The 54,716-nt window shown below is 71.3% G+C and carries 60 protein-coding genes (1 of these 60 running past the window's edge); 35 read left to right on the forward strand and 25 right to left on the reverse strand.

All coding sequences use genetic code 11. The features are described from left to right. Positions 1-342, forward strand: the 3' end of a protein-coding gene (gene rpsA, locus OG574_RS33700; RefSeq protein ID WP_326776275.1) for a 30S ribosomal protein S1. It extends 1,164 nt beyond the left edge of the window; the window shows 342 of its 1,506 coding nt (coding positions 1,165-1,506); the start codon falls outside the window, past its left edge; it ends in the stop codon at positions 340-342. 86 nt (positions 343-428) lie between these two features. On the opposite strand, the gene OG574_RS33705 is transcribed toward rpsA, so the two are convergent. Next, positions 429-1,397 (reverse strand): right-handed parallel beta-helix repeat-containing protein, encoded by a 969-nt coding sequence (locus OG574_RS33705; protein WP_326776276.1) that lies wholly within the window; start codon positions 1,395-1,397, stop codon positions 429-431. Positions 1,398-1,614: 217 nt separating this feature from the next. Here OG574_RS33705 and OG574_RS33710 point away from each other — a divergent pair, with 217 nt between their 5' ends. The 5 genes from OG574_RS33710 to OG574_RS33730 all read left to right on the forward strand — a co-directional run bounded on the left by OG574_RS33710 (position 1,615) and on the right by OG574_RS33730 (position 5,786). After that, complete coding sequence (locus tag OG574_RS33710; RefSeq protein WP_398374434.1) at positions 1,615-3,225, forward strand: flavin monoamine oxidase family protein; 1,611 nt, start codon at positions 1,615-1,617, stop codon at positions 3,223-3,225. A gap of 110 nt (positions 3,226-3,335) precedes the next feature. Then, entirely contained in the window at positions 3,336-4,274 is a 939-nt protein-coding gene (locus OG574_RS33715; protein WP_326776277.1) for a PAC2 family protein, read from the forward strand. Positions 4,275-4,315: 41 nt separating this feature from the next. Continuing rightward, a complete protein-coding gene (gene coaE, locus OG574_RS33720; RefSeq protein ID WP_326776278.1) occupies positions 4,316-4,918 on the forward strand; it encodes a dephospho-CoA kinase in 603 nt (200 codons plus the stop codon). Positions 4,919-4,931: 13 nt separating this feature from the next. Further along, complete coding sequence (locus tag OG574_RS33725) at positions 4,932-5,315, forward strand: DUF3592 domain-containing protein (RefSeq protein ID WP_326776279.1); 384 nt, start codon at positions 4,932-4,934, stop codon at positions 5,313-5,315. 102 nt (positions 5,316-5,417) lie between these two features. Further along, complete coding sequence (locus OG574_RS33730) at positions 5,418-5,786, forward strand: tetratricopeptide repeat protein (RefSeq protein WP_100592334.1); 369 nt, start codon at positions 5,418-5,420, stop codon at positions 5,784-5,786. Between the two features lie 30 nt (positions 5,787-5,816). Here the strand turns inward: OG574_RS33730 and OG574_RS33735 are convergent, their stop codons facing one another. Then, on the reverse strand, positions 5,817-6,113 hold the full coding sequence (locus tag OG574_RS33735) for a DUF6343 family protein (RefSeq protein WP_326776280.1): 297 nt from the start codon (positions 6,111-6,113) through the stop codon (positions 5,817-5,819). A 248-nt stretch (positions 6,114-6,361) separates the two neighbouring features. Here OG574_RS33735 and OG574_RS33740 point away from each other — a divergent pair, with 248 nt between their 5' ends. From OG574_RS33740 to OG574_RS33750, 3 genes are all read left to right on the forward strand, one after another. Then, the gene (locus tag OG574_RS33740; RefSeq protein WP_326778719.1) at positions 6,362-7,306 is read left to right on the forward strand and encodes an acyltransferase domain-containing protein; all 945 of its coding nucleotides are present in this window, start codon (positions 6,362-6,364) and stop codon (positions 7,304-7,306) included. Between the two features lie 8 nt (positions 7,307-7,314). Next, entirely contained in the window at positions 7,315-7,992 is a 678-nt protein-coding gene (locus tag OG574_RS33745) for a class I SAM-dependent methyltransferase (protein ID WP_326776281.1), read from the forward strand. A 97-nt stretch (positions 7,993-8,089) separates the two neighbouring features. After that, positions 8,090-8,548, forward strand: coding sequence for a DoxX family protein (locus OG574_RS33750; RefSeq protein WP_326776282.1), 459 nt, complete (start codon positions 8,090-8,092; stop codon positions 8,546-8,548). A gap of 38 nt (positions 8,549-8,586) precedes the next feature. Here OG574_RS33750 and OG574_RS33755 read toward each other — a convergent pair whose 3' ends face one another. Then, complete coding sequence (locus OG574_RS33755; protein ID WP_326776283.1) at positions 8,587-9,117, reverse strand: RNA-binding S4 domain-containing protein; 531 nt, start codon at positions 9,115-9,117, stop codon at positions 8,587-8,589. 132 nt (positions 9,118-9,249) lie between these two features. On the opposite strand from OG574_RS33755, the gene OG574_RS33760 reads away from it, so the two are divergent. Continuing rightward, a complete protein-coding gene (locus OG574_RS33760) occupies positions 9,250-10,611 on the forward strand; it encodes a M20/M25/M40 family metallo-hydrolase (RefSeq protein ID WP_326776284.1) in 1,362 nt (453 codons plus the stop codon). Beyond that, positions 10,608-12,140: a YfcC family protein gene (locus OG574_RS33765; protein ID WP_326776285.1), complete on the forward strand. Its 1,533-nt coding sequence runs from the start codon at positions 10,608-10,610 to the stop codon at positions 12,138-12,140. The genes OG574_RS33760 and OG574_RS33765 overlap by 4 nt, the downstream gene beginning before the upstream one ends. A gap of 65 nt (positions 12,141-12,205) precedes the next feature. On the opposite strand, the gene OG574_RS33770 is transcribed toward OG574_RS33765, so the two are convergent. Together OG574_RS33770 and OG574_RS33775 are read right to left on the reverse strand one after the other, a co-directional pair. Continuing rightward, entirely contained in the window at positions 12,206-12,619 is a 414-nt protein-coding gene (locus OG574_RS33770; RefSeq protein ID WP_326776286.1) for a (2Fe-2S) ferredoxin domain-containing protein, read from the reverse strand. An 82-nt stretch (positions 12,620-12,701) separates the two neighbouring features. After that, positions 12,702-13,133 (reverse strand): ATP-binding protein, encoded by a 432-nt coding sequence (locus OG574_RS33775; protein ID WP_326776287.1) that lies wholly within the window; start codon positions 13,131-13,133, stop codon positions 12,702-12,704. A 267-nt stretch (positions 13,134-13,400) separates the two neighbouring features. On the opposite strand from OG574_RS33775, the gene OG574_RS33780 reads away from it, so the two are divergent. The 3 genes from OG574_RS33780 to OG574_RS33790 all read left to right on the forward strand — a co-directional run bounded on the left by OG574_RS33780 (position 13,401) and on the right by OG574_RS33790 (position 15,281). After that, positions 13,401-14,231, forward strand: a complete 831-nt coding sequence (locus tag OG574_RS33780) for a helix-turn-helix domain-containing protein (protein WP_326776288.1) — start codon at positions 13,401-13,403, stop codon at positions 14,229-14,231. Continuing rightward, positions 14,228-14,440, forward strand: coding sequence for a DUF397 domain-containing protein (locus OG574_RS33785; RefSeq protein WP_326776289.1), 213 nt, complete (start codon positions 14,228-14,230; stop codon positions 14,438-14,440). The genes OG574_RS33780 and OG574_RS33785 overlap by 4 nt, the downstream gene beginning before the upstream one ends. 61 nt (positions 14,441-14,501) lie before the next feature. Next, entirely contained in the window at positions 14,502-15,281 is a 780-nt protein-coding gene (locus tag OG574_RS33790; protein ID WP_326776290.1) for a nucleotidyltransferase family protein, read from the forward strand. Here the strand turns inward: OG574_RS33790 and OG574_RS33795 are convergent. Beyond that, positions 15,236-15,847 (reverse strand): 2'-5' RNA ligase family protein, encoded by a 612-nt coding sequence (locus OG574_RS33795; protein WP_326776291.1) that lies wholly within the window; start codon positions 15,845-15,847, stop codon positions 15,236-15,238. The genes OG574_RS33790 and OG574_RS33795 overlap by 46 nt on opposite strands. A 198-nt stretch (positions 15,848-16,045) precedes the next feature. Here OG574_RS33795 and OG574_RS33800 point away from each other — a divergent pair, with 198 nt between their 5' ends. Further along, complete coding sequence (locus OG574_RS33800; RefSeq protein WP_326776292.1) at positions 16,046-17,896, forward strand: FUSC family protein; 1,851 nt, start codon at positions 16,046-16,048, stop codon at positions 17,894-17,896. A 37-nt stretch (positions 17,897-17,933) separates the two neighbouring features. On the opposite strand, the gene OG574_RS33805 is transcribed toward OG574_RS33800, so the two are convergent. Then, the gene (locus OG574_RS33805; RefSeq protein ID WP_326776293.1) at positions 17,934-18,773 is read right to left on the reverse strand and encodes a S1 family peptidase; all 840 of its coding nucleotides are present in this window, start codon (positions 18,771-18,773) and stop codon (positions 17,934-17,936) included. A 211-nt stretch (positions 18,774-18,984) separates the two neighbouring features. Between OG574_RS33805 and OG574_RS33810 the strand changes: the two genes are divergently transcribed. After that, entirely contained in the window at positions 18,985-19,668 is a 684-nt protein-coding gene (locus tag OG574_RS33810; protein ID WP_326776294.1) for a DUF899 domain-containing protein, read from the forward strand. A 152-nt stretch (positions 19,669-19,820) separates the two neighbouring features. Beyond that, complete coding sequence (locus tag OG574_RS33815; RefSeq protein ID WP_326776295.1) at positions 19,821-20,000, forward strand: hypothetical protein; 180 nt, start codon at positions 19,821-19,823, stop codon at positions 19,998-20,000. A gap of 19 nt (positions 20,001-20,019) precedes the next feature. Here the strand turns inward: OG574_RS33815 and OG574_RS33820 are convergent, their stop codons facing one another. Beyond that, positions 20,020-20,472, reverse strand: coding sequence for a hypothetical protein (locus OG574_RS33820; RefSeq protein ID WP_326776296.1), 453 nt, complete (start codon positions 20,470-20,472; stop codon positions 20,020-20,022). After that, positions 20,460-21,137, reverse strand: a complete 678-nt coding sequence (locus OG574_RS33825; RefSeq protein WP_326776297.1) for an ATP-binding protein — start codon at positions 21,135-21,137, stop codon at positions 20,460-20,462. The genes OG574_RS33820 and OG574_RS33825 overlap by 13 nt, the downstream gene beginning before the upstream one ends. Before the next feature lie 321 nt (positions 21,138-21,458). Between OG574_RS33825 and OG574_RS33830 the strand changes: the two genes are divergently transcribed. Together OG574_RS33830 and OG574_RS33835 are read left to right on the forward strand one after the other, a co-directional pair. Continuing rightward, complete coding sequence (locus tag OG574_RS33830) at positions 21,459-22,328, forward strand: helix-turn-helix domain-containing protein (protein ID WP_100592351.1); 870 nt, start codon at positions 21,459-21,461, stop codon at positions 22,326-22,328. Beyond that, positions 22,329-22,601 (forward strand): DUF397 domain-containing protein, encoded by a 273-nt coding sequence (locus tag OG574_RS33835; RefSeq protein ID WP_100592352.1) that lies wholly within the window; start codon positions 22,329-22,331, stop codon positions 22,599-22,601. Positions 22,602-22,644: 43 nt separating this feature from the next. Here the strand turns inward: OG574_RS33835 and pdxR are convergent, their stop codons facing one another. Beyond that, on the reverse strand, positions 22,645-24,066 hold the full coding sequence (pdxR, locus tag OG574_RS33840) for a MocR-like pyridoxine biosynthesis transcription factor PdxR (RefSeq protein WP_326776298.1): 1,422 nt from the start codon (positions 24,064-24,066) through the stop codon (positions 22,645-22,647). Between the two features lie 47 nt (positions 24,067-24,113). Between pdxR and OG574_RS33845 the strand changes: the two genes are divergently transcribed. Further along, positions 24,114-24,608: a carboxymuconolactone decarboxylase family protein gene (locus OG574_RS33845; protein WP_100592610.1), complete on the forward strand. Its 495-nt coding sequence runs from the start codon at positions 24,114-24,116 to the stop codon at positions 24,606-24,608. A 26-nt stretch (positions 24,609-24,634) separates the two neighbouring features. On the opposite strand, the gene OG574_RS33850 is transcribed toward OG574_RS33845, so the two are convergent. The 3 genes from OG574_RS33850 to OG574_RS33860 all read right to left on the reverse strand — a co-directional run bounded on the left by OG574_RS33850 (position 24,635) and on the right by OG574_RS33860 (position 27,518). Next, on the reverse strand, positions 24,635-26,125 hold the full coding sequence (locus tag OG574_RS33850; RefSeq protein ID WP_326776299.1) for a glutamate synthase subunit beta: 1,491 nt from the start codon (positions 26,123-26,125) through the stop codon (positions 24,635-24,637). Positions 26,126-26,218: 93 nt separating this feature from the next. Then, a complete protein-coding gene (locus OG574_RS33855) occupies positions 26,219-26,698 on the reverse strand; it encodes an anthrone oxygenase family protein (RefSeq protein WP_326776300.1) in 480 nt (159 codons plus the stop codon). 97 nt (positions 26,699-26,795) lie between these two features. Next, the gene (locus tag OG574_RS33860) at positions 26,796-27,518 is read right to left on the reverse strand and encodes a DUF2293 domain-containing protein (protein WP_326776301.1); all 723 of its coding nucleotides are present in this window, start codon (positions 27,516-27,518) and stop codon (positions 26,796-26,798) included. A gap of 84 nt (positions 27,519-27,602) precedes the next feature. Here OG574_RS33860 and OG574_RS33865 point away from each other — a divergent pair, with 84 nt between their 5' ends. Both OG574_RS33865 and OG574_RS33870 read left to right on the forward strand, forming a co-directional pair. Then, positions 27,603-28,253, forward strand: a complete 651-nt coding sequence (locus tag OG574_RS33865) for a uridine kinase (protein WP_199841677.1) — start codon at positions 27,603-27,605, stop codon at positions 28,251-28,253. 127 nt (positions 28,254-28,380) lie between these two features. Continuing rightward, on the forward strand, positions 28,381-28,800 hold the full coding sequence (locus OG574_RS33870) for a CBS domain-containing protein (protein WP_100592358.1): 420 nt from the start codon (positions 28,381-28,383) through the stop codon (positions 28,798-28,800). 125 nt (positions 28,801-28,925) lie between these two features. On the opposite strand, the gene OG574_RS33875 is transcribed toward OG574_RS33870, so the two are convergent. Then, on the reverse strand, positions 28,926-30,071 hold the full coding sequence (locus tag OG574_RS33875; protein WP_326776302.1) for a magnesium and cobalt transport protein CorA: 1,146 nt from the start codon (positions 30,069-30,071) through the stop codon (positions 28,926-28,928). Positions 30,072-30,236: 165 nt separating this feature from the next. Between OG574_RS33875 and OG574_RS33880 the strand changes: the two genes are divergently transcribed. Next, the gene (locus OG574_RS33880; RefSeq protein ID WP_326776303.1) at positions 30,237-31,034 is read left to right on the forward strand and encodes a methyltransferase domain-containing protein; all 798 of its coding nucleotides are present in this window, start codon (positions 30,237-30,239) and stop codon (positions 31,032-31,034) included. A gap of 41 nt (positions 31,035-31,075) precedes the next feature. Here OG574_RS33880 and OG574_RS33885 read toward each other — a convergent pair whose 3' ends face one another. Further along, positions 31,076-31,987 carry a carbohydrate kinase family protein gene (locus OG574_RS33885; protein WP_326776304.1) on the reverse strand — a complete coding sequence of 304 codons (912 nt, stop codon included), beginning with the start codon at positions 31,985-31,987 and terminating at the stop codon, positions 31,076-31,078. Next, positions 31,972-32,877: a pseudouridine-5'-phosphate glycosidase gene (locus OG574_RS33890; protein ID WP_326776305.1), complete on the reverse strand. Its 906-nt coding sequence runs from the start codon at positions 32,875-32,877 to the stop codon at positions 31,972-31,974. Before OG574_RS33890 ends, OG574_RS33885 begins: the two co-directional genes overlap by 16 nt. Before the next feature lie 162 nt (positions 32,878-33,039). Here OG574_RS33890 and OG574_RS33895 point away from each other — a divergent pair, with 162 nt between their 5' ends. Continuing rightward, the gene (locus OG574_RS33895; protein ID WP_100592363.1) at positions 33,040-33,474 is read left to right on the forward strand and encodes a VOC family protein; all 435 of its coding nucleotides are present in this window, start codon (positions 33,040-33,042) and stop codon (positions 33,472-33,474) included. A gap of 75 nt (positions 33,475-33,549) precedes the next feature. Here OG574_RS33895 and OG574_RS33900 read toward each other — a convergent pair whose 3' ends face one another. Next, positions 33,550-33,849 carry a GlsB/YeaQ/YmgE family stress response membrane protein gene (locus tag OG574_RS33900; RefSeq protein WP_100592364.1) on the reverse strand — a complete coding sequence of 100 codons (300 nt, stop codon included), beginning with the start codon at positions 33,847-33,849 and terminating at the stop codon, positions 33,550-33,552. Between the two features lie 150 nt (positions 33,850-33,999). Between OG574_RS33900 and OG574_RS33905 the strand changes: the two genes are divergently transcribed. After that, complete coding sequence (locus OG574_RS33905; RefSeq protein WP_326776306.1) at positions 34,000-34,365, forward strand: cupin domain-containing protein; 366 nt, start codon at positions 34,000-34,002, stop codon at positions 34,363-34,365. A gap of 39 nt (positions 34,366-34,404) precedes the next feature. Here the strand turns inward: OG574_RS33905 and OG574_RS33910 are convergent, their stop codons facing one another. The 3 genes from OG574_RS33910 to OG574_RS33920 form a co-directional block, all read right to left on the reverse strand. After that, positions 34,405-35,679, reverse strand: coding sequence for an MFS transporter (locus OG574_RS33910; protein ID WP_398374528.1), 1,275 nt, complete (start codon positions 35,677-35,679; stop codon positions 34,405-34,407). A 129-nt stretch (positions 35,680-35,808) separates the two neighbouring features. Next, positions 35,809-36,408 carry a methylated-DNA--[protein]-cysteine S-methyltransferase gene (locus OG574_RS33915; RefSeq protein WP_326776307.1) on the reverse strand — a complete coding sequence of 200 codons (600 nt, stop codon included), beginning with the start codon at positions 36,406-36,408 and terminating at the stop codon, positions 35,809-35,811. A 78-nt stretch (positions 36,409-36,486) separates the two neighbouring features. Beyond that, complete coding sequence (locus OG574_RS33920; protein ID WP_326776308.1) at positions 36,487-37,362, reverse strand: glycerophosphodiester phosphodiesterase; 876 nt, start codon at positions 37,360-37,362, stop codon at positions 36,487-36,489. A 267-nt stretch (positions 37,363-37,629) separates the two neighbouring features. Between OG574_RS33920 and OG574_RS33925 the strand changes: the two genes are divergently transcribed. From OG574_RS33925 to aroQ, 7 genes are all read left to right on the forward strand, one after another. Continuing rightward, positions 37,630-38,436 carry an MHYT domain-containing protein gene (locus OG574_RS33925; RefSeq protein ID WP_326776309.1) on the forward strand — a complete coding sequence of 269 codons (807 nt, stop codon included), beginning with the start codon at positions 37,630-37,632 and terminating at the stop codon, positions 38,434-38,436. A gap of 40 nt (positions 38,437-38,476) precedes the next feature. Further along, positions 38,477-40,624 (forward strand): excinuclease ABC subunit UvrB, encoded by a 2,148-nt coding sequence (uvrB, locus tag OG574_RS33930; protein WP_326776310.1) that lies wholly within the window; start codon positions 38,477-38,479, stop codon positions 40,622-40,624. Between the two features lie 189 nt (positions 40,625-40,813). After that, on the forward strand, positions 40,814-41,416 hold the full coding sequence (locus OG574_RS33935) for a TerD family protein (RefSeq protein WP_100592369.1): 603 nt from the start codon (positions 40,814-40,816) through the stop codon (positions 41,414-41,416). A 48-nt stretch (positions 41,417-41,464) separates the two neighbouring features. Next, a complete protein-coding gene (locus OG574_RS33940) occupies positions 41,465-43,468 on the forward strand; it encodes a TerD family protein (RefSeq protein WP_326776311.1) in 2,004 nt (667 codons plus the stop codon). 231 nt (positions 43,469-43,699) lie between these two features. Continuing rightward, the gene (locus OG574_RS33945) at positions 43,700-44,719 is read left to right on the forward strand and encodes a TerC family protein (RefSeq protein ID WP_326776312.1); all 1,020 of its coding nucleotides are present in this window, start codon (positions 43,700-43,702) and stop codon (positions 44,717-44,719) included. A 127-nt stretch (positions 44,720-44,846) separates the two neighbouring features. After that, positions 44,847-45,947 carry a calcium:proton antiporter gene (locus OG574_RS33950; protein ID WP_326776313.1) on the forward strand — a complete coding sequence of 367 codons (1,101 nt, stop codon included), beginning with the start codon at positions 44,847-44,849 and terminating at the stop codon, positions 45,945-45,947. Between the two features lie 96 nt (positions 45,948-46,043). Continuing rightward, the gene (gene aroQ / locus OG574_RS33955) at positions 46,044-46,517 is read left to right on the forward strand and encodes a type II 3-dehydroquinate dehydratase (RefSeq protein WP_100592373.1); all 474 of its coding nucleotides are present in this window, start codon (positions 46,044-46,046) and stop codon (positions 46,515-46,517) included. A gap of 58 nt (positions 46,518-46,575) precedes the next feature. Here the strand turns inward: aroQ and OG574_RS33960 are convergent, their stop codons facing one another. Then, positions 46,576-47,232 carry an MBL fold metallo-hydrolase gene (locus OG574_RS33960; protein WP_326776314.1) on the reverse strand — a complete coding sequence of 219 codons (657 nt, stop codon included), beginning with the start codon at positions 47,230-47,232 and terminating at the stop codon, positions 46,576-46,578. Between the two features lie 9 nt (positions 47,233-47,241). Continuing rightward, on the reverse strand, positions 47,242-47,931 hold the full coding sequence (locus tag OG574_RS33965; protein WP_326776315.1) for a maleylpyruvate isomerase family mycothiol-dependent enzyme: 690 nt from the start codon (positions 47,929-47,931) through the stop codon (positions 47,242-47,244). Positions 47,932-48,152: 221 nt separating this feature from the next. Here OG574_RS33965 and uvrA point away from each other — a divergent pair, with 221 nt between their 5' ends. Further along, positions 48,153-51,224 (forward strand): excinuclease ABC subunit UvrA, encoded by a 3,072-nt coding sequence (gene uvrA, locus OG574_RS33970; protein WP_326776316.1) that lies wholly within the window; start codon positions 48,153-48,155, stop codon positions 51,222-51,224. A 78-nt stretch (positions 51,225-51,302) separates the two neighbouring features. On the opposite strand, the gene OG574_RS33975 is transcribed toward uvrA, so the two are convergent. Beyond that, positions 51,303-51,884, reverse strand: a complete 582-nt coding sequence (locus OG574_RS33975; protein ID WP_326776317.1) for a YceI family protein — start codon at positions 51,882-51,884, stop codon at positions 51,303-51,305. A gap of 101 nt (positions 51,885-51,985) precedes the next feature. Between OG574_RS33975 and OG574_RS33980 the strand changes: the two genes are divergently transcribed. Beyond that, positions 51,986-52,849, forward strand: a complete 864-nt coding sequence (locus tag OG574_RS33980; RefSeq protein ID WP_100592378.1) for a helix-turn-helix domain-containing protein — start codon at positions 51,986-51,988, stop codon at positions 52,847-52,849. A gap of 22 nt (positions 52,850-52,871) precedes the next feature. Here the strand turns inward: OG574_RS33980 and OG574_RS33985 are convergent, their stop codons facing one another. Both OG574_RS33985 and OG574_RS33990 read right to left on the reverse strand, forming a co-directional pair. Continuing rightward, the gene (locus OG574_RS33985) at positions 52,872-53,798 is read right to left on the reverse strand and encodes a carbohydrate kinase family protein (RefSeq protein WP_326776318.1); all 927 of its coding nucleotides are present in this window, start codon (positions 53,796-53,798) and stop codon (positions 52,872-52,874) included. A 101-nt stretch (positions 53,799-53,899) separates the two neighbouring features. After that, positions 53,900-54,055 (reverse strand): hypothetical protein, encoded by a 156-nt coding sequence (locus OG574_RS33990; protein WP_326776319.1) that lies wholly within the window; start codon positions 54,053-54,055, stop codon positions 53,900-53,902. Between the two features lie 126 nt (positions 54,056-54,181). Between OG574_RS33990 and OG574_RS33995 the strand changes: the two genes are divergently transcribed. Next, on the forward strand, positions 54,182-54,607 hold the full coding sequence (locus tag OG574_RS33995; protein ID WP_326776320.1) for a Rieske (2Fe-2S) protein: 426 nt from the start codon (positions 54,182-54,184) through the stop codon (positions 54,605-54,607). Positions 54,608-54,716 lie beyond the last annotated feature (109 nt).

Below are 54,716 nucleotides of genomic sequence, written 5' to 3' on the forward strand. Positions count from 1 at the left end.
GCCGCGTCGTACGACGACCAGGGCAACTACATCTACCCCGAGGGCTTCGACCCCGAGACCAACGACTGGCTCGAGGGCTTCGAGACCCAGCGCGAGGTCTGGGAGGGCCAGTACGCCGAGGCGCAGCAGCGCTTCGAGCAGCACCAGGCTCAGGTCATCAAGTCCCGCGAGGCCGACGCCCAGGCCGAGGCCGAGGGTGCTGCCGCTCCGGCCGGCGCCCCGGCTGCGTCCGGTGGCGGCGGCGGTTCGTACTCCTCGGAGTCGGACGACAACTCCGGCGCGCTTGCTTCGGACGAGGCGCTCGCCGCGCTCCGTGAGAAGCTGGCCGGTGGTCAGAGCTGACCTGAACCCTCCGGGTTCCGGTAAGTAGTTGAGCGGGCCCGCACCCCTTGGGTGTGGGCCCGCTTCTCTGTGTCCGCCGACGTTTCCTACGGAGTGACCGGTACGTTCGTCAGGCCCTTGCCGCCGGTGACCGTGTTGCTGCTGTAGACCGTCGTCACGCAGCTTCCGCCGGCGTTCGTCACGTTGATCGCCAGCTGCTTGTCGCCCGTCGCGCCGCGCAGGTCCGACGTGTTGGAGCGGAAGACCGTGCCGCAGCCCCAGCCGGACTGCTGGGTGTGTGTCTCGTAGCCGGTGTTCGTCGTGGCGCTGCCCTTGTTGTTCTCGACCAGGACGTCGTTGCCCTTCACGTCGACCCAGGAGTCGTCGAAGTTGGCCCCGGTCAGGCCGCTGCCGTCGAACGTGTTGCCCACGATCCGCGCGCCCGTCGTGCCCTCCTTGATGTCGACGTTCTCGCCGCCGACGTCCGGACCGATCGTGTTGCCGGTGATCTGGATGCGGTCACTCTTGTCCGAGGTTCCGCCGGCCGTGCCGACGTAGACGCCCTCGCCCATGCCGCGGCCGTCGTTGCCGGTGTCGTAGATCCGCGAGTTCTTGATCGTCCCGTCCGTGCTGGAGTTGCGGAAGTGGACGCCCTCCATGTCGAGCCCGTGGACGGTGACCGTGTCGACGACGACGCCCTGCGCCGAGTCGATCATGATGCCCTTCTGACCGCCGGTGACGGTGATGCCCTGGACCGTCCAGTACGAGGCGCCGTTCAGATGCAGGCCGTAGCCGCCGCCCGCCGTGAGGACCGCCTTCGCGGAGCCGGTCAGGGTGATGCGCGAGCCGGAGCTCCCGGCGATCGACGTCTTGAAGTTGCCCGTGTACGTGCCGTCGGCGAGATGGATCGTGTCGCCGGGGGCGGCCGCGGTGAGCGCCGACTTGAGCTGCGCCGCGGTGGAGACCTCGATGACCTGGGCGGCAGCTCCGGCGGCGGGCGTCGCGAGGGCCGTGGCGCCGCCTGCGACGAGCGCGGCGGTGGTCAGTGCGGGCAGGAGCGCGGAACGGATGCGCATGTGGGGGTGCCTTCCCGTCGGTTCGTGCAAAAGGTGTTCTTGTACGTGAACTCTGGGTGCACATATGAACGTAAGGGCGTGACGCGACTGCGTCAAGGTCTGGACCAGGGGTGTGTGCGCGGAGGGAAACGTGGCGGATACACGAGTAACTCCCGTGCCGTAACAGGCCGTTGCCAGGATCCCCGGATCACTCAAGATCGTGAGGGGAGCCGTCAGCATGGCAGTACAGCAGCGACCGGAGACGGGCACGAGCCGCCGGGCCTTCCTGCGTAACGTAGGGGTGACCGGCGGTGCGGGCGCGATGTTCGCCACCATGGGCGCCCTCGGTCTCGCCCCCACCGCACAGGCCGCTTCCCGCGAACAGGCCTACAGCGCACCGAAGTCGGGCGACTTCACGCTCACCGGACGCGGCGCCGCCAAGGTCGTCGTCGTGGGCGGCGGCATCGCCGGGCTCGCGACGGCGTACGAGCTCGGCAAGGCGGGCTACGACTGTACGGTCCTGGAGGCCAGGGACCGCACCGGCGGCCGCAACTTCACCGTGCGCGGCGGCGACAGCACCGTCGACCTGTACGGCAACCGGCAGACCGCGCGCTTCTCCCAGGGGCAGTACCTCAACGCCGGGCCCGCGCGCCTGCCGCAGTGGATGGTCACCCTCGACTACTGCCGCGAACTCGGCGTACCCGTCGAGGTGTTCACGAACACGAACGCCGACGCGTACCTCTACAACCAGTCCGCCGGCATGACCGCACCCGTGCGCTACCGCACCGCCAAGGCCGATGTGTACGGCTACGTAGCGGAGTTGCTGGCCAAGGCCACAAACAAGGGCGCCCTCGACAAGGACCTCACCGCGTCCGACCAGGACCGTCTCATGGAGTTCCTCAAGGACTTCGGGGACCTCGGCGACAAGCTCACCTACGGGGGCGGGGAGCGCCGCGGCTACACCACGGTCCCGGCAGCCACCGGGACTCCCGGCGTGCTGCTCGGCGACGTGCCGTCCGCGTCGGACGTGTTCGCCAGCGGCGTCGGGCGGTACTTCTCCTTCGAGTTCGGATTCGACCAGGCCATGCTGATGTTCCAGCCCGTGGGCGGCATGGACCAGATACCCAAGGCCCTGACGCGGGCGATCGGCGCGCACAAGGTGCGTACGGGCGCTGTCGTCAGCAGGATCACGCAGACGGCCGGTGGGGTCACCGTCACGTACACCCAGGGCGGCAGGACCCGGGCCATCGAGGCCGACTACTGCGTCGGCGCACTGCCGCCCAACATCCTCGCCAGGATCCCGCACAACCTCGGCTCCGGCGTGCAGTCCGCCCTGGAGGCCATCACCCCGCAGTCCGCGGGCAAGATCGGCCTTGAGTACCGGTCCCGCTGGTGGGAGCTCGACCACAAGATCTACGGCGGCATCACCGAGACCGACCTCGACGTCACGCACATCTGGCACCCGTCCTACGGCTTCCACGGGGAGCGCGGTGTACTCGTCGGCTACTACAACTACGACACGGACGCCGACGCGTACGCGAAGCTCACGCCGGGTGAGCGGGAGAAGCGGGCCGTGGCCGCCGGGGTGAAGATCTACGGCGAGAAGTACCGCACCGAACTTGCCACCTCCTTCTCGCACCACTGGCGCCAGACCCCGCACCTGGAAGCCGCCTGGCACGACACGCCCGGCGGCCCCGACGACCCCCGCTACAAGCCCCTCAACGAGCCCACGGGCCGCGTCTACTTCGCGGGGGACTGGCTCAGCTACACCGACGCCTGGCAGCACGGAGCGTTCACCTCCGCGCGCCGGGCCGTCACCAAGCTCCACGCGCGCGTGCTGTCCGCCTGAGGCGAACAGCACGTACGAGCCCGCTGTGAAGGGGCGCGGGAGGGAATGCCCGCGCCCCACCGCACGTTCTTCTGCAGGAGAGACACGGGGAGAGGCGAGGAGCGGTCACAGTGCTTGATCCGCAGGGTTTGTACGCATGGGAGCCGAAGGGCCTGGCCGTGGTGGACATGGCGCTCGCCCAGGAGTCGGCCGGACTGGTCATGCTCTACCACTTCGACGGATACATCGACGCGGGTGAGACCGGCGAACAGATCGTGGACCGGGTCCTCGACTCGCTGCCCCACCAGGTCGTGGCCCGGTTCGACCACGACCGGCTCGTCGACTACCGGGCCCGCCGCCCGCTGCTCACCTTCCGGCGCGACCGCTGGACGGACTACGACGTGCCCACCCTTGAGGTGCGGCTCGTCCAGGACGCCACGGGCGCGCCCTTCCTGCTGCTCTCCGGCCCCGAGCCCGACGTCGAGTGGGAGCGTTTCGCGGCCGCCGTGAAGGAGATCGTCGAGCGGCTCGGCGTGCGCCTCGCGGTCAACTTCCACGGAATCCCGATGGGCGTCCCGCACACACGGCCCGTCGGCCTCACACCGCACGGGAACCGGACCGAGCTCGTCCCCGGCCACCGCAGCCCCTTCGACGAGGCGCAGGTCCCAGGCAGCGCGGAGTCCCTCGTGGAGTACCGCCTCATGGAGGCCGGACACGACGTACTCGGTGTCGCCGCGCACGTGCCGCACTACATCGCGCGCTCGCCGTACCCCGACGCCGCGTTGACCGTCCTCGAAGCCATCACGGCGGCGACCGGCCTGGTGCTGCCCTCGGTGGCGCACGGGCTGCGCACGGAGGCGCACCGCACGCAGACGGAGATCGACCGGCAGATCCAGGAGGGCGACGAGGAACTCGTCTCGCTCGTCCAGGGACTTGAGCACCAGTACGACGCGGCCGCGGGCGCCGAGAGCCGCGGGAACATGCTGGCCGAACCGACCGACATCCCGTCCGCCGACGAGATCGGCCTCGAGTTCGAGAAGTTCCTGGCCGAACGCGAGGGCGACGCATAGGGGCTGTGGTCAGCCCCGGGGCCCTCGCCTAAGCTGCCCGCATGCTGAAGGTGGGTCTGACCGGCGGAATCGGCGCCGGCAAGAGCGAGGTGTCCCGGCTGCTCGTGGAGCACGGGGCCGTACTGATCGACGCGGACCGCATCGCGCGGGAGGTCGTGGAGCCCGGAACTCCCGGACTCGCCGCGGTCGTCGAGGCGTTCGGGAGCGAGGTGCTCGCCCCGGACGGCTCGCTGGACCGGCCGGCGCTCGGCACGATCGTCTTCGCCGACGCGGGCCGCCTCGCCGTCCTCAACTCGATCGTGCACCCGCTCGTCGGCGCCCGCTCCGCCGAACTCGAAGCCGCCGCCACCGGTGACTCCGTCGTCGTGCACGACGTACCGCTGCTCGCCGAGAACGGCCTGGCGCCGCTGTACGACCTCGTGGTCGTCGTCGACGCGAGCCCCGAGACCCAGCTCGACCGCCTCGTGCGCCTGCGCGGCATGAGCGAGGAGGACGCCCGCGCCCGCATGGCCGCCCAGGCCACCCGCGACAAGCGTCTGGAGATCGCCGACATCGTGATCGACAACGACGTACCGCTCGACGAGCTGCACCGGCGGGTCGACGCCGTCTGGGCGGACCTCGCGCAGCGGGCGGCCGCGGCCTAGAAGGGGGACGGGCGTGGTCGTACTGGCGGCGTTCACCTTCCTCGGCGGCCTGGTGGCGATCCTCGCCGGGGCGTACGGGCTGCGCCGGACCCGGCGGATCAGCGAGGCCGGACGCGTCACGCAGGCACTCGTGAAACCCCCGCAGGCGGGTTCCGAGCGGCCCCTGCTGCAGTTCGAGACGCACGACGGCCGCGTCATCGAGGTGCCGTCCCCCGCGCCGCCCACCCGGCGGCTGCCGCTGACGCCGGGCGGCCTGGTCCGTATCGCCTACGACGTCGACGACCCGCGCGAGACCGTGCTCATCGGCGGCGAGCGGCCTGCCCTCGACTGGGTGTTCGTGGCCGCGGGAGTGGCGCTGGCCGTGCTCGGCGCGGTACTCGCGGTGACCGGGCGCTGAGCCTTCGACTCGGTCGGACGTACGTACGTCAGGGTGTTACGGGGGAGGAATAGGGCCGACAGTCCACGCCGTTGACGTGGATGACGAAGGAGGGAGACAGCTGTGCCCCACTCCAACCCGGAGACGCACGTCATCGACTTCCGCGCCGCTGAGCAACTGCTCGCGGCGCGTGACCCGCGAGGCGCGGTGAAACTGCTCGACCCGGTCATCGCGGCCCACCCCGAGAACACGGCGGCGCGGCTGCTGCGGGCCCGCGCGTTCTTCGCCTCGGCCCAACTGCGCGCGGCCGAGCTGGAATTCACCATCGTCCTGGAGCGCGAGCCGGACAACGCGTTCGCGCACTTCGCGCTCGCCCGCACCTATCAGCGTGCCGCGCGGCCGGACCAGGCACGGCGCCATTTCCGGCTGGCGGCCGCACTGGATCCGCAGCCGGACTACGTGGCCGCGGCCGCTTTCGACGACGCTCCGTAAGGCGAGGCCCCTAGGGAGTTCCAGGGCGGTCTAGGGCTTGTCGTCCGGGGGATTGTAGGGCGGTACGGGCGGTACGTCCGGGGGATCGTAGGGCGGTACGTCGGGGCCCGGCTGGTAGTGCGGGCCCTGCCGGATGTGGCGGGTGATCACGAACAGGTCGACGGTCACGATCAGCCACAGCACACCGCACGCGAACGCCCACCACGGGCGGTCCGTGAGGATGAACGCGACCGTGCCGAAGATCGTCCAGACCAGACCCCAGATGCTGAGCCACAGCCGGGCGCGCAGGGCACTGCGCGCGGTCACGGGTTCACTGCCCGTACGCATCGTCACCACCTCCGCCCGTGAAGAGGTACCCCCTCCAGGGTGCCTCTTCACGGGCGCAGGCGTCGGGTACGTCCGCACCCTCGCGCGGCGCACCGTTCCCTGAAAAGGTGAGATGGTTTCCGGTCGGCGGAGTTCGGTCGCCGGGGTTCGGCCGGCGGAGGGGAGTACGCGTGCTGGACGGGCGGAAGAGCGGCGAGCGGCTCGCGGGATGGATGGAGGCGCTCGACGGACAGGAACGGGCGGAGGCGGTGATCCCCGACGCGGAGGACCTGCCCGAGGTCCTCCTCGATCTCGGGGTCGCCCACGAGGACATCAACGAACTCGTCGCGCTGCGCCCCCGCGTGGCCGACGATCCCGGAGTGCGCGATCTCCTGGAGCGGGCCGTGGACGCCGTCACCCGGGACATGGGCACGGTCGGCGGAAGCCCTCCCTTCCCGTCCCCGCCCGACGGAGGTGACCTCCTCGAACGCTGCTTCTCCGTGTACGTCTACGTGGCGGCGCTGCCCGCCACGCGCGCGTACCACCGCGGTCTCGGGGTGCCGGACGACGTCTCGCGGCGCACCCTCGCCGACCTGGGGCGCCACATGGCCGTCCACCGCAGGCGGTACGGCAGTTGCGGCATTCACGCGGTCGCCTGGCTCGGCCTGCACTTCCATGGGGAGCTCTACCAGCTGGGCCGGCTCCAGTACCAGCGGGCCCTGCTCGGCGGGCGCTCGGCAGGCGCGGCCGCCGCCGCGGGCCTGCCGGTGACGGCGGACGACCTGTGCATGAACCTCCATATCCCCGACTTCCGGGGCCCGCTGTCCCCGCGCGCGTGCGACCGGTCCCTCGCTCTGGCCAGGGAGTTCTTCGCGCGCCACTACCCCGAGGAGCGCTATGAGACCGCCGTCTGCCACTCCTGGCTCCTCGACGCCCAGCTGAAGGACCAGCTGCCGAAGGACTCCAACCTGGTGCGGTTCCAGGAGCGATTCCGTACGTCCTGGGAGGACACGGAACCGGACGACGAGGGCCCGGTCGGCTTCGTCTTCGGCGACCCCCGTCTCCCCATCGGTGAACTGCCGCGCCGCACGAGCGTCGAGCGGGCCGTCGGCGACCATCTGCGGAGCGGCGGGCACTGGTACGGAGGGCATGGCTGGTTCCCGTTGCCGTGGTCGGGAACTGCCGCCCCAGGACGGCTCGTTGAAGGGGCATGAGCCTTGAGATGCGTGAGGGATACGGAGGGACGGGACCCGGCGCCATCACGCCGGACGGCTGCGCGGTCGATCTGTACGCGCGCCTGCCCGTAGGGGACGAGCCCGACATCATCGCCGCGGCCGTGCCCGCGGGAGCGAGCATTCTCGAACTGGGCAGCGGCGTCGGCCGGATGACGCACCCCCTCATCGAGCGCGGCTTCACGGTCACCGCCGTGGACGAGTCCGCCGAGATGCTGGAGCGGGTGCGCGGGGCGCGGACGATCTGTTCACCGGTCGAGTCGCTGGACGCGGGCGGGACGTTCGACATGGTGCTGCTCGCGTCGTTCCTCGTGCACGCCGGGGATGTGGCGGTGCGGCAGGGGCTGCTCGACACCTGTCGGCGTCATGTCGCCGACAGGGGATGCGTGTTGATCCAGCGCGAGGGCCCGGACTACCACACGAACCTGCCGCGCGAGCGCGTGGACCCGAGCGGTTTCACGGTCCGCATCGTGTCCGCGGACCCCGTCGGGGACGGGGTGAACTCGGTGCGTGCGGAGTACGAGTTCCCCGACGCGGCCTGGACGCACACGTTCCTGGCGAGGCCCCTGACGCAGGAGCAGTTCGAAGAGGCGCTCGCCCAGGCCGGGTTGAAGGTCGACCGGTATCTCACGGACGACCAGGTGTGGGTGCGGGCGGTGCCTGCATAAAGGCGCCGGGCGACCGATGAGTTGCATGGGGTGCCGCCGTCTATCTCTGTGACAGCCGGACAGCAAGGCCCGGCGCCGACTCACCGAGGAGCACCCCATGTCCGAGACCACCGCCCCCGTCACGACCGCCGCTTCCGCCGCCTCCGTCACCGCCGCCCCGGCCCCCGGCAGGGCTCGCGCCGCCCGCATCGCGCTGCGCACGCTCACGGTGCTGCTCGCGCTGTTCTACGGCGTCGCGAGCGCCCTGCCCAAGCTGATCGCGCACCCGTCGGCGGTCGAGTCGTTCGACACGATCGGGTGGGGGAGCGCGGCGATGTACATCATCGGCGCTCTCGAACTGGCCGGAGGAATCGCCCTGTTGGTGCCGGTGCTCTCCGGAGTCGCCCCGATCGCGCTGAGCGCGCTGATGGCCGGCGCGTTCGTCGTGCAGATGTCCTACTTCGACGGGGAGAACGCGGCGACGCCGCTCATCCTGATCGTCCCGCTGGCGCTCCTCGCGTGGACACGGCGCCGGAGCAACGCGGATCTGGTCCGCCTGGTCAAGCGCCGGGCGTGACCCCCGCGGCCGGAGGCTGACCCCGTCGACGTACGGGGTCAGCCTTTGTCGCGTCCGTCCGCGTGATCCTGCGCCGGGGGTACGGGGCCCGCGCCGAACGTCGCGCGCAGCCGGTCCATGTCCCTGCGGTCCCGCTTCGTCGGGCGCCCCGCGCCGCGGTCACGGATGGCCACGGGGGCGACGGCGGCGCGCGGCGGGGGCGGCGGGCTGTTGTCCACGTAACACTCGACGGCGACCGGGGCGCCCACGCGCTTGCGGATCAGGCGCTTCACGATCACGACCCGCTCGTGCCCGCCGGCCTGCCGGACCCGCACCTCGTCGCCCACGCGCACGTTGTAGGCGGCCTTCACGCGATCGCCGTTGACCTTCACATGCCCGCCCCGGCACGCCGTCGCGCCCGCCGAGCGCGTCTTGGCCAGCCGCACGGACCAGATCCAGCTGTCGATCCGCACGCTCTCACCGGCACCGGGTGCGGCCGCCCGCGCCGCGTCCACCGCGCTCGAAGCCGTATCCGAACCAGTACCGGAACGAGTACCCGAACCGGAATCCGAAGCAGTATCCGAAGCCATGCCTCGACCTTAGTCCCGGATTGCCCCGATCCGGCGAGTCACCCGGACGCCACACGTCACCCCGACGGATAATCCGGACAAAATGCCACGCCTTTCAAGGGCAGCCACCGGACAGCGAGGGGTTTGGACGCCATGGACGCCAGGGACCTGCAAGCCGAAGTCGACGGCCTGATGGGCGGACTCCGCGCCGACCTGGAGCGGCTCGCCGTCATCCCGTCGATCGCCTTCCCCGGCTTCCCGGCCGAGCCCGTGCGGGAGGCGCACGACCTGCTGGTCGGGCTGCTCAGGGACGCCGGTGTCGAGCGCGTCGAGCGGATCGACCTGCCCGACACCGCCCCCGTCATCTTCGGCGAGATCCCACCGCCGACCCCCGACGCGCCCACCGTCCTGCTCTACTCGCACTACGACGTCCAGCCGCCCGGCGACGAGAAGCTCTGGAAGTCCCCGCCCTTCGAGCCGACCCCCGTCGAGGGCGGACTGCGGGCGCGCGGCATCGCCGACGACAAGTCGAACGTCATCGCCCACCTGGGCATGCTGCGGGCCTTCAAGGGCCGCCCGCCCGTCGGCGTCAAGATCGTCTTCGAGGGGCAGGAGGAGTACGGCAGCCCCTTCGACGACTACCCGCCCACCGACTCCGACCGGTTCGCCTGCGACGCCATGGTCATCGCCGACCTCGGCAACCTCCGCCCCGGCACCCCCACCCTCACCACGGGCCTGCGCGGCGCGTCCGAGGTCGTCGTCGAGGTCCGCACCCTCGAAGAGCCGCGCCACAGCGGCGAGTTCGGCGGCGCGGCACCCGACGCCCTGCTCGTCCTGCTCAAGGCCCTCGCCACCCTGCACGACGTGCACGGGGACGTCGCCGTCGAGGGGCTGCGCCGCGACGAGTGGACCGGCGCGAGCTACACAGAGGACGAGTTCCGCTCCCTCGCGGGCGTCGAGGACGGCCTGCCGCTCATCGGCAGCGGCACCCTCGGTGAGCGCCTGTGGAGCGGCCCCGCGATCACCGTCATCGGTCTCGACGCCCCCGCCGTCGAACACGCCGCGTCCGCCGTCGTGCCCTACGCCCGCGCCAAGCTCAACCTCCGCTTCCACCCGCTCCAGGACCCGAAGGAGGCGCAGGCCAGGCTCGTCGACCACCTGAGCACCCTCAAGCCGTTCGGTATCCCGCTCACCATCACTCCCGGCGACACCGGCCCCGGCTACGAGGCCGCGACCGGAGGCCCCGCCTACCGCGCCGCGCTCACCGCGCTCAAGGAGGCATGGGGCGCGGACGCCTCCTATGTCGCGACCGGCGGCTCCATCCCGCTCGTCAACGGCCTGGCGAAGGCCGCCCCCGGAGCCGAGGTCCTCCTCTTCGGCGCCCAGGACAGCATGTGCAATCTGCACGCCCCCAACGAGCGCGTCCTGTTCTCCGAGCTGCGCAGCACCGTCGTCGCGATGTGCGCGTTCGTCCGCGAGTACGCCGCCGACTTCCGCGCCGGAACCGCCTCATGAGCGCTCCCGCCGACACGGAAGCACCCCAACAGCCCCGGCCGAAAGGCAAGTTCACCTTCCCGAGCGCCCTGACCGTCCTCGCGATCGTCACGATCGCCGTCTGGGCGCTCGCCTTCCTCGTCCCCTCGGGCCAGTACGACCGCAACGACTCGGGCGCCCCCATCCAGGGCACGTACCACCGCGTCGACTCCGGGCAGTCCATCGTCGACCGCCTCGACGACCTGTTCCTGTCCCCGGTCAACGGCCTCTACGGCATCCTGGACCCCAAGACCGCCGTGGTCGCCCCGGACAACACCGGTGACCTGTACGGCAGCGCGGGCGTCTTCCTCTTCGTGCTCGCCATCGGCGCCTTCATCACCGTCGTCTTCGCGACCGGGGCCCTCGACCGCGGCATCGGCCGGCTCGCCCACCGGCTGCGCGACCGGGGCGCGCTGCTCATCGCGGGCGTCATGGTGGTCTTCTCGGTCCTCGGCACCGTCGAGGGCTTCGCCGAGGAGACCCTCGGGTTCTACGGCCTGATCGTGCCCCTGATGCTCGCGCTCGGCTACGACCGGATGACCGCCGTCGGCGCGATCATCCTCGGCGCGGGGGTCGGGGTGATGTGCTCGACGGTCAACCCGTTCGCCACCGGCGTCGCCTCCTCCGCCGCCGACATCTCGCTCGGCGACGGCATCATCCTGCGCTTCATCATGTGGATCGTGCTGACCGCCGTCACCGTCGCCTACGTCATCCGCTACGCGAAGCGCGTGGAGAAGGACCCCGAGCGCTCCCTGTCAGGGTTCCTGCCGGGGGACCGGGACCAGGCGCAGGCCGAGGCCCACGCGGTCGAGGTGCCGGAGCTGACCGGCCTGCACAAGGCGGTCCTCACCGTCACCGCCCTCGTGTTCGCCTTCATGATCTTCACGGTCGTGCCATGGTCGAGCGCCCTCACCGGGAAGGCCGACGCGACCCCGTACGGCTTCGAACTCGGCTGGTCCTTCCCGCAGTTGGCCGCCCTTTTCCTGGTCGCGGCCGTGCTCGTCGGCATCGTGGCGCGGATGGGCGAGCAGAAGCTCAGCTCGACGATCATCCAGGGCGCGGCCGACTTCATCTCACCCGCGCTCGTCATCCTGCTCGCCCGCGGCGTCACCGTGATCATGAACAACTCGAAGATCACCGACACGGTCCTGCACTCCATCGAGGGCGTCGTGAAGGGCACCTCGTCCGGGGTCTTCGCGATCATCGTCTTCGTCGTGAACCTGCCGCTCGCCTTCCTGATCCCCTCGACCTCGGGCCACGCCACCCTCGCCATGCCGATCCTCGCGCCGCTCGCCGACTTCGCGGGCGTCTCGCGCGCGGTCGTCGTCACCGCATGGCAGGCCGCCAGCGGCTGGATGAACCTGTGGGTGCCGACCACGGCCGTGACGATCGGCGGCGTGGCCCTCGCCAAGGTCGGCTACGACAAGTACCTGCGCTTCATCTGGCCGCTGCTGGCCATCCTGTTCGTGCTGATCTGCGGGTTCGTGGCGGCGGGGGCGGCGTGGACGTGACGGGTGTGCGGCGCGCCGGCAGCGGTCAGCCGTAGTGGTCGGCGTCGGCCGTCGGCCGTACGCCGTCAGCGGCGCGTGCGGCGGCGGGTCCGTTCGCCCGGGGTCTCGATGAACTGGAGCTCCAGAGCGGCCGGGGCCGGGGCGATCCCGGGACCGCCCGCCTCGGCCCAGCGCAGGATCTCGTCCGTCGCGTCGTCCCCCATCGACCAGCCCACCCATGCGGGGCGCCCGCCGCGCCGCCGGCCCTCGCCCGAAGGCTGCACGACCAGGACGTTCGCCTGGTCGCACGGGCCCAGACACTCCGTCACCCGCACCGCGACCCGCCCGCCGGACGAGTCGGCCGCGGCCCGCAGCCGCTCCAGCTGCCAGGCGTGGTCGTAGCCGGGGTACTTCGCCGCATTGCCGCAGCAGCAGCCCCGGCACACCACGAGGGTGCAGGGGCGGGTACGGGCGGCGCCTATCGGTGTCCGGGTGGGCACAGAACTCCTTGTCCGGGCGGGCACAGAACTCCCGCGTACAGGTACGGAAGAGATTCTCCGTCATGTGAGTCCGTCACGGCCGTCAGGGTGCTGAGGGGTGAGGCCCGCAACCCACAGAAGGCCGCTCCGAGCTGCGCAGATGAAGTTCGGCCCAGACCGTCTTGCCGGGGGCGGACGGGCGAGGAATGACGCCCCAGTCGTCCGCGAGCGCGTCGACGAGGAGCAGGCCGCGGCCCGACTCGCCGTCCGGATCCGGCGGTCCCGTGACGGGGAGCCTCTCGGCGCGGGTGTCGGTGACTTCGACCCGTAAGGCGCCATCGGCCTCGGCGAGGTGGAGGTGGAAGTCGCGGCCGGGGACGTGGCCGTGCCGGACCGCGTTCGCGGTCAGCTCCGCGGTGATGAGGGTGACGGTCTCGTTGGTGGGCGAGGTGTAGGGGTGGCCCCAGTCGTTCAGGCGGTGGGAGATGAGACGGCGGGCGAGTCGTGCACCGCGTGGGGTCGAAGTGAACCGCATGGCGAACTCGTGTACGGACGCGACGCGTTGGGGCATATGCCCTTGTGGGGGAGTTACGGCCTTCATGCCGTCAACGGTCCTGGCCCATGCGTAGCTTTGAACAGGCGCGACGCGCTGACCGGTGGTCGTTGTACGCGGTCGGCGTGCCGTTGTACGCGAGGCGAGGCGTGACCGGTCTTCCGTGCGGCGCGTTGGCCGCGGGAGCGGTTGCAGTGGCGGTTGCGTGGTGTTCGGTGGCGGCGGTGGGACGTACGGGAGGTGCCGGGCGTGGAGGACCAGCAGGCGGAGGGGGAGCACGAGTTCGGGGCGGGGATTCTGCATGTGTTCGGGCGTCAGCTGAAGCTGTGCCGGGAGCGGGCGGGGCTTGACCGGGCGGAGCTGGGGGTGCGGACGGGGTACTCGGCGTCGACGATCGCGTCGTTCGAGCAGGGGAGGAGGATTCCGCCGCCCAAGTTCATCGACCTCGCTGATGAAGTGCTGGACGCGGGTGGGGTGTTGAGGGCGGGGAAGGAGGAGGTGGCTCGGGCGCAGTATCCGGCGTTCTTCAGGGATGCGGCACAGCATGAGGCGCATGCGGTCGAGTCGCATGTGTACGCGACCCAGGCTGCGCCGGGGCTGTTGCAGACAGAGGAGTACGCGCGGGCGGTCTTCGCGATGTGGCGGCCTCTGCTTGATGAAGTGCTCATCGAACAGCGAGTAGCGGCTCGACTGGCGCGGCAGGAGATCTTCGCCCGGCGCCCGGCGCCTCACATGAGTTTCGTGATCGAGGAGGCTGTACTGCACCGTCCTCTTGGCGGGGAGGTCGTTTGGCGCGGTCAGCTGGAGCAGTTCCTTCTGGCCAGTGAGAAGCGGAACGTCGAGATTCAGGTGATGCCGCTCTCGCGCTTGGAACATGCAGGACTGGCTGGCCCGTTCACCTTGATGGAGACCAGAGATGGGCGGAGGATCGCCTACACGGAGGTCCAGGGTGACAGCCGCGTCCATACGGAGCGGGGAAAGGTCCGGGAGATCGAGGCTGCGTACGGGAGTCTCCGTGCGCAGGCGCTCACACCGGCCGAATCGCTTTCGTTGATCGAGAAGTTGTTGGGAGAGAGATGAGCGGGGCAGTGGCCGGGCCGAACAGTGATGAGCTGACTTGGTTCAAAAGCAGTTTCAGCGCCGGGAACGGCGGCGAGTGTGTCGAGGTCGCGTCCCGGCTGGGCCTCACGCATGTCCGTGACTCGAAGGACAAGGCGGGCCCCATAGTGAGCCTCACGGCGACCGCCTGGACCGAGTTCGTCGGGTTTGCCGCCCGGCACACCGCGTAAGGCGGCTCTACGTCCTTCTACTCAGTCGCCCGGCTGCCCGCGCCTTGGATAGCGTGCCCTCATGTCTGTCGCTCCTGCCATGACCGATGACGTCTTCCCCGATCATGTCGCCGAGCGGCTCGCCGCGCTTCCTGGTGTGCGGGCCGTCGCGCTCGGCGGTTCCCGGGCCCAGGGAACTCAACGGCCCGACAGCGACTGGGACTTCGCGATCTACTACCGGGGTGATTTCCAGCCGGACGACCTGCGGGGCGTCGGATGGGAAGGGGAGGTGTCCGAGATCGGTGGGTGGGGCGGCGGGGTCTTCAACGGCGGGGCGTGGCTGACCGTCGACGGGCGGCGTGCCGACGTTCACTACCGGGATCTCGACGTGGTGGAGCGGGAGTTGGCCGAGGCCGAGCGGGGGCGGGTCCGCTGGGAGCCGCTGATGTTCCATCTGGCCGGGATCCCGACCTACCTCGTCGTCGCGGAACTCGCCGTCAACCAAGTGCTGCGCGGCACGGCGCCCCGCCCGGACCGCTATCCCGAGGCCCTGCGCAAGGCCGCCCCCGAGATGTGGTGGGGCCGGGCCTCCGGCACGCTGGCTTACGCGAGGGCCAACAACGCGCCCACGGGCGGAAGGGCCGAGGTCCACGGCGCGGTCGCCGTGGCGGCGATGTCGGCCGCGCACGCCGTCCTCGCCGCCCGCGGTGAGTGGGTCACCAACGAGAAGCGGCTCCTGGAGCGCGCGGGCCTGCTGGGCGTCCACAGCCTGCTCGCGGGGGCATCGGGCGACCTGACGGACGTGGTCGATCGGACTCAGGTCCTCCTGGAGAGCGCCGTCGACGCCGCGCGCAGGACCTGAGCCGGCGGAGCAGGTTGAGCAGGTGGTGCATGTGGTGCAGGCGAGCGCCCGAGGTCGTACGCCGCGCTGTCCTCCCACGCCCGCCCGTCCGTCACGATCAGGCGCACCGAGTCGACGCGCGCCGTCACCGGAAGCATCGGTCGCAGTTCCCGCTCCAGCGCGTCGTACGCCCTCTCGTACGTCTCCGGCCCTTCGTCGTTCGCCAGCGTGAGGTGGGGGTCCAGACCCTCCGGCCCGAATACGCCCCGGTAGGGCACCGCCTCCGGCCAGCGCTCCCGCACCGCCCTGATCAGGGCGCGGACGGGGTGATCGGGAGCGGGCGGGAGATAGAGGACACCCGGGTACCGACGGAACTCGGCGAACGTCAGGACGAACGGGGGCCGGTCGGCGAACAGCGCCGCCAGCTCGGCGTGGACCTCCGGCGTGATCCGCGCGGCGGGGAGGAAGGGGTACAGCACCGTGATGTGGGCCGGGAACGGCGCCCGTACGAAGGCGTCCGCCTCCGGGATCCGGATCGTCAGGGCCGTGTCGCCGGGCACGTCCGGCCAGCCGTCCTCGCTGCTCACGGCGCGCCATCCTGTCACGCTGCCGCCCCGGTGACCTGCGGCGGGCCAGATCCGAGAAGTCCCGCACATCGTCACATCGATGAAACGCGCACGTACCTTTCCCTCCAAATACGTCACCTAGCGTCGAGGCATCAGCCCAGGCCGACGTCGTCCCGCGGCACACCCCCGCCCAGGACCGCCGTCGCCGACAGGAGCACCGTGCGCACCACCCCCCGTCCCCTTCCGCCCTGGCTCGGCCACGCGCTGCGCGCCCAGCGAGGCCCCGTCCCGTGGAGCGCCGTCGTACGCGGCGCCCTCGCCGCCGGGCCGCTCCTCGTGGCGGCCCTGCTCGCCGGGCGTCCCTCCGCCGGGGTGCTCGCCGCGCTCGGCGCGATGCTCGCCGGGATCAACGACCGGCCCGGCAGCCGCCGCGCGGCGGTGTCCCGGATCGGGGTACCCGCCCTCGTCGGTGCGGGCGGACTCGTAGTCGGCACGTGGGTGGGCGCGCAGGCCGGTCCCGCCGCGCTGATCGGCGTGTTCGCGCTGCTCGGGTTCGCGGGCGGCGCCGTCAGCGCCGTCGGGCCCGTCGCGTCCGCCTGCGGAACGCAACTCCTCGTCGCCGTCGCGATCGGCGCGGGCATGCCGCTGCCTGAAGCCGGCTGGCAGCGGGCCCTGCTGTTCCTCGCGGGCGCGGGCTGGCTCCTCGTCCTGCGGAGCGTGCTGCCGTCGCCGGGCGGGGCGGGCGCGTACCGGTTCGACGGTGAACGCGCCGCCGTCGCTCAGGTGTACGCGGCCGTCGCCGGGCTCGTCGACGCGGCGGGCACACCCCGGGCCACCGCACATCGCGCCGCCCTGACCGCCGCGCTCGACCATGCGCAGGACGCCCTGTCCGGACCGCGCCTGCGCCGGTTCGCAGGCTCCCGCGAAGAACGCCGCCTCCACGCGCAGTACGCCGCCGCCCTGCCGCTCGGCGAGGCGGCCACGGCCCTCGCCTGGGCGGGCGGCCCTCTCCCGGCCCGCGCGTCCGAGGGCCTGTGGCTCCTCGCCGACGCCGTGCGCTCCGCGCAGCCGTGCGGCCCGCTGCCAGCGCCCGCCCGCTCCGACGCGGCCCTGCGCGCGCTGGACGAGGCACTGCTGCACGCGGCCGTGGCGTTCGACGGTCCGGTACGGGACCACGACCGGTCGCCGCACACGCGACCGAACGTACGCGTGAGGACCTGGCGCGGCGCCGGTGCGACGCCGCTGCACACCCGACCCCGCACCCCCGTCACCGCCCTGCGCAGAGCCGTCGGCCCCGCCGGGCGCGAGTACGGGATCCGCGTGGCGCTCTGCTTCGGGGCCGGTGCCGCCGTTGCCCAGCTTCTCCACAACGCCCACTGGTACTGGCTGCCCGCGACCGCCGTCTTCCTCGTCAAGCCGGACCTCGGGCCGCTCGCCTCGCGCGTGCTGTGCCGGGCGCTCGGGACGGTGGTCGGCGCGGCCCTCTTCGCGGGGCTCGCCGCGCTGCTGCCGAGCCCGGCGGGGCCCGTCGCACTGGTGGCCCTAGGCGGCGCGCTGATCCCCGTGGCCACCCGGCACTTCGCCGCCCAGACCGCCGTCGTGACCGTCTTCGTGCTGTCCCTCGTGATGGTGGGCGGGGAGCCGCAGATGGCCCTGGCCCGGATCGGGGAGACGCTCCTCGCGTGCGCGATCGTGCTGTGCGTGGGTCACCTGCCGCTTCCCGTGCCGGGCCGCGGCGGCGCCGTCCGTACGCGCCTGACCACCGCCGGCGAGGCCGCGCACGCCTACGTACTTCATGTGCTCAGCGGATCCGACGACCGCGCCGGACGCTGGACCCTGCGCCGCGAGGCGTACCGTGCGCTCGCCGAGGCGCGCACCGCGATCGACCTCGCCGCCGCCGAACTTCCCCCGCTCGCCCGCCACACGGCCGGAACGGAAGACGTCGCCGTCACCCTCGAAGCCCTCGTCGACACGACCACGTCCTGTGCCGTGCACCTCGACGACACGGGCCGCGTCCCGGAGCAGCACGCCGAACGGATCGACGCGCTGCTCGCGGAACTCGCCGCCTAGAAAGGGCAGTTCAAGGTGGCGCCGTCAGGAAGTGGTGTCACGGCTTGGGCAGCTCACAGCCCGCCGCGCTCAGGTCGATCTTGTTGCCGATCCCGACGCACGGCACGATCCCGTACGTCTCCTGCGCGTAGTTGATGCCCTTGCGGACCGTGACGGTGCCGTTCTCGTCGACCTCGCACGGGTTGTTGTCCGTGCAGCGGGCGCCGTCCTCGTTGCCCGTGTTGTTGACCGCGACGACCTTGCCGGACGCCTGGTCGACGACGGGGGAGCCCGAGGTACCGCCGATCGTGTTGCACGTGGAGGTGTAGCGGACCGAGTCCTTCCAGGTCCACTCGCCCTCCTTGAGGCGGTACGCGAAGCCGTCGATGTTGCAGCTGTAGGTCTTCTTCCAGTAGCCGGAGACGACCGTGATGGCCGTGCCCGCCGTGGGATGCGAGGCCGACAGTTCGAGGGCCTTGATGCCGTACGAGCTCTCGATCTGCTCGTAAGTGCTGGTGAGTTGGTAGAGCGAGACGTCCGTGTCCGTCATCGTGCCGTACGCGATCTTGTTCGCGCGCAGCGTCGCGACCTTGCTGCCCGCGGAGTTGAGCAGGCTGAAGGTGCGGGACGACGGCTGGTCGACGACGACCTCGCCCGGGCCGGGGAAACCGCTCTCGAGGCAGTGCCCGTTGGACATGACCAGGGCCGGGTCCGTGGGCTGGGAGTCCGGCACGCGGACGACCGACCCGGAGCAGTTGCTGAGCGCCACCGTCCCGGCGAAGGTGACCGCCTTTGCCCTGGCCTTGGCCTCGTGCTGGGCTCCGACTGCCGTGGCGGGCGCGGCTGTTGCTCCTATGAGGAGCAGGCCGAACACCGCACCGACGAGAGGCTTGTTCATGTGGGGGTCCTCTCCCGTTGCTTGCTGAAACCGTCAACTACCGGTTTTGACATGTGCATTGTGGTGGTGTCGGCGTCAGCGGACAACAGTGCATGCTCAGCGAACACAACGGATCCCCCGAAATAAGTGCAGAAGTTTTCTGTCGCAGAGCGATGAGTTCCGCGATGACCCCCGGTCAACCACCCGAGGAGTACCGACCCGAGGAGGACCCATGGGGCTGCCGAACGTCGTCACCCGCGAGGAGTGGCTCGGCGCGCGCCAAGAACTGCTCGCCAGGGAGAAGGCGGCGACCCGCGCCCGCGACGCGCTCAACGCCCGGCGCCGCGAACTGCCCATGGTGGAGATCGAGAAGCTGTACGTCTTCGAGGGGCCCGACGGCAAGGCGGAGCTCCTCGACCTGTTCGAGGGCCGCTCCCAGCTCATCGTCTACCACTTCATGTTCGGCCCGGACCAGGACGCGGGCTGCCCCAACTGCTCCGCGTTCCTCGACCAGATCGGCCACCTCTCCCATCTGCGCGCCAGGGACACGGAGTTCGCGGCCGTGTCGCGCGCCCCGTTCACCAGACTCCTGCCGTTCAAGGCCCGCATGGGCTGGACCATGCCCTGGTACTCGTCGGCCACGAGTGACTTCAACCAGGACTTCGGCTTCGCGTCCGGCGAGGATCCCCGCGACCTGCCCGGGCTCAGCTGCTTCCTGCGCGACGGCGACCGGGTCTACCACACGTACTCCACGACGGGCCGTGGCCTCGACGGCATCGGCTCCATCAACAGCCTGCTCGATCTGACCGCGCTCGGCCGGCAGGAGGAGTGGGAGGAGCCGCGAGGGCGGGCGTCGGCGCTCGGAGCCCCGGCGGGCGGCGCGCGGGTCCGCTACCACGACGAGTATCTGGACTGACGCGGCGGCTATGTGCTCCTTGCATGCCGGCGCTGTGCGTCTCAACTCGGTTTCATTGTCGTGACGTTGCGAGCCCCCGGGCGCCTCGCGGGCGTTCTTCTCCGTAAGGACGCGCGACAGCGCACGTACGACGACGGGGGCAGGGGTGCACGATGATCGACGGACGAGTGGTACTTGAACGCTTTCCCGCGGGGGGACCGCGCGGGTCGTGGCCGGCCGAGGAGTTCGCGCGCGACCGGCGAATGGAGGGTCAGCCCGCCGAGGTCGTCATGGACCTCGCGACGGACGCCTTCCTGGTGATCGTGCCGCGCGCGGAGGCGGTCGCGGGCTGATCCGGGTGGAGCGTGCGGTTCAGGCTGCGTCGGCCGCGCCCGCGCCGATCGAACGGGACCAGGCGGGCGTCGTGCCGGTGACCCGGCACAGCGCGAGATAGAGCGGGATCGGCGGGGTGTACGGGACGCTGCCGTCGGGCCGGTGGATGAGTCCGGGCGCGCGCCGCGCGTCCGGAACCAGCGCGCCGGTCGTGTAACTGGCCGGGGCCGGCCACTCCAGGGCGACGTCCGAGTCCGAGGGAACGATCCACCACCAGCGGTCATCGTCGGCGTACACGCAGCCCATGCGCGGGAGCCGCGCGACCATGGCGCGCCCGCAGGCCTCGGGGACCGCGACGGCGTCGCAGCCGAGCGGCGCGGTCATGCCGTCGGGGACGGCGAGTCTGAGCGGGGCGGTCCGCAGGACCTGCCGCTGCCGGGAGAACCGGACCAGCGAGTCGAGATCCATCGTGCGCGTCGTCACCACACCCATCCGGCTCCCGCCCCCGTCCCCGTACCAGGGCCGTCGGCCGGGCCGAAGCCGGTGCCGCACCCCGTCTCGAACTCTGACTCGAACTGCTCTGTGTCGAAGGCCGGGCCTTGTTCGGTGCCCGGTCCCGTGTCGGGGGAGTGAGGCGCTCCGCCGGTGTGCGGTTCACTGCTGTGTTGCGGCCCGGGAATGCCACGGGGTCCGGCGACGGCCGGCTGTCCTTCTGGGCCGACGGCGCCCGTGTCCTGCGCGCTGACCGCGTCGCGTGCGAGCTCGGCCCACACGAGGAGTCCGGGGCCGGTCTCCTGCGCGCCCCACGCGGTACTCACCGCGGCCACGAGCAGCAGGCCACGCCCGTGCTCCTCCTCCGGCGCGACACGGCGGGCGGGATGCGGCTCGCCGGGGGCCCAGCCCTCGTCACGCACGGCTATCCGCACCCGGTCGTCACTGTCGTGGAGCTCGCACACTATGCGGCTGCTCGCCGTGTGGATGATCGCGTTCGTGACCAGTTCGGAGATGACCAGGGCGGCCGCGTCGCAGGTGTCATCGCACACTGCCCAGCCGCTGAGGTGGGCGCGCGTCAGCTTCCGGGCCTGAGCGGCAGAACCCGGGTGGGGAGCCAGTTCGAAGCTGCTGCGGCGGCGCACGGACGCGGTGCCGGAGCACACATCGGTTTCGTCACCGAGTGTAGCTTCGCCGACTTCTGTTCCTAACGGCACGGACGGAGTCACGCTTGCCACTATCTCCCCGTCGTGAACACTTGGCAAGAGCCACTCTGAAAAGTGCAGAGTGCAGTGTGCTTGGGCGCCGAGCCGTGGCACACTGCTGACGGGGGTGTGCCGTACGGCGCCCGCCATGGCGCAAATGCCGTTGATTTCAGGGAAGTTGCCCGGAATGACCGGGCGCTGGGGCAGCCCGGCTTCCCTCTGGGAGTGCGACCACACGCGCGACCGCGACAGGACCACAGGGACGACTGGGAGGTAGGGGGCGTGAGCGAACCGCGGTCCGCTCCGACCGTTGGCCAGGTCGTCCTCGGCCGGCGCCTCCAGGATCTGCGCGAACGCGCCGGGCTCAAGCGCGAGGAGGCCGCGAAGGTCCTGCGCGTCGCCCCCGCCACGGTCCGCCGCATGGAGATGGCCGAGGTCGGCCTGAAGATCCCGTATCTCCAGCTCCTCCTGAAGTCCTACGGCGTCACCGACGAAGAGGCGGATGCCTTCGTCACGCTCGCCGAAGAGGCCAACAAACCCGGCTGGTGGCAGCGGTTCCACGACATCCTGCCCGGCTGGTTCTCGATGTACGTGAGCCTGGAGGGCGCCGCCAGCCTCATTCGGTCGTACGAGCCCCACTTCGTTCCAGGGCTCCTGCAGACCGAGGACTACGCGCGTGGAGTGCTGCGCTCCGGAGCCGTCGGCCGCGCCCTCGCCGAGGACCCCGACGTCGTCGAGCGGCATGTCGCGCTCCGGATGCAGCGCCAGGAGCTGATCACCCGCGAGGAGGCCCCGCGCCTGTGGATGGTCATGGACGAGACCGCGCTGCGGCGCCCGGTCGGCGGCCCCGACGTGATGCGCGGTCAGATCGACCGGCTCCTCGAGGTCACGGAGCTGGCCAACGTGACGCTGCAGATCGCCGAGTTCGCCGCCGGCCCGCACCCCGGCACGTACGGCCCCTTCGTGTTGTTCCGATTTGCCATGTCAGAACTGCCGGACATGGTCTACAGCGAGTACCTGACCGGCGCCGTCTATCTCGACGCGCGCCCCGAGGTGGCCACCCACCTGGAGGTCATGGACCGCATGGCGGCACATGCCGCGACGGCACATCGCACAAAGGACATCCTCCGGGATCTCCGCAAGGAGCTGTGAATGGATCGGATCAAGGCCCGCATACGAGGGGTCGACGGGAAGGTCATCTACAACGGGATGCCCGCCCGCGAACTCGGCAACGAGGGCTGGCACAAGCCCTGGAGCGGCGGCAACGGGGGCAACTGCGTGGAAGCGATGAAGCTGGCCGACGGCCGGGTCGCTATGCGCCAGTCGGCCGACCCGGACGGCCCCGCCCTGATCTACACCCCGGGCGAGATCACCGCGTTCATCGAGGGCGCGAAGGCCGGGGCGGCGGATTTCCTGCTTTCGTGAGCGGAGCGGACGGGTGCGCGCGCCGGAACCCCGCAGTGGGGTCTCAGTCCGGTGGCAGCACCCCGCACAGGGCGTCCAGCGCGGCGCCGTAGGCATGGTCCGACGGCGTCGAGTAGCCCACCACCAGCCCGTCCGTGTGCGGCATCGTCGCCTGCGGATGACGGAACTCCGCGAGGCCCTCGAGGGCGACACCGCCCCATGTGGCGGCCTTGACCACGGACCGCTCGGTCCCCGGAGGCAGCCGCAGCACCGCGTGCAGCCCGGCCGCGATCCCGGTGGCCGCCACCCCGGGCGCCCGCTGGGCGAGCGCCTCCACCAGCCGGTCGCGCCGCCCCCGGTACCGCTGCCGCATCCGCCGCACATGCCGGTCGTACGCCCCCGAGACCAGGAAGTCCGCGAGCGCCAGCTGGTCCGGCACGCTCGCCCACGCCTCCCGCTCGCCCTTCACCGCGACGACATCCCCCACCAGCTCCCGCGGCAGCACCATCCAGCCGAGCCGCAGCGCCGGTGACAGGCTCTTGCTCACCGAGCCGACATAGACCACCCGTTCGGGGTCGAGGCCCTGCACCGCGCCGACGGGCCTGCGGTCGTAGCGGAACTCGCCGTCGTAGTCGTCCTCCACGATCAGCCCGCCACGCGCGCGTGCCCAGTCGACGGCCGCCGCACGCCGCTCCGCGTGCAGTGGGCCGCCCGTGGGGAACTGGTGCGCGGGCGTGAGCAGCGCCGCCCGCGCCCGGCCCGCGCCGGTCGTCAACTCTCCGACGCGCGCGCCGTGTTCGTCGAGCGTCAGAGGAAGCGTCCGCACCCCCGCCGCCGTCAGGATCTCGCGGTGGAAGCCGAGTCCGTACGACTCCACGGCGAGCGGTCCGCGCAGCACCCGGCCGCCGAACAGAAGCCGCAGGGCGTGCGCGAAGCCGGAGCAGATCACGATGCGGTCCGGCTCCGTGCGCACGCCGCGCGCGCGGGCCAGATACTCCGTGAGCGCCTCCCGCAGCTCGAAGCGGCCCTGCGGATCGCCCGGCCCGAACGCCTCGTTCGGCGCGGCCTGGAGCGCACGCCGGTAGGCGGCCGCCCACTCCGCGCGCGGGAACGACGACACGTCGGGCGTGCCCTGGCGGAGGTCGTGGCGTGGCCCGTGCGCGCGGACCGGACCCTTCTTCGGGACACGGCCGGGCGCGGGCGGCCCGGCCCGCTCGGCGACACGCGTCCCCGAGCCCTGCCGCGCGGTCAGCCAGCCCTCGGCGACGAGTTCCGCGTACGCGTCGGCGACCGTGTTGCGGGCGACGCCGAGGTCGGCGGCGAGCGAACGGTAGGGCGGCAGCCGGGTGCCCGGAGCGAGCCGCCCCGAGCGGACGGCGTCGCGCAACGCACCCATGAGAGCGGCCCTGCGGCTACCCGCCCCGGACAGGTCCAGATGCAGGTCGGCGCCGATGCGCTCCGCAGAATTGACCCATGAATCTGCCATAGAAATGCACCCTACAAGAGGTCTATCCGGCCCGTAGATTCATGGTCATGACGACGAACACGATCACCGCAGCGAACACCCACTCCCACTCCGCCGGCCGCATCGACTTCGCGAAGGCCGCGCCCAAGGTCTTCCGCTCCCTCATCGGCTTCGACGCCGCCGCCCGCGAGGGCCTCGACCCGGCCCTGGTCGAGCTGATCCAGATCCGGGCCTCGCACCTCAACCACTGCGCGTACTGCCTCCACATGCACACCAACGACGCGCGCAAGGCCGGCGAGAGCGAGGACCGGCTGCACATGGTGGCCGTGTGGCGCGAGGCCCGGCACTTCTTCAGCGCCCGGGAGCGCGCGGCGCTCGCGCTCACCGAGGCCGTCACGCTCGTCGCCGACGGCGGCGTCCCCGACGACGTCTACGCCGAGGCCGCCGCCCAGTTCGACGAGCAGGAGCTGGCCCACGTCCTGTCCCTGATCCTCACGATCAACACCTGGAACCGGATCGCTCTGTCGACCGCCAAGGTCGCGGGCACCGACGAGCGCAAATGAACGACGAGCGTTGACCGGAGGCGGGCTCAGGCCGTCATCGGACGGTCGTACGGCCCGATCGGCGCGGGCAGCCGCGTCGAGCCGGTCAGCCAGTGGTCCACCGCGGCGGCGGCCGAGCGGCCCTCGGCGATCGCCCACACGATGAGTGACTGGCCACGGGCCGCGTCCCCGGCCGCGAACACGCCGGGCACCGAGGTCGTGAAGCGTGCGTCGCGGGTGAGCGTGCCGCGGTCCTCCACGGCCAGTCCGAGCTGGCCGACCGGGCCGCCCGCCCCGCGCTCGGGCCCCGAGAAGCCGAGGGCGAGCAGCACCAGATCGGCGGGCAGCTCCCGGGACGTGCCCTCCCGGGGCCGCCGCGCCTCGTCGACCTCGACGAGATGCAACGCCCTCACCCGGCCCCACTCGTCCCCCTCGAAACGCAGCGTGGACGCCGCGAAGAGGCGCGCGTCGGCGTCCGCCGCGGGCGCGGTCCGCAGCTCCCCGGCCTCCTCATGGGCGGCGGACATCCGGTAGATCTTCGGATACGTCGGCCAGGGCTCGGCGAGCTCGTCGCGCTCGTCGCCCGGCTGCCCGTAGATGTCCAGCTGCGTGACGGAGGCGGCGCCCTCGCGCACCGCCGTGCCCAGGCAGTCGGCGCCGGTGTCGCCGCCGCCGACGATCACGACGTGCTTGCCCGCGGCCGACAGGGGAGAGACGTCGAGGTCGCCCTGGCACACGCGGTTGGCCAGCGGCAGATACTCCATCGCCTGCACGATCCCGTCCAACTCCCGCCCCGGCACGTGCAGTTCGCGCCAGGCCGTGGCGCCGACCGCGAGGACCACCGCGTCGTAGCGGGACCGCAGCTCGGCGGCACCGATGTCACGGCCCACCTCCGTCGACGTACGGAAACGCACCCCCTCGTCCCTCAGCTGCGCCAGCCTGCGGTCAAGATGGTGCTTCTCCATCTTGAAAGCGGGGATGCCGTACCGCATCAGTCCGCCCGGCCGGTCGTCCCGCTCGAAGACCGCGACCGTGTGCCCCGCGCGCGTGAGCTGCTGGGCGGCCGCGAGCCCCGCCGGGCCCGAGCCGACCACGGCGACCGTGCGGCCGGACAGCCGTTCGGGCGGCTTGGGCGGCGCGAGGCCGTCCTGCCAGGCGCGGTCGGCGATGGCGACCTCGACGTTCTTGATGGTCACGGCCGGCTGGTTGATCGCCAGGACGCAGCCCGCCTCGCACGGCGCGGGGCACAGGCGCCCGGTGAACTCGGGAAAGTTGTTCGTGGCGTGCAGCCGGTCGCTCGCCGCCCGCCAGTCGTCCCGCGACACGAGGTCGTTCCAGTCCGGGATCAGGTTGCCGAGCGGACACGCCTCGTGACAGAACGGGACACCGCAGTCCATGCAGCGGTCGGCCTGCGCCTCGATGATCGGCAGGAGTGCCCCGGGGACGTACACCTCGTCCCAGTCCTGGACCCGCTCGCCGACAGGGCGGCGTGGCCAGTCCTCCCGGGGGGTGGTGAGAAAGCCCTTGGGGTCGGCCATGGCCGTCTCCCTTGCCGTGTCCTTCTCGCCACGATACGTCCGTTTCCTTCGGTGCGCAGGGGCGCCGGCAGGGGTGCGGCAGGACGCGAAGGCTCAGGTCAGGGCGAGGATGAACGAGGCCGAAGCGGCCAGCGACGCACCACCCCTGATGTGGTTCCACATCAGCCACTCGGACACGTACCTGCGCCACGGTCCCTCGCTGTCCGGCGCCTCGGGGGCGAGCTTCGCGAGCGCGTCGTTGCGCGGGATGTTCGCGGCGACGGTCACGCCGAACGCGCCCGCGAGCTGGAACGCGCTGCCGAGCAGCAGCTCCACGGTGCCCTGCTCCGGCCAGAGCACGAACGTCACGACGGCAAGCACCACGCACAGCGCCGCGGCCCCCAGGAACACCACCATGAACGCCGGGCTGACCGCGGCCACGTTGATCGCCTGCATCGCCGCGATGCCCTGTGCGGGTGGGAGCGCCGCGAGCCCCTTCATCACGAAGGTCGAGAACGCGATGAAGACGCCCGCCGACACCCCGCAGGCGAGCGCGCCCAGGACGGTGAGCACAAAGTACGGTCCCTCGATCATCACAACTCCCCCTGCCGGCGATGCCGTTGGCCTCGCGGTCCGGTCAAGATCCTGCCGCACGGACGAGACGGCCGCCACCATGCGGCATACACGCTTCTCACGATTCCCCCACGCGCCATGCAGCGAGTACGGCTTCCACCTGCACCCCGATACTCCGTCTGGCCTCGCCCCGCCGCACCCCGCTCATCAGCAACGCGTCGTACACGGTCTCCGTGTGCCGCACCGCCGCCCGCACCGCCGCCGTCACCGCGGCCCGGGACAGGGCGCGGCCCGCCGCGCTGCGCCCCACCCGGCCACTGCCGCGCAGGGACGCGTGGGCCGCGATGGCCTCCGCCCGGTCCGGCGGGCAGCCGGGGAAGAGCCGCAGGATCTCCCGCGCGAACGCGGCCGTGAACGACACGTCCTGTGCCGCCCTGCGCGTCGCGTCCCGCGCCCGGCGCCTCGCCCGCGCATCCGCGTCCGCCAGACACCGCTCCTCGGCGCGGGCCAGCGCCGCCTCCTCCACGAGAACGCCCTGGCGCTCGTAACGGCCGCGCCGCCGATGGAAACGCACGACCACCGCCGACAGCGAACTCCCTTCCCTGGCACGGCGGGTGAGGGCCCAGTCGCCGCGCGGCAGATACACGAGATGCCCGAGGTCCGCGCAGTCCAGACAGCGCGGCGCCCCGTCCTCCAGGGTCAGCAGATCCAGCGGCGCCCGGTGACACTCCGCGCACTGCCGGCGCTTCAGCGGCTGCACGACGACCGGCCCGCCGGTGCCGGTGTGCGGCGGGGGAGTCCGGCGTCGGGGGGTCCGGTCGCGCCGGGCCTTGGCGGTCATACGCGGTTCATTCCCCGCGTGCGGGCGAGAACGCGTCGCCGGGGTACGGGTCCCCCTCGGCTCCCCTCCGGCGTGCGAGGCATCATGAGGCGCGTGCGACTCGAAGCGATCACCTGGGAACGGCTCGGCGACGCCCTCGCCGAGAGGCTGCTCGAACTGAAGCCGGGCGACGGGAGTCCGTGGCCCCGTATCGCCGTCGACGGCCCGCCGGCCGCCCGCCCCGGTGACCTCGCCGCACTGGTCGGGGAGGCGCTGCGGGTGCGCGGACGCCCCTCGCTCGCCGTGGACACCGGCGGCTTCCTGCGGCCCGCCTCACTGCGCTTCGAGTACGGGCGCGAGGACGTGGAGGCCTACTACAGCGGCTGGTTCGACACGGCCGCCCTGTGGCGCGAGGTCTTCGGACCGCTCGAACCGGGCGGCACGGGACGCGTCCTGCCGGACCTGTGGGACCCGGCGGCCGACCGCGCGACGCGCAGCTCCTACGTCGAACTGCCGCCCGGCGGCGTCCTGTTGCTGCACGGGCCCCTGCTCATGGGGCACTGGTTCCCGTTCGACCTGACCGTGCACCTCAAGCTGTCGCCGGGCGCGCTGCGACGCCGTACACCCGAGGGCGAGCAGTGGACGCTGCCGGCCTTCGAGCGCTACGACAGCGAGACCGACCCGGCCGGCACGGCGGACGTGGTCGTACGGGCGGACGACCCCCGGCATCCGGCCTGGGGCGGGCTGCCCTCGTAACAGGCTGCTCCCGCTTCGGTACGGGCCCGTACCCAGGTGCGGGCCCAGGGCAGCGCGGAGAGAATGGATGGTGCCGGGACCTGCGGCGCCTCCGTGCCGCGCCGGCCACCGGCACCGGGAGGTACTCATGACCACCGCCGGAGACATCATGCACCGCGGTGCGCAGTGGATCCCCGCTCACGAGACCCTGGACCGCGCCGCCCAGCTCATGCGCCAGCTGAACGTGGGCGCGCTGCCCATCAGCGACGAGAACGAACGCCTCTGCGGGATCCTCACGGACCGCGACATCGTGGTCGGCTGTGTTGCCATGGGCCACGACCCTTCCAAGATCGTCGCCGGTGACCTCGCCCAGGGGACGCCCCGCTGGATCGACTCGGGCGCCGACGTCGACGAGGTCCTCCAGGAGATGCAGGGGCACCAGATCCGTCGGCTCCCCGTTATCGAGAACAAGCGCCTCGTCGGCATGATCAGCGAGGCCGACCTTGCGGCGCATCTGTCCGACGACCAGATGTCGTCCTGGGTCGAGAGCGTCTACGCCAGCAGCTGACCTTTGAGATCAGAGATCACGATCCGGCGGGCCCGGGAGCGGCCCGCCGCCACCGAGCAGTCCGTCCTCGGTCACTTCCTCGTGAGCTGACATGGACAGTGCACACCGGTGCCCGGCAGTACGGGTCACAGCCACCCGTTGCGCCGGAAGGCGCGGTGCAGGACGAAACAGATGCTCGCGATCACGCCCAGGAACAGTGGATACCCGAACTGCCAGTGCAGCTCCGGCATATGGTCGAAGTTCATCCCGTACACGCCGCAGCCCATGGTCGGCACGGCCACGACCGCGGCCCAGGCCGTGATCTTGCGCATGTCCTCGTTCTGAGCCACCGTCACCTGCGCGAGATGGGCCTGCAGGATCGAGTTCAGCAGCTCGTCGAAGGACGCTATCTGCTCGGCGGCCCTCAGCAGATGGTCGGAGACGTCCCGGAAGTACGCCTGTATCTCCGGCGCCACCACCTGGAAGGGGCGGCCCGAGAGCTCCTCTATCGGCCGGGCGAGCGGCACGACGGCCCGCTTCAGCTCCAGCAGCTCGCGCTTGAGCTGGTAGATCCGGCCCGGGTCGGCACGCGCCCCGTCCTCGGCGAACACATCCGCCTCGACCTGGTCGATGTCGGACTGGACGGCGTCGATCACGGTGAGATAGTCGTCGACCACATGGTCCGCGATCGCGTGCAGCACAGCGGCCGGGCCCTTGGCGAGCTGCTCCGGGTCCGCCTCCAGGCCCTCGCGCACCGGGCCCAGCGAGCCGTGCCTCCCGTGCCGCACGGTGATCACGAAGTCCCGGCCGATGAACACCATGATCTCGCCGGTGTCGACGACCTCGCTGGTCGCGGTCAGCTCCGCGTGTTCCACGTAACAGACGGTCTTGAACACGGCGAACAGCGTCTGGCCGTACCGCTCGACCTTCGGCCGCTGGTGCGCGTGCACCGCGTCCTCGACGGCCAGCGGGTGCAGGTCGAACAGCTCGGCGATGTCCGCGAACTCCAGCTCCGTCGGCTCGTGCAGCCCCAGCCAGACGAAGCCGTCGTCGGACTTGCGGACCCGGTCGACCGCGTCCACGAGATCGCGCCCGGCCTGCTCACGGACCCCGTCCCGGTACGTCACGCACTTGACGACCGCGGACCCCAGCGGCGAGCGGGCGGGGTGGCTCAGGTCGACGCGGGGGTGCCGCCGGGCCAGGCGCGCCACTCTTCTCAGGCGCCCGACCTTGCGCAGGTCGGACACCTTTCGGAGATCTCCGACCTTCCGCAGGTTGCCTGCCATCGACATGCGGGGCTCCTCGCGCGGGGTGACATCGTGTTTCGGTGACTCGGCGGGCCAGTCTGCCAGCTCGCGGCGACAACGCCCACGACCCCTGGGGGAACGGAAGGTTCCCCTCCGGAACGCGCGGAACCGCCTCCCGGGACCGGGCCGGACAACTGGGATAATCGGACCATGACGCGACCCGAGGGCTATCTCCTGGACAACCAGCAGCAAGAGGCCGGCCGGCGCTTCGACGCCTTCGCGACCCTCTTCGACCCCACGACGTTCCGGCACATCGAACAGCTGGGCATCGGCCCCGGCTGGCGCTGCTGGGAGGTCGGCGCGGGCGGCACCTCCGTGGTCTCCTGGCTCGCCAAGAAGGTCGGCCCGACCGGCCGGGTCCTCGCGACCGACATCGACACCTCGTGGCAGACGTCCGCCGCCCGTTCCCCCATCGAGGTCCGCCGCCACGACGTGGCCGCCGACGAGCCGCCCGCCGAGGGCTTCGACCTGGTCCACGCCCGGCTCGTCCTGGTCCATGTGCCCGACAGGGAGCTGGCGTTGAAGTCCATGCTGCGCGCGCTGCGGCCCGGCGGACGGCTGCTCGTCGAGGACGCCGACCCCGCGCTCCAGCCGCTCGCGTGCCCCGACGAGCACGGCCCCGCCGAGGAGCTGGCGAACCGGCTCCGCCGCGGCTTCCGCAAACTGCTCGCGGAGCGCGGCGCCGACCTGTCGTACGGCCGCAGGCTGCCGAGGCTGTTGCGGGAGGCGGGCCTGCACCAGGTGGAGGCCGACGCGTACTTCCCGCTGACGTCCGAGGCGTGCGGGGCCCTGGAGACGGCCACGTTCCAGCAGATCCGCGAGTCCCTGGTCCGCGCGGGCCACGCCACGGACGAGGAGATCGACCGCCACCTGGCCGATGTCGCGACCGGCTCGATGGACTTGGCGACGGCGCCGCTGATCTCGGCCTGGGGACGGAAGCGGGCCTAGGACGTCCGCCGTTCTCCCGTTTGTGGGCGGCCGGGGCGCTCTCAGCGCTGCGGCGGTCGGCCCCCCACCCGCGCCACTGCCAGCGCCCCCGCGTGGCAACCGTCGGTCGCCGCCTCCCGTGGCCCGGCGCCCCGCACCCACGCGGCGAGGAACGCGCCCGTGAACGCGTCGCCCGCCCCCGTCGAGTCCCGCGCCACCGCCGGCAGCGACGGCACGCGCGCGCGTACCGCCCCGCCTTGCGCCACCACCGCTCCCGCGACCCCCGACGTGACGACGACCAGCGGAAACCATCCACTGAGCTTCGCCGCCGCGACCTCCGCGTCTCCGACGCCGCTCAGCAGCTCCGCCTCGTCCCTGCTGGGCAGCAGGATGTCCACGCCCTTGGCGAGCGCCAGGAACCGGTCGGGCCCCAGCTCCCTGAGGAAGCCCGCCGAAGCGGGATCGATACTCACCGGCACCCCACGCGCGCGTGCCGAGGCCAGCGCCGCCGCGACCAGGCCGCGCCCCTCGGCGGAGAAGAACAGATACCCGGACAGATGCAGCCACGCGACCCCGCCGAGCAGGTCCGCGGACCAGTCGGCGGGGGAGAGACGCAGCGAGGCCCCGCTGTCCGTGAGGAACGTCCGCTCGGCGCCGGCTCCCGTGTCGACCAGCGCGATCACCGTCCCGGTCGCCGCCTCCGGGTCGACGACGAGCCGGGGACGCACCCTCGCGCGCGTGAGCGCCTCCTCGTGCCAGGCCGCCGAGTCCGCGCCGACCCGCCCGAGCAACGCCACGTCCGGGCAGCCCGAATGGGCCGCCCAGCACGCCACGTTCGCCCCCGCGCCCCCCGGCAGCGTACGGATCTCCGCCGCCGTGTCCGTGCCCGCCGCGAGCGGGGCGTCGTGCCGGGCCACGATGTCCGTGACGACGTCCCCGACGACCAGGAGTGTTCCGCTCACGGCCGCGCCCATGCCGCCGCGATGCGTGCCGCGAGCCGTACGTTGCCGCGTACCGCCGCGAGGTTGGCCTCCAGCGAGGCGCCGTCCGTGTGCCGTACCAGGTAGTCCAGGAGGAACGGCGTGACCGCCTGCCCCGTGACGCCCTCGGCGTCGCACGCGTGCAGCGCATCGTCCAGCACACGCGCGTGGAGCGCGGGATCGAGCTGCTCCGCCTCGGGCACCGGGTTCGCCACGATCAGCGCGGTCTCGGGCCCGCCCAGCGCGTCCTGAGCCCGCATCACCCCGGCCACCTCGGCCGGATCGCGCAGTGTCCAGTCCACCGGATGGCCCGAGTCGGACAGATAGAAGCCGGGGAAGCGGCCGGTCCCGTACCCGGCCACCGACACTCCCAGGGTCTCCAGGCGCTGAAGGGTCGCCGGTACGTCCAGGATCGACTTGACGCCCGCGCACACCACGGTGATCCGCGTCCGCGCGAGCAGCCCGAGGTCGGCCGACTCGTCCTGCGTCTCCGTCCACCGCCGGTGCACCCCGCCCAGCCCCCCCGTAGCGAACACCCGCACCCCCGCGCGCGCCGCGAGCAGCGCTGTCGCCGACACGGTCGTCGCCCCGCTCGCACCCGTCGCCACGGCGAGCGGCAGATCGCGGTGACTCAGCTTGCGGATGCCGTCCTGGGTCGCGACCCGCTCCAACTGGCCCTTGTCCAGGCCGACCTGGGGGTTTCCGTCGAGAACGGCGATCGTCGCGGGGACCGCTCCCTCGGCGCGTACGAGCTCTTCGAGTTCGAGCGCCACCCGCAGATTGCGCGGGCGCGGCAGCCCGTGCGCGATGATCGTCGACTCCAGGGCCACGACCGGCCGGCCCGCCGCCACCGCTTCCCGCACCTCATCGGACACCAGCACCACGCGCCTGCCTCCTGCCTGTCGGGTCTCCCCTCATCCATGGCGGGCGGCGCGCACGCCCAAACCCCAGCGGCACGACGGTAAACACTCACGGTGTACCGGCAAACACTTGCGGCGCGGCGGCCGGCCGAGCAGCCTGAGCGCATGACGGACAACTCTGAGCGCATGACGGACAACACGGCACGCCTCGACCATGTCGTGCTCTGGGTCAGCGACCCGGTGGCCGCGGCGGACTTCTACGAGCAGGCCGTCGGCCTCGAACCTCTCAGGGTCGCCGAGTTCAAGGAGGGCACGGTCTCGTTCCCCTCGGTGCGGCTCAACGAGGAGACCATCCTGGACCTCGCGCCGCTGCCCATGGCAGCCCGCATGAACATGGTGCCGGGTGGCGACAAGAGCGCCGGCCACCCGGTCAACCACGTGTGCATCGCCCTGACCGAAGGCGGCTACGACAGCCTGCGCGCCCGTCTGGAGGAGCGCGAGGTGCCGGTCTCGGACCACGGCCGCCACTCGTACGGCGCCCGCGGCCCGGCCGTCCGCAGCTTCTACTTCCGCGACCCCGACGGGAACGTCTTCGAAGCGCGTTACTACGAAGAGGCCTGAAAGGCCGGATACGGGGCGCGGCCCTGCTCGTACAGGGGCTGGCTGTACGGGGGGCAGCCGTACCGGGGTTGTGGGTCAGCGGCGCGCGCGGCCCCACGCACGGCCGCGCGACCGGCCGCCTGTCCGGCCGCGGTCGAGCAGTGCCACGCCCAGGGCGGCCAGGCCGATCTGAATCAGCCACTCCACCCAGTCGACCCCCTTGGTGTCCGCGACACCGATGCCCGCGGCGATGGCCGAACCGAGCAGCGCGGCCACGATGCCGACGACGACCGTCGCCAGGATGCCGATGCGCTGACGGCCCGGCAGGGCGAGCCGGCCCAGGACGCCGATGACGATGCCGATCACGATCGCGCTGATGACGCCGGAAATCTCCATGTCCCCACGACTCCCTAGAACCCGGGCACGCGGCGCCCGGGACGTTGTCTCAAGGTCTCTTCCCCTTGACGAGCCGTCCAGTCCGGGCCGTGACCGAGGTACGGGTCGTCCAGTGAACAGAGGGGTCCGCGCTGCCTAGAGTGACCGTTCATGACCACGAATGATCAGGCCACTGCTTCTTTTGCCGTACACATCCCGGACGTTGAACTCGAACCGGAGCCCCTCGATCCGGAGCAGATCGTCTCGGGCGCCCCTGTCGTCACGGGCAAGGTGCTCTGGGAGTCCGCCGACGGCAAGCAGCTGCGGGGCATCTGGCAGATCACGCCGGGCGTGGTGACGGACACCGAGGCGAACGAGCTGTTCGTGGTCGTCTCCGGTCGCGCCACTGTCGAGGTCGAGGGCGGGCAGACGCTGGAGGTGGGCCCCGGTGACGCGGCCGTACTGCGCGAGGGCGACCGTACGACGTGGACCGTGCACGAGACCCTGCGGAAGGCGTACCACATCACGCTGCCCTGACCGGCGTCATGGTGTCCGACCACCGCCACGCCGCCCTGATCACGCCGCCGCGGGCCGCCGGCTGAACAGGGCGAGGGCGGCGAGTGGCAGCAGGAGGCAGGCCGCGGCCAGATTGAGCCAGGCGTAACTCGCCGTCGCCACGACCAGTCCCGCTGCCGCGCCACCGACGCCCGCCGCCGTGTTCATGGTCAGGTCGGACAGGCCCTGCGCGGCGGCCCGAGCCGCCTGCGGCACCGAGTCGGTCAGCAGGGCCGAACCGGAGACGAGGCCCGCGGACCAGCCGAGCCCCAGGACGAACAGGCCCGCGGCGGTCTGCCCGTGGCTGCCGCCCGCCGTGCCCGCGAGCAGCGCCGCGCAGGCGAGCAGGCCCACGGCGAGGCCGATTACGGAGAGCCGCCCGAGCCGGTCCGACAGCCGGCCCATCACCGGCGAGAACGCGTACATGCCCGCGATGTGCCCGCTGATGACCAGGCCGATGAGGTCGATGCTCGCACCGTGATGGCCGAGGTCGACAGGCGTCATCGACATGATCGACACCATCGCGGTGTGCGAGACGGCGACGGTCACGAGGGCGAGCCGGGCGCGCGGCGACGCGGCGACGGCGGCGAACCCGGCACGGATCGACCGCCCTCCGGACGACTTCTCCTCCTCGGGATCCAGGGCGCGGGCGGTAAGGAGCGGGTCGGGACGCAGCAGGAGCTGCACCATGACGGCCGAGACGAGGAAGACCCCTGCCGCCCACAGGAAGGGGCCCGCCGCCGCGGGGATGCCGAGTCCGGCGACGCTGCGGCCCGCGGGCGCCGCGATGTTGGGCCCGAGCACCGCGCCGATCGTCGTGGCCCACACGACATTCGAGATCGCCCGCGCCCGATGCTGCGGCTCGGCCAGGTCGGCGGCCGCGAACCGCGCCTGGAGATTGGCCGACGAGGCGGCGCCGAACCCGGCCATGCCGATGAGCAGCAGCGGGAAGCTCCCCACCGCGGCTGCCAGCACGACGACCCCGGCCCCCAGCGCGCCGATCAGATACGCGAGGACGAGCCCGGGCCGGCGCCCCCGTGCCGTCATCAGGGCGGCGAGCGGAACTGACAGGAGGGCGGTCCCGGCGACCGTCGCGGTCGGCGCGAGCCCTGAGAGCGCCTCGTCACCACTGACCTGCTTGGCGAGCACGGCGGCGAGCGCGATACCGGTGGCGACGCCGAGCCCGCCGAGTATCTGGCTCGCGACGAGTACGGCGGTGACACGGCGGCGCAGCCCGGCCAGGTCCTGGGGCGTCCGGGGGACGGAAGGGCGGCGGCGCGCGGCGGAATCGGGTATGAGCACCGGCGCAGTGTGCCAGCCGGCACCCACCCTCGAACACCGGGCATCCCCGCGCGGCCTGGCGCCGACCAGTGCCTGGGGCTCGAAACAGTCGCTCCCGCGCCTTGGAACAGTCGCTCCCGCGCCTCAGAACAGCGGCTGCGGAAGGACACCCTCCAGCGCGAGCAGTTGCCGCTTCGTCTCCAGGCCGCCACCGAATCCGCCGATGCCGCCGTCGCTCTCCACGACACGGTGGCACGGCACCACGACCGGCAGCGGATTGGCGCCCATGGCCACGCCCACCGCCTGCGCCGCCCCCGGCTGTCCGACGCGGCCCGCCAGATCCCCGTAACCGACGACCGAGCCGAACGGGACGCCGGACGCCAGCTCGCGCAGGACCTGTCGGTTGAACCCGGAGATCAGCGACCAGTCGAGCGGCAGCTCGAAGTCGCGCCGCTCACCGGCGAAGTAGGCCTTCAGCTGGCGTATGGGCTCGGTCAGGAGCGGCGAGTCCGGGGCCTCGACCGGCTCGGTCCCGAGCCGGGAACCGAGCCGCTCGACCGCGGAGTCACGCACAGCGGGGGAGGCGTGGAAGACGACATTCACCAGGCCGGCGTCCGTCGCGGCGAGGAGCAGCGGCCCGATGTCCGTGCCGACGACGGCCCAGACGGCCGTGCGCCCGGCCCCGTCTCCGGGCCTGTCCTCGGCGGCGCTTTCCCCAGTGGCTTTCTGCCCAGTGGCGTTCATGGCGACCACCGTACGGGGAGCCACTGACAACGGCCCGAGCCGTCCGCCGGCCTGGCCTCCCCCTGCCCGTCGTCCGCTCTACCGGCCGCCGCCCACCGCCTTGCGCACGACGTCGGGGAAGTTCGAGATGATGCCGTCCACGCCGAGGCCGGCCACGCGCCGCGCGGTCGCCGCGTCGTTCACGGTCCAGGTGAAGAGCTTCAGGCGCTTGCCGTGCGGTCCCCTGAAGGCGTGCACCGCGGCGACGTATCCGGCCGAGATCGTCCCGTTGCTGGGGTTGATCCGGTCGGCGAACTGGGCGTACCGGGGCAGGTCGCCCTCGGCGGGGGTGCCGAGGAAACCCGTCGTGATGTCCGGGCGGTGTTTGTGCACGGTCCGTACGCTGTCGGCGCTGAAGCTCTGGATCACCAGGCGGTTCCTGACGTGATCGCGGTTGAGCCAGCCCTCCTTGCCGAGCACGCGCAGGATGTCCTTCTCGATGCCCGGGTAGAGTTCCGGTGCCTTGATCTCCATGAGGAGCTTCTGGTGGTTGTGGTCGATCCGGTCCAGGTACTGGGTGAGGGTCGGGACACGGGCGCCGGTGAACTCGGCGCCCTTCCAGGCGCCGGCGTCGAGCTCGGCGATCTCCGCGGCGGTGAAGTCGCCGACGTTGTACGGGGCGCGGCCGGGGAAGACCTGCTCCACGTTCGTGGTGCGCGCCAGATTCGTGTCGTGGATGACGACGAGCCGGCCGTCCTTGGTGCGCTGCACGTCGTTCTCGACCCAGTCGAAGCCGAGCCTGTCGGCCTTGTCGATGGCCTTGAGGGTGTTCTCGGGCGCGTACCCGGAGGCGCCGCGGTGTGCGACGACGGCGGGTCCGCCGTGCTCCTGTGCCGCCTCGGCGGTGGTGGGGAGGACCAGGACGCCGACGAATCCCACCAGGGCGGCGGTCGCGGTGGCTGCGCGTGCGGACACGTGTACTCCTCGCGTCGAGGGATCAAGGACTGAACGACGGTGACAGTCGGTTGCCAACGGAAGACAGGTGAAGGATGGCCACACACTGAACGGAGTGGTGGGAGGACGTGCACCCCGAGGGTGGGTGTCGTGAGGCTTTGCCGGAAAATCGTTCAGACGTTCCCGCGGGAGCCTTAATCTCTGCTCCAATCGCGGTCGCTCCGGCAGTCGTTGCCAGAGGCTCAAACGGAACACATCAGGAACATCAGGGCGGAAGGGCTGCAGCGGATGCAGGGCACGGTCGACGGATTCAGCTATGGACTGGTCACGCCGCTGGTGGCGTTCTTCATGGCCTGCCTCGGCGGGGCGCTGGGCCTGCGCTGCACCACCAGATCGCTGCTCGTCACCCAGTCCTGGCGGCCCGGCTGGCTCGCGCTCGGCTCGGCGGCGATCGGGTCCGGAATCTGGACGATGCACTTCATCGCGATGATGGGCTTCCGCGTGCAGGGCACCCCGATCCACTACGACAAACCGACGACCTTCGCGAGCCTGGGCGTCGCCATCGTCATGGTCGGGATGGGGATCTTCATCGTCGGCTACCGGGGCGCTACAGGGACGGCCCTGTTCACCGGCGGCACGGTCACCGGACTGGGCGTCGCGTCGATGCACTACCTCGGCATGGCCGGCATGCGCCTACACGGGACGCTTCAGTACAACACCTTCACTGTCGGCGTCTCCGTAGTGATCGCCATGGCCGCCGCCACCGCCGCGCTCTGGGCCGCGGTCCAGGTCAGGGGGTTCAGCTGGAGCGTCGGCGCGAGCCTCGTCATGGGCCTCGCGGTCACCGGCATGCACTACACCGGAATGGCCGCCCTCAGGGTCCACGTGCACGCGAGCGGCGGCACCCCTCCCGGTGACGCCCCCGCCGAACTCCTCGCGCCGCTCATGATCGGCCCTCTGTGCTTCCTGCTGCTGGCCGGCGTCGTGGTGGTGTTCGACCCGATGATGATGACGGGCAGGCCCGACCGGAGGGACGCCGTCGAGGCCGCGAGCAGGGCGGGCCGGACCGTCCGCCCCCTGCGGCGGGCAGGCTGATCCGGCCCCGTTGTCAGTGCGGGGTCGTACGGTGGATTCCATGCGGCCCGTATCCAAGATCGAACGCACGGTGGCGCCTTTCGAGGTCGTCAGTCCCTACCAGCCAAGCGGCGACCAGCCGGCAGCCATCGCCGACCTGGAGCGGCGCATCACCGCAGGTGAGAAGGATGTCGTCCTCCTCGGTGCGACCGGAACAGGTAAGTCCGCCACCACCGCGTGGATGATCGAGAAGCTCCAGCGCCCCACCCTCGTGATGGCGCCGAACAAGACGCTGGCCGCCCAGCTGGCCAACGAGTTCCGCGAGCTGCTGCCGAACAATGCGGTCGAGTACTTCGTCTCGTACTACGACTACTACCAGCCCGAGGCGTACGTCCCGCAGTCGGACACCTACATCGAGAAGGACTCCTCGATCAACGAGGAGGTGGAGCGCCTGCGCCACTCCGCGACGAACTCGCTGCTCACCCGGCGTGACGTCGTCGTGGTCGCCTCCGTCTCGTGCATCTACGGCCTGGGCACGCCGCAGGAGTACGTCGACCGCATGGTGTCGCTCAAGGTCGGCGACGAGATCGACCGGGACGATCTGCTGCGCCGCTTCGTCGACATCCAGTACACGCGCAACGACGTGGCCTTCAGCCGCGGCACGTTCCGCGTCCGCGGCGACACCATCGAGATCTTCCCGGTCTACGAGGAGCTCGCCGTCCGCATCGAGATGTTCGGCGACGAGATCGAGTCGCTCTCCACCCTCCACCCCCTCACCGGCGAGGTCATCAGCGACGACGAGTCGCTGTACGTCTTCCCGGCCACGCACTACGTGGCGGGCCCCGAGCGCCTGGAGCGCGCGGCCAACGACATCGAGAAGGAGCTCGGGGAGCGCCTCGCGGAGCTGGAGAAGCAGGGCAAGATGCTCGAGGCCCAGCGGCTGCGCATGCGCACCACGTACGACCTCGAGATGCTCCGTCAGATCGGCTCCTGCTCCGGCGTGGAGAACTACTCGATGCACTTCGACGGCCGCTCGCCCGGCTCCCCGCCGAACACACTGCTCGACTACTTCCCGGACGACTTCCTCCTCGTCATCGACGAGTCGCATGTCACCGTGCCGCAGATCGGCGCCATGTACGAGGGCGACGCCTCCCGCAAGCGCACCCTCGTCGACCACGGCTTCCGGCTCCCGTCCGCCCTGGACAACCGCCCCCTGAAGTGGGAGGAGTTCCAGGAGCGCATCGGCCAGACCGTCTATCTGTCGGCCACCCCGGGCAAGTACGAGCTCGCGCGCGGCGACGGCTTCGTGGAGCAGATCATCCGCCCCACGGGTCTCATCGACCCCGAGGTCGTGGTCAAGCCCACCGAGGGCCAGATCGACGACCTGGTGCACGAGATCCGCAAGCGCACCGAGAAGGACGAGCGCGTCCTCGTCACCACGCTCACCAAGAAGATGGCCGAGGACCTCACCGAGTACTTCCTGGAGCTGGGCATCCAGGTGCGCTACCTGCACAGCGACGTCGACACACTGCGCCGCGTCGAGCTGCTGCGTGAACTGCGCGCGGGCGAGTACGACGTCCTCGTCGGCATCAACCTGCTCCGTGAGGGCCTCGACCTGCCCGAGGTGTCCCTGGTGGCGATCCTCGACGCCGACAAGGAGGGCTTCCTGCGCTCCGGCACCTCCCTGATCCAGACCATCGGCCGCGCCGCGCGCAACGTGTCCGGCCAGGTCCATATGTACGCGGACAAGATCACCCCGGCGATGGAGAAGGCCATCGACGAGACCAACCGCCGCCGGGAGAAGCAGATCGCGTACAACACGGAGAAGGGGATCGACCCCCAGCCCCTCCGTAAGAAGATCAACGACATCGTCGCGTCCATCGCGCGCGAGGACGTCGACACCGAGGAACTCCTCGGCTCCGGCTACCGCAAGGGCGCGAAGGACGGCAAGGGTGCCAAGGCGCCCGTGCCCGCGCTCGCCAAGGCCGGCGCCAAGAAGACCGGTGGCAAGGCCGCCAAGGGCAAGACGGCGCAGACGGTGCCCACCGACCGGCCCGCGGCCGAACTCGCCGGGCAGATCGAGGAGATGACCGACCGGATGCGGGCGGCCGCCGCGGACCTCCAGTTCGAGATCGCCGCGCGCCTGCGTGACGAGGTGTCGGAGATGAAGAAGGAGCTGCGCCAGATGAAGGAGGCCGGGCTGGCCTGACGCACCCCGCACGCCTCACGGCACCCCGCACGCCCCACGGCATGCCGGACGGATCCGGCATGCCGCACGGTGTGTTGCAAGACCGACACAAAGTCCTTGTCCGTGTGCGGCGTTGTCAGTGGCCCTGCGTAGGGTTCCCTCAACCGCCGGACGGGCGGTGAAGAGCACAGTTCGAGAGGGGACGGACGCGTGACGGCCAACTTTTCCAAGGGTCCTGGTGTCAACCTGAGCAAGGGCCAGGCGATCAGCCTGCAGAAGCAGGACGGGGGCAACCTCACGGCCGTCCGGATGGGACTCGGCTGGCAGGCCGCCCCGCGCCGCGGCCTGTTCGGGACCCGCACGCGGGAGATCGACCTCGACGCCTCGGCGGTTCTGTTCGCGGACAAGCAGCCGGTGGACGTCGTCTTCTTCCGCCACCTCGTCAGCGATGACGGCTCCGTGCGCCACACCGGTGACAACCTCGTCGGCGGCGCCGGCCAGGGCGGCGACGACGAGGCGATCCTCGTCGACCTCGAGCGCGTCCCGGTCCACATCGACCAGATCGTCTTCACGGTGAACTCGTTCACCGGCCAGACCTTCCAGGAGGTGCAGAACGCGTTCTGCCGCCTGGTCGACGAGACCAACGGCCAGGAGCTGGCCCGCTACACGCTCGACGGCGGCGGCCAGTACACCGCCCAGATCATGGCGAAGGTGCACCGCGCGGGCGCCGGCTGGCAGATGACCGCCCTGGGCGCGCCGGCCAACGGCCGCACGTTCCAGGACCTCATGCCGGCGATCCTGCCGGGCCTGTGAGGTAGCGGGGACGCGAGAGCAGACGGACGGGACGAGGGGGAGAAGGCGATGACGGCCGAGCTGGTCCGGGGGCAGAACCACCCCCTCACCCAGAACCGTCTGGAGATCCGCGTGTCGGCGGGAGCGCCGATCGTGGCGGGCGCGACGCTCAGCGACGACCAGGGCAAGGTGCACGGCCGCGACTGGGTCGCGCACCCCGGCGCCCCCGCGCTGCCGGGGCTCGAGGTCCCCCGGCAGGCGGCGGCCGACCATCGCCTCGCCGTCGACCTGGACGCCGTGCCCGAGGCCGCCCACCGCGTCAGCGTGCTGCTCGCGCTGCCCACCGGACCCGGTGACCCTGACCGTTTCGGCGCCGTCGCGGCCCCCTTCGTCGCCGTCACCGGACTCGACGGCTCCGAGGTAGCCAGCTACACCATGACCGACCTCGACGCCGAGTCCGCCGTCGTAGCCCTGGAGCTGTACCGCCGCCAGGGCGCGTGGAAGGTGCGCGCGGTGGGCCAGGGGTACGCGGGCGGCCTCGGAGCACTCCTGACGGACCAGGGGCTCCCCGACGCGGGAGCTCTCGCCGGCGAGATCGGCGAAGCGGTGGCGCGGGGCCTCGCGCGTACGGTGGCGCCGCCTCCGCCCCGGACGGCGGCCTCCGGGGCGAGCGCCATGGCGGACACCGGAGCGGGGGCGTCCGCCGTCGCCGGCGCCGCGATGCCGAGTACCACCCCGCCCCGCTCCCATCAGCCGCAGTCGCCCCCCGAACCCCAGTCACCCCCCGCCCCGCGGCCGACGCACGAGCCTCAGCCGCGGGCCCACCCCTCCGGCCAGACGGGCGGCACGGGCCCGGTCAACTACACGCACCCCGGCCGCCAGGCCCCCGCACCACCCGCCCCCGCGCCCACCTCGTCCCCCGGCGAGCCGGGGCAGCCCGCCGTCCCCGTCGCCGGAGACGCGACCGGCTGGTCCATGGACGAGCGGCTCTACAACCAGGTGTGGGGCATGTTCGAGGACCTCGCCCGCTGCGTCGCCGCGTATCGCAGCGCCGTCGACTTCGCGGACTCCCGTATGGAGCAGGAGCTCGACAAGGCCCTGTCCGACCCGCGCAGCAGGATCGGCGGCCAGGGTGACGCCGCGCGCGAGGCCGCCCGCACCAAGCACGGCCGACTTGTCGATCAGGCGCGAGAGGCACTCGACCGCGACCTCGCCCAGCTGGCCACCGAGTCCGCCGTCGTCGAGCCCGCCCTGCCCCCGGCCTACGCGGGCTGGGACAACCCGGTCTGGCACGCGTACCGCAGCCCCATGGAGATCCCGATGGCCCTCCGCCTGGGCGACCTCCAGCTGCCCGAGTCCCGCGGCCTCGGCCTGCGCATCCCGATGCTCGTGCGGCTCCCGCTGGAGCGCGGCATGTGGATCGACAGCGGCCGCTCCGGGGCGGACGCGCTCACCGAGTCCGACGAGCTGCGCCGCCGCGCCATGCGGAGCGCCGTCGAGCACGCCGCGCGGCTCCTTGCGGTCTACCCGGCGGGCGAGTTCGCCGTGCACGTCATCGACCCGGCCGGATCGGCCGCGGGGGCGCTCGCCCCGCTCGTGCGGGCCGGGGTGCTCGCCGGGCCGCCGGCCGCCGGGGTGGCGGGCGTCTCCGAGGTGCTCGGGCGGCTCATCCAGCGCGTGGACCTCGTACAGATGGCGGTCCGCGGCGGAGCGGCCGACGCGCTGCCGCCCGACCTGGACACCGCCGAGCAGCTGCTGATCGTCAACGACTTCCCGCACGGCTTCGACGACCGCGCGGTGACCCGGCTGCGCTACCTCGCCGACGAGGGCCCCGCCGTCGGCGTCCACCTCCTGATGGTCGCCGACCGTGAGGACGCCGCCGAGTACGGACCGGTCCTCGACCCGCTCTGGCGCGCGCTGCTGCGCCTCACGCCGGTGCCCGACGACCACCTCGCCGACCCCTGGGTGGGGCACGCGTGGACGTACGAGCCGCCGAATGTCCCGCCGGGCAGCCGGATCCTGGAGCAGGTCCTCGAAGAGGTCGCCAGAGCACGACGAGAGCAGGGCATCTGACTCCTCTGAACACCGGTTTTGAACGTATCTTTACTGAACCCTTTACGTTTCATGGGTGTTTCCCGTAGGCTCCGACGAGCGGAGGGGAGTACTCCCGAACGCGGCGTTCCCGTCAATACGGACCGACACCGGTCCCGGGGCGTCGGCCCGAGGCGAGCTGAGGCCGCCCGGGTGGAAGAGACCTCCGGCAGCGACGACGCTGATCAGTAGCCGTACGACGCCGGAGGCGCAGTGGACGTATCGATGACCCTTTGGGTGCTGACCATTCTTGGTCTGGTCGCCCTGATCGCGGTCGACTTCTTCATCGGGCGCAAGCCCCACGACGTATCGATCAAGGAAGCCGGAATCTGGACGGTCGTCTGGATCGTGCTGGCCGCCCTCTTCGGGATCGGTCTGCTGATCTGGGGGAGCTCACAGGCTTCGGGCGAGTTCTTCGCCGGCTTCATCACCGAGAAGTCGCTGAGCGTCGACAACCTCTTCGTCTTCATCCTGATCATGGCGAAGTTCTCGGTGCCGTCCCAGCTCCAGCAGCGCGTCCTGCTGTTCGGTGTGCTGATCGCCCTGGTGCTGCGCGCCATCTTCATCGCGGCCGGTGCCGCGGTCATCGCCAACTTCTCGTGGGTCTTCTACATCTTCGGCGCGTTCCTCATCTACACCGCCTGGAAGCTCATCCAGGAAGCGATGTCGGACGACGAGGAAGACGAGTTCGAGGAGAACCGCCTCCTCAAGTCCATCGAGAAGAAGTTCGGCGTCGCCGACCGGTACCACGGCACGAAGCTGTTCATCCGGGTCAACGGCAAGCGGATCCTGACGCCGCTCATGGTCGTCATGCTCGCGATCGGCACGACCGACGTGCTGTTCGCGATGGACTCGATCCCGGCGATCTTCGGCCTGACCCAGGACCCGTACATCGTCTTCACGGCCAACGCGTTCGCGCTGATGGGTCTGCGCCAGCTGTACTTCCTCATCGGCGGACTCCTCCGGAAGCTGGTCTACCTCAGCTACGGCCTGTCGGTGATCCTCGGATTCATCGGCGTGAAGCTCGTCCTGCACGCGCTGCACGAGTCCGGGGTGCACGTGCCGGAGATCTCCATCCCGGTCTCCCTGGCCGTCATCTGCGGCGTCCTGGCGGTCACCACCATCGCCAGCCTCATCGCCTCCAAGAAGCAGGCGCAGAAGCAGGTCCTCGACGGCGGCGACCAGGACGGCGACGCGACCGACGGCGCCCGCAAGGACAGCATCAAGGCCTGACCGCCGAACCGGTACGGAGAAGGAGCGCGCGGCTGCCGGCCGCGCGCTCCTTCCCTCGTTCGGGCCCCACGCACACGCGCCCGTCCCGAAGTCGCGGCCCCCGCACCGTCGGTGCACCATCAAAGGCATGATCGCTGGGCTTCGGAGACTGGTCACGCAATGGACGGCCGTCGTCCCCGGCCTCGCGGTCGTCCTGCTGGTGTTCACCTGGGGCCGCTCGCTGCCGGGCGCTGTCGTGGCCGTCGTCTCCGTCGTGCTCGCCGCGTCCGTGCTCGCGGCCGTCCACCACGCCGAGGTCGTGGCCCACCGCGTCGGCGAACCCTTCGGCTCCCTCGTACTCGCCGTCGCCGTCACCGTCATCGAAGTGGCGCTGATCGTCACCCTCATGGTCGACGGCGGCGAGAAGGGCGCCACGCTCGCCCGCGACACGGTGTTCGCCGCCGTCATGATCACCTGCAACGGCATCGTCGGACTGAGCCTGCTCGCCGCCGCGTTCCGGCACCGCATCGCCGTCTTCCAGTCCGAGGGCACCGGCGGCGCGCTCGCCACGGTCGCCACCCTGGCCACGCTCTGCCTGGTCCTGCCGACGTTCACCACCAGCAAGCCGGGCCCGGAGTTCTCCACCTCGCAGTTGATCTTCGCGGCCTCCGCCGCGCTCGTCCTGTACGGGATCTTCGTGGCGACCCAGACCGTGCGGCACCGCGACTACTTCCTGCCGATCACCAAGCATGGCAATGTCATCGACGGCGACGACCACGCGGACGCGCCCACCACCCGCACCGCCCTGATCAGCCTCGGCTTCCTCGGACTGGCCCTCGTCGCCGTCGTCGGTCTCGCCAAAGGCGTGTCGCCGACGATCGAGTCGGGCGTCGAAGCAGCCGGGATGCCGCACTCCGTCGTCGGCGTGATCATCGCGCTCCTCGTCCTGCTGCCAGAGACGATCGCGGCTCTGCGCGCGGCCCGTCGTGACCGCGTCCAGACGAGCCTCAACCTCGCACTCGGCTCCGCGATGGCCAGCATCGGACTGACCATCCCGGCCGTCGCCATCGCGTCGTTCTGGCTGTCGGGGCCCCTCGTCCTCGGACTCGGTGCCACGCAGATGGTGCTGCTGGTCCTGACGATGCTGGTGAGCACGCTGACCGTCGTCCCAGGCCGCGCCACCCCGCTCCAGGGCGGCGTTCACCTCGTGGTGTTCGCCGCGTACGTGGAGCTCGCCGTCACGCCGTGACGGTCATGGCGATCGGTCATTGATACGGCCGGGCAGCACCGTGACGCCTCGTGATAGACCCAAGGGGAGCAGCCGCCCGACGCACGGAGGTCCCCTGTGCCCCGCACCCTCGCCAACGCCCCGATCATGGTTCTGAACGGCCCGAACCTGAATCTCCTCGGCCGCCGGCAGCCGGAGATCTACGGGTCCGACACCCTCGCGGACGTCGAGGCCCTGTGCGTCAAGGCCGCGGCCGTGCACGGCGGGAGCGTCGACTTCCGGCAGTCCAACCACGAGGGCGAGCTGGTGGACTGGATCCACGAGGCACGCCAGAACCACGTGGGCATCGTGATCAACCCGGCCGCCTACTCGCACACCTCGGTCGCGATCCTGGACGCCCTCAACGCGTGCGACGGCCTGCCCGTCATTGAGGTCCACATCTCCAACATCCACCAGCGCGAGGAGTTCAGGCACCACTCCTACGTGTCCGTCCGGGCGGACGGTGTGATCGCCGGCTGCGGGGTCCAGGGGTACGCGTTCGCGGTGGAGCGGGTGGCGGCCCTGGCCGAGCCCGGCGTGGCCACGGTCTAGTACCGCCGGACTCTCATGCACTGTGGAGTGAACACGCCCGGCGCGGCCGGGCGTTGACTCACCAGCCGCGCTCGCGCCACTCCGGCAGATGCGGACGCTCGGCGCCGAGCGTCGTGTCGTTCCCGTGCCCGGGGTAGACCCACGTCTCGTCGGGGAGCCGGCCGAAGATCTTCGACTCGACGTCGTCGATCAGGTTCGCGAAGGCCTTCGGGTCCTTCCACGTGTTCCCCACGCCGCCCGGGAACAGGCAGTCCCCGGTGAAGACATGGGGGTGGCCGTGCGGGTCGTCGTAGACGAGGGCGATCGAGCCGGGCGTGTGGCCGACCAGATGCCGGGCGGTCAGCGAGACCCGGCCGACGTTGATCGTGTCCCCGTCCTCGACGAGCACGTCCGTGGGCACCGGGATGCCCTCCGCGTCGTAACGGCCCGCGTACGTACGCGGGCCGGTGACCTCCACGACCCGGGCGAGCGCCTGCCAGTGGTCCCCGTGCTGATGCGTCGTGACGACGGACGCGATGCCGTCGTCCCCGATCAGGCTCAGCAGCGTCTCCGGGTCGGCGGCCGCGTCGATCAGGAGCTGCTCGCCGGTGGCGCGGCAGCGCAGCAGATACGCGTTGTTGTTCATCGCGCCGACCGCGACCTTGGAGATCATCAGGTTCTGCAGCTCGTGCACATCCGCCGGGCCGCCGACCTTCACCGCTCCGCTGTACGTCATGGACTCAGCCTATAGCGGGGGTACGACAGGCAGCGGGCCGCCTTCGACGGTGAGCCCGGAGCCGTCGCGCCGTCCCGAGAGCCAGCCGAGCAGCTCCGGGGCGGGACCCGCGACGCCGACCGGACCCGTACCGGCGCCGCCGCCCGTCGTCCAGACCCGGCCGCCGTCCGACTTCAGGCCGGTCGACGGCATGTCCTGGTGCCCCGCGAAGCGCTCGGCGAGGAAGTCGATCTCCCGCTCGACGAACTCCGCCGGCAGATCCTCCAGCTCGTACCCGATCCCGAGGTCGACGTGGTGCAGGTCGACCTCGCCCCAGCGCCGGAAGGGGATCCGGGACGCGGAGTCCTTGACGCCGTTGCGCAGCTCCACCGTGCGCGCCCAGTCGGCCGGGACCTCGGCCCGGGCCTCGAATCCGGCGGCACTGGTCCGCAGGTCCTCGAGCTGCTCGCGAAGGTCGCGCGGCGCGTCCCGCTCGATGTCCGCGTCGCGCGCCTCGGCGCTCGGATACATGGGCCGGCCCGCGAGGACGTTCGCGAGTGCGTCCGCGTTACGGGCGAGGTGGGCGAGGACATGGCCCCGGCTCCAGCCGGGAAGCCGTGACGACTCGGCCACAGCCGCGTTGTCCAGCGTGCCGACAGCGGTGAGGAGCCGGTCGGTCGCTTCACGTACAGAGGCCAGGTCGCGCACATGATCGCTCATGGCGCAGACGATAGCGCCGCCACTCGATCGGGTGAAGGCGGCCGACCGAGACCAAGAATCGAATGTACGTGCTATAAGCTCGGGAGCGGCATCGGGCATTCTTGGTGGTCCGGGTTTGTTACCAACCATGGAAAACAGTCCATCGCTGACGGTGGCCCCCCTAGTCTCGAAAGACAGGGGCCCCGCCCCTGTTGCTTCTCTCAAGAAAGGTGCGGACCGGCGTGGCCGACCGTCTCATCGTCCGTGGCGCGCGCGAGCACAATCTCCGTAACGTCTCGCTCGACCTCCCGCGCGACTCGCTCATCGTCTTCACGGGTCTGTCGGGGTCCGGCAAGTCGTCGCTCGCCTTCGACACGATCTTCGCCGAGGGGCAGCGGCGGTACGTCGAGTCGCTCTCCTCGTACGCCCGTCAGTTCCTCGGCCAGATGGACAAGCCGGACGTCGACTTCATCGAGGGCCTCTCTCCGGCCGTCTCGATCGACCAGAAGTCGACCTCGCGCAACCCGCGCTCCACGGTCGGCACCATCACCGAGGTCTACGACTACCTGCGCCTGCTCTTCGCGCGCATCGGCAAGCCGCACTGTCCCGAGTGCGGCCGCCCCATCTCGCGCCAGTCGCCGCAGGCCATCGTCGACAAGGTCCTCGACCTGCCCGAGGGCAGCCGCTTCCAGGTCCTGTCGCCGCTCGTGCGCGAGCGCAAGGGCGAGTTCGTCGACCTCTTCGCCGACCTCCAGACCAAGGGGTACAGCCGCGCCCGGGTCGACGGACAGACGATCCAGCTGTCGGAACCGCCCACCCTGAAGAAGCAGGAGAAGCACACCATCGAGGTGGTCGTCGACCGCCTCACGGTGAAGGAATCCGCCAAGCGCCGGCTGACCGACTCCGTGGAGACCGCGCTCGGCCTCTCCGGAGGCATGGTCGTGCTCGACTTCGTCGACCTCCCCGAGGACGACCCCGAGCGTGAGCGCATGTACTCGGAGCACCTGTACTGCCCGTACGACGACCTGTCCTTCGAGGAGCTGGAGCCGCGCTCCTTCTCCTTCAACTCGCCCTTCGGCGCCTGCCCGGACTGCACCGGCATCGGCACGCGCATGGAGGTCGACCCCGAGCTGATCGTCCCGGACGAGGACAAGTCCCTCGATGAGGGCGCCATCCACCCCTGGTCGCACGGGCACACCAAGGACTACTTCGGACGCCTCATCGGCGCCCTCGCGGACGCGTTGGGATTCCGGACCGACATCCCCTTCGCGGGCCTGCCGCAGCGCGCCAGGAAGGCCCTCCTGTACGGCCACAAGACGCAGATCGAGGTCCGCTACCGCAACCGGTACGGCCGCGAGCGGGTCTACACGACCCCCTTCGAAGGCGCCGTCCCGTTCGTCAAGCGGCGCCACAGCGAGGCGGAGAGCGACTCCAGCCGCGAGCGCTTCGAGGGCTACATGCGCGAAGTGCCCTGCCCCACCTGTGAGGGCACGCGCCTGAAGCCGATCGTTCTCGCCGTCACGGTGATGGAGAAGTCCATCGCCGAGGTCTCCGCGATGTCCATCAGCGACTGCGCGGACTTCCTGGGCGAGCTGAAGCTCAACGCGCGCGACAAGAAGATCGCCGAGCGGGTCCTCAAGGAGGTCAACGAGCGGCTGCGGTTCCTCGTCGACGTAGGCCTCGACTACCTCTCGCTCAACCGCGCGGCCGGCACCCTCTCCGGCGGCGAGGCCCAGCGCATCCGCCTCGCGACACAGATCGGCTCCGGCCTGGTCGGCGTGCTCTACGTCCTGGACGAGCCCTCGATCGGCCTGCACCAGCGCGACAACCACCGCCTGATCGAGACCCTCGTACGGCTGCGCGACATGGGCAACACGCTCATCGTCGTCGAGCACGACGAGGACACCATCAAGGTCGCCGACTGGGTCGTCGACATCGGCCCCGGCGCGGGTGAGCACGGCGGCAAGGTCGTCCACAGCGGCCCCTTGAAGGAGCTGCTCGCCAACGCCGAGTCGATGACCGGCCAGTACCTGTCGGGCAAGAGGTCCATCCCGCTGCCGGACATCCGGCGCCCCGTCGACCCGACCCGCAAGCTGACCGTGCACGGTGCCCGCGAGAACAACCTGCGCGACATCGACGTGTCGTTCCCGCTCGGCGTTCTGACCGCGGTCACCGGTGTCTCCGGTTCCGGCAAGTCGACGCTGGTCAACGACATCCTGTACACACACCTCGCCCGCGAGCTGAACGGGGCGCGCAACGTTCCCGGGCGGCACACGCGCGTGGAGGGCGACGACCTTGTCGACAAGGTCGTGCACGTCGACCAGTCGCCGATCGGCCGCACCCCGCGCTCGAACCCGGCGACGTACACCGGAGTCTTCGACCACGTCCGCAAGCTCTTCGCCGAGACGACCGAGGCGAAGGTCCGCGGCTATCTGCCCGGACGCTTCTCCTTCAACGTCAAGGGCGGCCGCTGCGAGAACTGTTCCGGCGACGGCACCATCAAGATCGAGATGAACTTCCTGCCGGACGTCTACGTCCCGTGCGAGGTCTGCCACGGGGCGCGGTACAACCGCGAGACGCTGGACGTCCACTACAAGGGCAAGTCCATCGCCGAGGTCCTGGACATGCCCATCGAGGAGGCGCTCGGCTTCTTCGAGGCGGTCCCGGGCATCGCCCGCCACCTGCGCACGCTGAACGACGTCGGCCTCGGCTACGTCCGGCTCGGGCAGTCCGCGCCGACCCTCTCCGGAGGCGAGGCGCAGCGCGTGAAGCTGGCCAGCGAGCTGCAGAAGCGGTCCACGGGACGCACCGTCTACGTTCTCGACGAGCCGACCACCGGTCTGCACTTCGAGGACATCAGCAAGCTCATCACCGTCCTGTCGGGCCTCGTCGACAAGGGGAACTCGGTGATCGTCATCGAGCACAACCTCGACGTCATCAAGACCGCCGACTGGGTCGTCGACATGGGCCCCGAGGGCGGTAACGGCGGCGGCCTCGTCGTCGCCGAGGGCACCCCCGAAGAGGTCGCGGGCGAACCGGCCAGTCACACCGGCAAGTTCCTGCGCGACATCCTCGGCGCCGACCGGTTCAGCGACGCGTCGGTGCCCGCGGCGCGTACGAAGAAGACGGTGGCCACGGCGAAGAAGGCCGCGGCCGCGAAGAAGACCGTCTCGGCGAGCGCGAAGGCCCCGGCCAAGAAGGTGGCCAGGGCCAACACCACGACGTCCGGCAAGACCGCCACGAAGGCCGCGGCGAAGAAGGTCACGGCCGCCAAGAAGACCGCGACCAAGTCCACGCGGGCCGGCAAGGCCTGACCGCGGGCGGTCCGCGATCGCACGGAAAACACCTGGCGCCCCACGGGAACTCCCCGTGGGGCGCCACGCGTTCATCTGTCAGCCACCCTGGCCCTGCGGCTCGACGAACTGCATGTCCAGCTGAATCTTGACAACATCACCAAGAAGACCGGCCCCGAAGTCCAGGCCGAAGTCGCTCCGCCGGATCTCGCCCGTCGCCTCGAACCCCGCATGCCGGCTCCCGTCCATCGGCACGTCCACCACCCCGCCGAACTCCACGGCGAACGCCACCGGCCGCGTCACGTCACCGATGGTCAACTCGCCCTCCAGGGACCAGTCGTCGTCCTTCCCCGACACTCCGTGCGAGACGTACGTCATCGTCGGACGGCGCTCCACGTCCAGCAGATCGGCCTGACGGACGTGCGCGTCACGGTCGGCGTTGCCCGTGTCGATCGAGGCCAGTGCGATGGTGGCGCTCACCCTGATGTCGTCCACCCTCTCGCCGATGTGCAGCGCCGCCTCCACCTGCGCGAAGCGCCCCCGCACCTTCGCGATCCCGAGATGACGGATGGTGAAGTTCACCGCCGAGTGCAGCGGGTCGAGCGTCCAGTCGCCGACCGCCAGGGGCAGTGCGGTGGCCGAAGTCGTGGCAGTGGCAGCGGAGTTGTTGTCATAGGTCATGAGCCCACCCTGCGGTCACCGGCGGACAGGAGGGAGGCCGGGCCGAGACTGGTAGTGACAGGGCCACGATCAGCGACCCCTTACGTTGATACGTTCGACGGGTGAGCGACAACGAGTTGGGCACCTATCTGCGCACCCGGCGCGAAGCCGTCACACCCGCCGAGGTGGGACTGCCCACCGGCACCCGGCGCCGTACCCCGGGCCTGCGCCGCTCCGAGCTGGCCACGCTCGCCGGCATCAGCGTCGAATACCTCACCCGTCTCGAACAGGGCCGCGATCGCAACCCGTCACCCCCGGTCCTCGGCGCCCTCGCCGACGCGCTGCTCCTGCCCGTCGACGAGCGCTTCCTGCTCCGCCGCCTCGCGAAGGAGTCCGGCGGGGATGCCATGTTCTGCGCCGGGGCCGCGGCCGCTCCCCCCTTGCGCACGGTCCGGCCCACCGTGCGCGCACTCCTCGACCGCCTCGAATCCACCCCGGCCGTCCTGGTCAACTGGATCGGCGACGTCATCGCCCACACCGACGCCTACGACCGGTACGCCCGCCCACTCGGCATCCTCGACGCCCGACAGCCGAACATCGTGCGGTACGTCTTCACCGACGAGCGCGCCCGCACCGCGTACGCCGAATGGGACCGCGTGGCCGACGAGCAGGTCTCCCACCTCCGGCACGGGGCATCGATCCACGACCCGCACGTCGCCGCGCTCGCCGACGAGCTGACCGTCACCGCGGGGGCGCCCTTCGCGGACCGGCTCGCCGCCGTGCCCTCCCTGCCCCGGCGTACCGGCGTGGACGTCGTCGCGCACCCCGAGGTCGGCTCACTGCGCCTGGCGTTCGAGACGCTGTCCCTGCCCGACGCCGACGGTCAGCGGCTCGTCGTCCACCTCCCGGCAGACGACGCCACCTCGGCCGCCCTCGACCGGCTCAACGGCCGCAGGCCCGGGGCGCTGCGCGCGGTCAAGGGCTGACCTGAAAGCGAGCGAACGGCCGCTACAGCGGCGGGAGTTCGGATGCGTACGGGGGTTCGGCGCCCGCCCGCGAGCAGGTGACCGCGGCCGCGCGTGCGGCGAACCGCAGCAGCCGGTGCCAGTCGTCCTCGCCCAGGCCCGCCACCGCCTCCACGGACAGCGCGTCCCACGCGGCCAGGCCGTGCATCAGCGCCGCGTTCACGGTGTCGCCCGCGCCGATCGTGTCGACGACATCGACCCGCTCACCCGGTACGTCGTAGCGCGCGCCGCCCCGCGTGAAGACCGTCAGGCCGTCGCCGCCCCGCGTGATCACGACGGCCGCGGGACCCGAGGCCAGCCACTCCTGCGGGGTGCCGCCCAGCCACCGCGCGTCCTCCTCGGACAGCTTGAGCAGGCCGGTCGAGGGGAGCCAGCTCTTGAAGCGCGCCCGGTACGCGTCCGGGTCGGGGATGAGGCCGGCCCGGATGTTCGGGTCGAGCGCGGTGAACACGCCCTGGGCCGAGGCCGACCGCATCAGCTCCTCGTACGCGCTGGCGCCCGGCTCAAGAACGAGCGAGCACGTACCGAACGACACCGCGCGCGTGCCCGGCGGGAGCCGGTCGGGCACCGAGAAGAGCCGGTCGGCCGTGCCGTCGACGTAGAACGAGTAACCGGCCGATCCGTCCGCGGCGATCGTCGCGACCGCCAGCGTCGTCGGTTCGTCGCCCCGCTGGACGTACGACACGTCGACACCCGCCCGCGCGAGCCCGCCGAGCAGCGCCTCGCCGAACGCGTCGCGGGAGACCCGTGAGCAGAAGGCCACGGGGGAGCCGAGCCGGCCGACGGCCACCGCGGTGTTGAAGGGGCCGCCGCCGAGCCGGGGCGCGAGCGCGGGCAGGTCGCCACCGTCATCGGCGGCCCCGCCCTGCGGCACGAGGTCGATCAGGGCCTCTCCGGCGACGACTATCACGGGTGGTTCCTTTCGGGCTGAACGGCGGAGCGGTGCGGCAGTGCCGGGGTGCTGAACTGCTGGGGTGCGGTGGATCGGAGGGGTAGGGGGCGAGGCACAGGCTAGAGGCTCGCGGGCTCGGGCACACCGCCGCGGCCGGAAGCGGGCACGTCCGGGACCGACTCGGGCAGAACCTTCGTGCCGGGACACAGCGTGGCCACCGAAATGGCCGTGAACGTGGCGACCATCGCGGCCATGAGCAGAGAGGTGGGCGCCAAGCCGAGGCCGGACGAGAGGGCCCCCGAACCGTGACGCGCCCCACCGGTATGGTCGGATCTGCGACCGATGTGCGCCTTGGCGTGCAGCAGCGGCCCGCCCCACCCCGACCGATCCCTGGAGTCCTCATGCCCGGCACGTCGCCCGCCCGTCGAACCCTGTTGCGGGGTGCCGCCCTCGCCGGGACCGCGGGGCTCGGGATCGCCGCCTGCTCGACGGGCGGATCGGACGGCGGCGCGACTTCGGCGCCGACGGCCCCGGTCGACCTCGGCAAGGCCGACGAGGTGCCCGTGGGCGGCGTCAAGCTGTACCGGGACGAGAACGTGGTGGTCAGCCGTCCGGCGGCCGACAAGTACGCCGCGTTCAGCACCATCTGCACGCACGCGGGGTGCCCCATCAGCATGCTGGAGGGCACCGAACTCACGTGCTCGTGCCACGGCAGCAAGTTCGACGCCGAGACCGGCAAGGTGCTGCACGACCCGGCGACGCAGCCGCTGGCGAAGGTGCCGGTCGTGGTGAAGAACGGCAAGATCGTCGCGGGCCCGGAGGCCTGACCGGACCCTGACCCGGCTCCGGATGCGTCCGAGCCCCGGCCGATCAGCCCCCGAGCCCCCACCCGATCAGCTCCACCCTGCCGATCACTCCCAGTCCCCTCACTCCCAG

Origin of the sequence: Streptomyces sp. NBC_01445 (genome assembly GCF_035918235.1) — a bacterium.
Taxonomy (GTDB): Bacteria; Actinomycetota; Actinomycetes; order Streptomycetales; family Streptomycetaceae; genus Streptomyces.

Bases quoted from the DNA above. Each gene is read 5' to 3' on its own strand.
- OG574_RS33705 (WP_326776276.1), bottom strand. From the start codon at position 1,397: ATGCGCATCCGTTCCGCGCTCCTGCCCGCACTGACCACCGCCGCGCTC.
- OG574_RS33710 (WP_398374434.1), top strand. From the start codon at position 1,615: ATGGCAGTACAGCAGCGACCGGAGACGGGCACGAGCCGCCGGGCCTTC.
- coaE (WP_326776278.1), top strand. From the start codon at position 4,316: ATGCTGAAGGTGGGTCTGACCGGCGGAATCGGCGCCGGCAAGAGCGAG.
- OG574_RS33735 (WP_326776280.1), bottom strand. From the start codon at position 6,113: ATGCGTACGGGCAGTGAACCCGTGACCGCGCGCAGTGCCCTGCGCGCC.
- OG574_RS33745 (WP_326776281.1), top strand. From the start codon at position 7,315: ATGCGTGAGGGATACGGAGGGACGGGACCCGGCGCCATCACGCCGGAC.
- OG574_RS33750 (WP_326776282.1), top strand. From the start codon at position 8,090: ATGTCCGAGACCACCGCCCCCGTCACGACCGCCGCTTCCGCCGCCTCC.
- OG574_RS33755 (WP_326776283.1), bottom strand. From the start codon at position 9,117: ATGGCTTCGGATACTGCTTCGGATTCCGGTTCGGGTACTCGTTCCGGT.
- OG574_RS33760 (WP_326776284.1), top strand. From the start codon at position 9,250: ATGGACGCCAGGGACCTGCAAGCCGAAGTCGACGGCCTGATGGGCGGA.
- OG574_RS33765 (WP_326776285.1), top strand. From the start codon at position 10,608: ATGAGCGCTCCCGCCGACACGGAAGCACCCCAACAGCCCCGGCCGAAA.
- OG574_RS33775 (WP_326776287.1), bottom strand. From the start codon at position 13,133: ATGCGGTTCACTTCGACCCCACGCGGTGCACGACTCGCCCGCCGTCTC.
- OG574_RS33785 (WP_326776289.1), top strand. From the start codon at position 14,228: ATGAGCGGGGCAGTGGCCGGGCCGAACAGTGATGAGCTGACTTGGTTC.
- OG574_RS33790 (WP_326776290.1), top strand. From the start codon at position 14,502: ATGTCTGTCGCTCCTGCCATGACCGATGACGTCTTCCCCGATCATGTC.
- OG574_RS33805 (WP_326776293.1), bottom strand. From the start codon at position 18,773: ATGAACAAGCCTCTCGTCGGTGCGGTGTTCGGCCTGCTCCTCATAGGA.
- OG574_RS33810 (WP_326776294.1), top strand. From the start codon at position 18,985: ATGGGGCTGCCGAACGTCGTCACCCGCGAGGAGTGGCTCGGCGCGCGC.
- OG574_RS33815 (WP_326776295.1), top strand. From the start codon at position 19,821: ATGATCGACGGACGAGTGGTACTTGAACGCTTTCCCGCGGGGGGACCG.
- OG574_RS33820 (WP_326776296.1), bottom strand. From the start codon at position 20,472: ATGGGTGTGGTGACGACGCGCACGATGGATCTCGACTCGCTGGTCCGG.
- OG574_RS33835 (WP_100592352.1), top strand. From the start codon at position 22,329: ATGGATCGGATCAAGGCCCGCATACGAGGGGTCGACGGGAAGGTCATC.
- pdxR (WP_326776298.1), bottom strand. From the start codon at position 24,066: ATGGCAGATTCATGGGTCAATTCTGCGGAGCGCATCGGCGCCGACCTG.
- OG574_RS33845 (WP_100592610.1), top strand. From the start codon at position 24,114: ATGACGACGAACACGATCACCGCAGCGAACACCCACTCCCACTCCGCC.
- OG574_RS33850 (WP_326776299.1), bottom strand. From the start codon at position 26,125: ATGGCCGACCCCAAGGGCTTTCTCACCACCCCCCGGGAGGACTGGCCA.
- OG574_RS33855 (WP_326776300.1), bottom strand. From the start codon at position 26,698: ATGATCGAGGGACCGTACTTTGTGCTCACCGTCCTGGGCGCGCTCGCC.
- OG574_RS33860 (WP_326776301.1), bottom strand. From the start codon at position 27,518: ATGACCGCCAAGGCCCGGCGCGACCGGACCCCCCGACGCCGGACTCCC.
- OG574_RS33865 (WP_199841677.1), top strand. From the start codon at position 27,603: ATGAGGCGCGTGCGACTCGAAGCGATCACCTGGGAACGGCTCGGCGAC.
- OG574_RS33870 (WP_100592358.1), top strand. From the start codon at position 28,381: ATGACCACCGCCGGAGACATCATGCACCGCGGTGCGCAGTGGATCCCC.
- OG574_RS33875 (WP_326776302.1), bottom strand. From the start codon at position 30,071: ATGTCGATGGCAGGCAACCTGCGGAAGGTCGGAGATCTCCGAAAGGTG.
- OG574_RS33880 (WP_326776303.1), top strand. From the start codon at position 30,237: ATGACGCGACCCGAGGGCTATCTCCTGGACAACCAGCAGCAAGAGGCC.
- OG574_RS33885 (WP_326776304.1), bottom strand. From the start codon at position 31,987: ATGGGCGCGGCCGTGAGCGGAACACTCCTGGTCGTCGGGGACGTCGTC.
- OG574_RS33895 (WP_100592363.1), top strand. From the start codon at position 33,040: ATGACGGACAACACGGCACGCCTCGACCATGTCGTGCTCTGGGTCAGC.
- OG574_RS33900 (WP_100592364.1), bottom strand. From the start codon at position 33,849: ATGGAGATTTCCGGCGTCATCAGCGCGATCGTGATCGGCATCGTCATC.
- OG574_RS33905 (WP_326776306.1), top strand. From the start codon at position 34,000: ATGACCACGAATGATCAGGCCACTGCTTCTTTTGCCGTACACATCCCG.
- OG574_RS33915 (WP_326776307.1), bottom strand. From the start codon at position 36,408: ATGAACGCCACTGGGCAGAAAGCCACTGGGGAAAGCGCCGCCGAGGAC.
- OG574_RS33925 (WP_326776309.1), top strand. From the start codon at position 37,630: ATGCAGGGCACGGTCGACGGATTCAGCTATGGACTGGTCACGCCGCTG.
- uvrB (WP_326776310.1), top strand. From the start codon at position 38,477: ATGCGGCCCGTATCCAAGATCGAACGCACGGTGGCGCCTTTCGAGGTC.
- OG574_RS33940 (WP_326776311.1), top strand. From the start codon at position 41,465: ATGACGGCCGAGCTGGTCCGGGGGCAGAACCACCCCCTCACCCAGAAC.
- OG574_RS33950 (WP_326776313.1), top strand. From the start codon at position 44,847: ATGATCGCTGGGCTTCGGAGACTGGTCACGCAATGGACGGCCGTCGTC.
- OG574_RS33960 (WP_326776314.1), bottom strand. From the start codon at position 47,232: ATGACGTACAGCGGAGCGGTGAAGGTCGGCGGCCCGGCGGATGTGCAC.
- OG574_RS33965 (WP_326776315.1), bottom strand. From the start codon at position 47,931: ATGAGCGATCATGTGCGCGACCTGGCCTCTGTACGTGAAGCGACCGAC.
- OG574_RS33975 (WP_326776317.1), bottom strand. From the start codon at position 51,884: ATGACCTATGACAACAACTCCGCTGCCACTGCCACGACTTCGGCCACC.
- OG574_RS33995 (WP_326776320.1), top strand. From the start codon at position 54,182: ATGCCCGGCACGTCGCCCGCCCGTCGAACCCTGTTGCGGGGTGCCGCC.